Genomic DNA, 57,671 nt, shown 5'->3' on the forward strand with positions numbered 1-57,671 from the left:
CACTGTTGGTTCCATTTGATATATCCGCCCCCATGCTTAAGTTAGTCTGTACTCGAAAGGCATAGTTTGGTACAGGTAAAGGCGAAGGTGCCGGTACAACGGATGAAATAAACGTTGCTTGTCTCTCCAGAGGAGGTTGATAGGTAATGCCCCCATCGTACGAAATACGCAATAACGCAGATGGACTGGCAGGGCCCGTAATGATATAACCTGCATAGACTTGACCTGAGAATCCAACAGCCAGCGCAGCCCGATCGTGTATTCCTCGGGGATTGGACTGCCGATCAGGAGGCTCCCAGGAGATCCCTTGGGTGAGCGACCTTTGCGTAAATATAGCGGAAGAAGCAGTAGCAAGCGGAGTATATCCTACATATGCATTGCCTCGATAAGGGCTCCCTGGAGAACGATCAACAGCTATGTAAGGCTCATCATTATGAACAATAGTACCGAACCCCGCTTGGACGATAACCGGTGGCTGCCACGTGAGTCCATTATCCAAAGAAGTATAACTCGCAATCGTCCCATCATTGATCCCGTTAAACAAATGCACGGTAACGATAAAGGTATTCGGAAACGTATAGTCTATCGTAGGCGCCTCTGCTCCTGCATACCCTGCCGGTTGAGGAAGCACAGTGGTGGTCCAGGTACTGCCTCCATTAATGGAACGATAGAAACCAGTCAATGTTGGCCCGGTACTGGTATCCACAGCTACCACGCACATAATATTCGGGTTCAGCGTATTAACTGCAATTGAAGGTTCAAATTGACTGCCTGCCAAAGCCCCGGTAATATTCACAACTACCATCTGCTCACCTCGATTCCTTTAAGGGATATTTGTGAATCGGTCAATTAATGTCATCTCCGATTGAAGCACACGCTGGATGATCTGACCTGTAGAATTAACTCCATATACATGGATGACCGTACTTGTAGCACTAAAATAATCGCTCTGCACCTCGTAAAAAGCAGCATTGATCAATGGATAGATTAAGCTTCTGGTCGCTTGAGGTAGTAATTCAAATAGATCATGAGCAATGGGTATACGTGCAGCTTGGGTAGTGTCCCATCTGAATACCTCAAGCTCAACATTGACAGGCACATTAAGGGAATCATTAATGCAAGTCACGATGAGCTGAGTGGATTGGGTCTCACCCGAAGTTGGATTGTAAATAAAGCCTGTAGAGTTTGGCAAAAAGCACACTCCTTCCGCAATATATAGTAAAGTATATTACGATTCCTGCTGCCAGTATGACTAAACTTCGACTCTTATATTGGAACGATATGAAAATTTTGTTGTGATACATATGCTAGATTACTAGATATTTCTATTATTATGTACAAAGTTGGAGGAGACATACGATGCTTATTAAACGTGTAGGAAAAATCGCAGCGGTTACTATAATTGACAATAAATAAATGATCGTTTATTATTGGTTCATGAGATATAGAGATGATAACAAAGTCGAAGCAATATATGACGCGACTATACAGCTAATTAATGAGATCGGTTTCTCTGACACGTCGATATCAAAAATTGCCAAAAGAGCGAGTGTATCGGCAGCGACGATTTATATTTACCATGAGAACAAAGAGGATCTGCTCTATAAGACCTACTTAAAGATTAAAGGCAAGATGAGCGAGGAAATGTTTCAGGGAGTGGATCATACCCGAACAGTTTACGAACGATTTGAGGCTATCATCCGCAACTATGTTGATTTTATTCAATCCTTCAAAGAATATTTTTTGTTTCTGGAGCAAATAATGAATTCGCCTTTGCCCCAGAAATGGTGCCTAGAGGATACGGCAAGTCAGTTTCAACCGATCTTCGAGATGTTTGAAGTCGGCATCCGACAGGAGATCTTGAAGAAAGAGGATATTAACATGCTAGTTGCTTACTCCATCTTGCCAATAGCCGAATTGTTGAAAACACATTTGAAGAACGGAACCATATTGAATAGTAAACAATTAGATTCTGCCATCAAGATGAGTTGGGACGCTATTAAGGCATAATAAAGTATTTTAAGCGATGCTACGCATCGCTGTTCTTTTTACCAATAATAAACGAATATTCACTTATTATTGGCAATATAGATAAAAAGAGAGGAAAAAAACAATGAAGTTTACCATCTTTGGAGCTAGCGGGGGTACGGGCTTACTGCTAATTGACCAAGCGATCAACAAGGGACATACCGTAAAAGCCTTTGTACGTGCCGCAGATCGAATCCCGTTTACCCGGGAGGGATTAACAGTTGTAGAAGGAAATGTATTTAGTGAACAGGATGTAGGATCGGCTGTTGAGGGGCAAGACGCGGTGTTTGTAGCTTTAGGAGCCACAGCAGGAAGTCCTTCAGATCTATGCTTACGTGGGACTCGTTCAATTGTGAACGCCATGAGAAGGCATAAAGTAAAAAGACTGGTCGTTCTTACGGGCTTTGGCACCAGCAGAGAAAGCAGGAATCAGCTTGGAATTGGGATGAGAATGATTGTAAAACTAGTTTCTTTAATAACGTTCCGAGAGTTTTACGATAAGGAAAGGCAAGATGGTATTGTACGGAAAAGTGGATTGGATTGGACTATCGTTCAGCCTTCAAGGCTCACCAATGATCCGGGCAAAGGGCAATATAAACACGGTGCTTTTACTCCTTCCATGCTAGCTAAAATTTCTCGTGTCGACGTGGCTAGATTCATGATCGATTCAGTCGAACATGCGCGATATATCAAACAATCCTCGTTTATGCACGACTGATTGAAACAGCTTTGCTGTAGTAATGACCCAATTACATTTTAAAATATAAGCTTTCGGAGGAATAAAACATGAGACCAAACTGGACGCCTGACGATCTCCCAAACTTAAGAGGAAAAACCGCTATCGTGACGGGAGGCAATGGCGGGGTAGGCTATTATACGGCATTGGAGCTAGCGATGCACGGTGCCAAAGTGATCATTGGAAGCCGTGATCCTAGGCGCGGCGAAGAAGCAATCATAACGATGAAACAAACTGCATCGAATATAGATGTGACAGTGGAGCCATTAAACTTGGCTGATCTGAAGTCAGTTCGAAGCTTTGCCGACACGATCCACGGGAAAGTGAAAGGAATAGACGTCCTTATAAACAATGCTGGGGTAATGGCAGTTCCCACTCGTGAACTGACGGCCGATGGTTTTGAAATGCACTTTGGAACCAATCATCTTGGACACTTCGCGTTGACAGGTCTGTTATTGCCATTAATTGAAAAGAACCACGGTCGAATCGTTACAGTTAGCGCACAGTCAGCTCAAATGGGTGATATAGATTTTTCTGATTTAAAAATGGATAAGAAATACAGACCAATGGCAGGATACAATCGCTCGAAACTTTCAAACATACTGTTTGCCCGAGAATTAAATCGACGTGCGAAGAAGAAAGGTATCACTTCTATAGCAGTACATCCTGGTACAAGTCCTACAGGAATCGGGAGAAACGCACCGAAGGGAACCAAAGCATTCGGACTGCTATTAATGAAAATATTCGGAACTCCTCCTGATCAATCATCTTGGCCATCACTTATTGCGGCGACGGATTCGACAATCACCGGAGATATTTACGTAGGGCTAGGAATGAATCCTCTAAAGACTAAGAAACCGAAGATTGTAGATTTCCCCAAAAAGGCATTGGATGTGCAGGTTGCAGAAAGACTTTGGTTATTATCTGAGAAGTTAACCGGAGTACATTATGACTTGTAAAAAAATATCAAAGATAGCTCATTTTTCGCCTATAGACCCGTTAAGATGAACCGTATCACATATGCCCAGGTCATTACGCAAGCGGGAGACATTAATTCTAAATAACATGGAGCAGTTCGCCGGTTGGCAGCTGCTCCTTTTTCGTTAAGCTAACGGGCGGGTTAGTTTAATGGATGATAGAATAAAGGAAATCCAGATAACTGGAGGACCCACATGTTGCCTTTTCCAGCTGAAACTAGTCGTAAAGAAAAATTAGATTTTATACATGAGATAAAGAACAAGTTATTAGAGAAATATGATGAGGACATTGAGGCTATCGGTAGTTATGGATCACTTGCTCAAGTAAAAGAAGGACCTTATTCAGATTTAGAATTGCACATAATTAGTAGAGATGGAACGAGTATACCTACCTAACCGTGAATTAATATTTCATCCGTTTAGATTAGAGATTTCTACAAAGCAGAAATCCGAATGGTTTCATCAAACAAGCGTGGTGGACGATGGATGGGCCATTAGAACGGGTAGTTTCATACATATTACCTCTCTGTACGATCCACATGGCATATTTAATAAGGCGAAGGAGGTTGCGCTTTCAGTACCTTACGAAGAATTAGAGAAGTAATAGCAGAATTTATGGTTTGGGAGCCGTATAAAAATATAGGAAAAATTTTCAAAATGACATAAAGTCGCCAACCAAGAAACCTCTTATAAAACAAGGGGGGGTAATTGTCGAGGGACAAGAACATAGTCCCATTGAAGTCGCTAATTTAGCGGCTTTTTTATTTTATCGGTACAAGTTCGTGTCCCGAGTCAAGGACAAGAACTTGTACCGATTGCCGGAATGGACAAGAAAATAGTCCGATTACCGATTAGGCATAAAACTAAACGGTTCTTTTAATGAAATGACTACTGTTTTGACAAGAAGAGATTCAAATGATATTATTTGCATGTGCAAACAAATAATATTGGAGGTAATTTAAAAATTGAATAATTTATCCACACCTTTCAAACTAAAAAACCTGGAACTCAAAAATAGAACTGTCATGGCTCCGATGTGTCAATATTCTGTTGAACTAAAAGATGGCGTACCCAATGATTGGCATTTTGTGCACTATGCTTCCAGAGCCGTTGGTGGAACAGGATTAATCATTGTAGAAATGACAGGAGTTGATCCTGATGGAAGAATCACAGATGGTGATCTTGGTCTGTGGTCCGATGATCAAATTCCTCCATATCAACGTCTCGTCTCTGAAGTCCAGAAGCATGGATCTAAGATAGGTATACAGATTGGGCATGCGGCAGAAAGGCAGAGGATGCTCTTCAACCAGTAGCACCGTCCTCTGTTCAAGGTGGAGCGCTACCTGAAGAGACGAAATATGGAGAGTTGAAACTCCCCAGAGCCCTAACAATCGAAGAGATTAATCGAGTAATTAGTCAATTTAAGGATGCTGCTAGACGTGCAGTTGAAGCCGGGTTTGATACCATTGAACTTCATGGTGCCCATGGGTATTTGCTTCATCAGTTTATGTCACCCAGTATTAATATCAGAAAAGATGTATATGGAACAGACCTTTCGAAATTTGGTGTAGAGGTCATTCAAGCGGTGAAAAGTGTCATGCCTAAAAATATGCCCCTGATTATGAGACTTTCTGCAATTGAATACATTGATGGCGGGTATGATATTGAACATGCATTGAATATGGGAGAGAGATTTAAAGCTGCAGGTGTAGACATTTTCCATATTTCTAGCGGTGGAGAAGGAATCCCAGGAAAATTGAAGCCATTAAACACGCCTGGTTACCAAGTCCCTTTCGCAAGAATGTTTAAGGATCGTCTTGGTCTTCCTGTGATTGCTGTAGGAAAGATTGAAAATGCTGAACTTGCTCAAGCAACTATTACAAATGGTGATGCAGATCTGGTTGCGGTGGCGAGAGGAATGTTGAATGATCCTTATTGGACATTGCATGCGATGAAAGCGACAACAAAGAAAGTGGAAGCACCTTTTCAGTATTCGAGAGGAATTCGTTAAAGGATTAATCGTAAATTTAAATAAAGGGAGAGATAAAACGTGAAAAGTATTACAAGAGGAATCGATCATATTGGAGTAACCGTGCCCGATATCGAAGAAGCAACAGTTTTCTTTAAAAAGGCTTTTGACGCTAAAATTGCTTATGATAATAAAAAAATTGAAGATGAGCCTTTAGCTGGACCAAATCTAGAGAAAACATTAGGTCTAAAAAAGGGAACCAAAGTTATCCATATGCGCTTGCTTTCTTTTAATAATAGCGCTAGTATCGAACTATTTAATTACGTCGATGCTGATCAACGGAGACCGTCAATTGCTTCTGACTTGGGTGTTCAACATTTTGGTTTCTATGTGGATGACATTAAAGAAGCAGCTAAAGCATTTGTTGAAGCAGGTGGAGAGTTATTAAATGATCCCGGTGAATTGTTAGGAGATGTTGAAGATGGAACAGGTCATTTTGTATATGGGCGTGCACCATGGGGAATGTTAATTGAACTCATTAGCTATACACCGCATGGATTAAACTACCCTGAAGATAGTGAAGCAAAACGTTTTACACCATAACATCTGCACTTATGACCAACCACATATAAGAAAATTGTTACACAGAGATAATTATTAATTCATGTAAGTAATGCTGTACCCCTATGTCAATATGTGCTAAGGAAATGCATGCATTAAAGCTATACTCATTTTGAGGAGACGGCATCGATTTGATCTTTTGACATCAGCTTAAGTTGAGGTAATACTATATGTGGGACAATACAACGTATAGAACGAAAGGAAGATATACTTGAGCGATTCGGATTATCTAATTCATGACTGGGTCAATTTCTCCAAATATCATGATCGAATTAATAATGCTTTAAACCATATTCTTCAGGAACGTTATCAATTTAGCTTAAAAGAGTTTTATTTGCTTATGTACCTTTATCATTCCGAAGACAACAAACTACGTCTGTCTACTGCATCGAATATGATTGGTTTAAGCCAGAGTGCTCTTACTCGTCTAATAACCAGATTGGAAAACCATACTTTTCAACCTGTAGAACGAGTTGTGTATGAAGAAGATAAGAGAGGCTTCTATGTTGTTCTTACTCCAAACGGTGAGAAATATACGAGAGATATTATTACAGAAGTTAGTTCTGTTTTAGAGGAGTCTATGTCTGAAAAGGATAAAAAAAACATTCGATTATTTACTTCTTAAATACGGTACACAAAATAAACGGACATTATAACAGTAATACATTATGGACAAATAACCACAGTCGCATTTTATAGCGACTGTGGTTATTTAATCTTATGGTACCTTAATGAATAAAAAAGTTCGGATTTCTTTCGGATAGGTAGGGCCGTGTATTGGGAATCTGTCGCGGGACAAGAACATTGTTCCATTCAAAGTCGCTATTATAGCGGCTTTTTTGTTTTATGGAACCAAGTTCTTGTCCCATGCTGAGGACAAGAACTTGGTTCCTTTGCCGAAAAGGACAAGAACATTGTGTCATTGCTGATTTAATGTTCATCTAAAGAGATACACGCTCTAAATAGGGTGGTACTTGCAGTGAATCAATTCGTTTCAAGATGAGACAAACAGAGGTTCACCATTAGAGTCAAATATATTTATTAAAAATAGAATAAACATGATTGAAAATGAAAAAAGCTCAAGTTTATAAAGAATTCCGCTTTTCTATACGAATTTTGGAGGAAAATTATGCTTGAAATAACAGGTGATGAAATCGCTCAACTTAACGATACTGACTTGCGATCCTTAGTTGGTCTCCTTTGTGAAGCGGAGCTGGCGTCTGAACAAGTTCCGACAGCAGGTGTAACCTGGGGAGGGGATCAAAATGCTAAAGATGGTGGGATAGATGTAAGGGTTGAAGTGAAATTTATTAGAAAAGATGGTTTTGTTCTTAGGGCAAATACAGCATTTCAAGTTAAGAAACCCGATATGCCTCGTAGGGACATTATAGAAGAAATACGACCAAAAGGAGTACCGAGAGAAGTTTATAAAGAACTTAGCGGATAATAATGGAGCTTATATAATTATAAGTAGTCAAGGATCCACTTCAGGTTCTGCATTACAAAACAGAAAAACTGCCATGAAAGAAGCTATCACAGGGAACGCTAACGCATCGAAGTTAAAAGTTGACTTTTATAATCGTGAGCGTATAGCTAGTTGGGTAAGAAGTCATCCTTCTATGATTCTATGGGTTAGAGAGAAGATTTGATACCCCCTACAAGGATGGCAGTCATTTGATAACTGGGCAGATTCCTCTGAAGGTGATAACAGTGAATATCTTATCGATGGAACCTCTCGCTTGTCTGACTCATCGAGTACAGCTACCACCGGAATGGATTTGTTGCAAGGTTTTCAGGTTATGAGAGCTAATTTAATTCTCCCTGGTAGTTCTTAGGAAAACACGCTTAGTTCAAGCGTTGTTTCATGATCAGATTGGTAGGGGATCGCTAAATAAATCTTTAGTCTTTTACACAGATCTAGGAGATGCACCACTTCCTGATTCTAAATCTTTTTTTATACGGCTCAAGTCAATTGGAGAACGTGGAATCTTGATTGTTGATACTTGTCCTCCTGACCTTCATAGTCAACTAACTATGAGCAAGAAGTAGACAGAGGGAAGGCAGCATTGACAGAGTTATTCAATGGGGTGAGGAATTCAAAGACACCAATTATTGTTGAACGAATTGTTAACGATATAGATGATATCGTTAAGATTATCCGTTTTGATGTTTGGCGGGGAACAACTGCAGGAAAACAGGAAGTAAAAAAAGCTCTTCGGCGTGTAGTTTGGATCAAATACAAGATTAAAGACAAAGAAGTCTTTCATAAAGCCTATCAATACATTTAGCAGTACTATTAATTCGAGCAAATAAAGATTTACTCTATGTGGGGCAGCATGTTAAGGTTGCGGAGACGTGTACTGGAATTTCTGGTTGCTGTTACAACGATCAGTCCCGTCACGTCTTTCTACTTCTCATAGTCTTTGTTAAAGACAAAACAACAATTCATTATAGGGTCTATGAATTGGCCGGACAACATCTGATATATCAAATACATATCATTAAGGAGGAACGTCCCAAATGATCAACTTATCACATTATCAACACCTTTTTAATATTGAAAACACGACAGAACGATGCAAAAAAGTAAATGATACTATGGACCAGGTCTGGAGATCGGAACTGGATCAATTAGCTATGAGGTTAATTGGTGAGGATTATAGAATTGCTACATATGGACAGACGTTAATTACTACTTATCATGATTCCATAAACCCCAAATATGCAGAGCAAAAGAAAGATACAAGTATAGGTAAAAAGTATTTTGCTCAAATTGTTCGTAAAATAGGGGAGAAGGAAATTAGTCTTTTAACACTCGAGTTTAATGGCATTGAGCAACAAATGTATATATACACGGAACTAAGTTTTTATCAAGTTCATGAATTGTTCAAGACAGGTCGCCAACAGATATTGAATGAAATGGATTCTTCTCTAAAGGTGTTCACAAAAACGAGTACATTTAGGAGAAGTGAGGTTGAAAGATCTGTACTAGAGCATACCATTCTTGAAATGGTGAAACCAAGAACTAGACATGGGTTGATATTTGGAGTAGCAATTTCTTTGCAAGGTATGTATGAAACTTCTAATATAATCGATTTTTTAGGGGAAACCTGGCGGTTAACGGCCTCACTTAGGAATTATGCAATAGAGCATAAAGAGTCTAGTGCTAGAGTTGAACATATAATGAATTTACTAGGGTCGGTTGAAACACCATATACAGCTAACTTATTTGGGAATGTATATCAGATTCATTACGGGTCTGCGGTAAATGAAAAATCAGGTGAAAGAATTGAAGAATTTGTATTAAAGCGAGATGGGCAGACCATTGTTCAAGGTAATTTTAATTACAGAGAGTATGAGGTAAGGACCGGTTTATCCAGGCCTATGCTGGGTGTTAATGTAGAGGGTCATAATCACATTTATACAAATGTTGAAGTTTTGCTGGGGGATAATCGTAAGGAATGGTGGTTAACGAAATCATTCCGAACTACAAATCAGAACAACGAAGAATTGAAGCGAGAGGCCATGGATTTACTGATCCAGCATGGTATGGAAGTACATGATAACGAGTATCGAATTGGAACGTACAACAATACTCAGCGACGATTTGAAGAAGATCATGCGGAAATCAAAGGAAGACTAGCATTTGCAGCTCTATTATTTGCGCATGTAGCAGGTCGTGGGAAATTTAAATTTTTCGAAAAAGAAGCGTTAATTCATGAAGATAAATCTGATAAAGAAATACTTGAAAACTCCAAAGAAATGGATGAATTTAATAGTAACTTTGACTTTTCTGTAATATACGAGTCTATTCAGAACTGTTCTTTGACCTTTGATAAAGATTTGATTCGAGATCTGCACCTTAATATAACCGCTTTGGATGATAAGCATTTTGTTATTTTAAATGGGATATCGGGAACAGGGAAAACGCAACTTGCCAAGCTCTATGCGAACGCGGTATATGGCCTTTCTTATGAAGATGATAATCCATATTTGTCTATTATACCTGTCCGACCTGATTGGACAGATGCAAGCGCATTGTTCGGATATTACAGCTCCTTTGAAAAATGTTATATGATGACTGAATTTCTAAAGGTGCTATTGCATGCTAATGAAGAACGAATGAAGCCACATTTTATTGTACTTGATGAGATGAATCTCGCCAGGGTTGAATATTATTTAAGTGATTATTTGAGTGGGGTAGAGTCACACAAGGAGATTACATTACATAATAGGGATGATCTGGACGGCATTCCTTCCAAGATTGGCATCCCGCCCAATATATATCTCATTGGAACGATAAATGTAGATGAGACCACACATACCATTTCGGACAAAGTACTCGATCGTGCATTTGTTATGACGTTAAGTGATGTGGATTTAGAAACGTTTTGGAGTCGTGTGGATGATGGTGTCAAAGTTAGGTTACAGAACGAATTTCAATTTCTTATGATATTGCATCGTTGGTTGGCGCCATATAATTTACATTTTGGATACCGTACGATGAATGAAATGATTCAAAAAATGAGCCGCCATCTTGGGTTGGATATTGAGCATCAGATATCCCAAAAAGCGATGCTTGACCGTGTTATTTCCGAGAAGGTTCTGCCCAAGCTAAGAGGTGATGATCGGATAAGTGAGCTGCTCAAGGAATTAAGCAAAGCGTTTGCTACTTATCTAGGTGAAGAGTCAGTAAGCTACGGTCATATAGATCGAATGGAGAAGGAGCTTAAACGGTATGGTGCAACACAGTTCTGGAGGTAACCTCCTGCTCCGATTAAAGGGTGAGATGTGGGTTACATTAAAGGAGGCCTATCTGACCGAAGCATCGACCTACGAATGGAAGTTTGTTATGGAGGACATGAAGCAAGCCTTTTCGATCGGTTTTTGCGGATTGCCATACTTCCCAAATAGGATAAAAGAAGGGATAGCTTATGGTCAACTGACCACACCCTTTTATAGTGGTAAAGTCACTTTTGAGATCAATGGCGAAAAACACGATTCATATATTTATCCGGATTCCCGCAAATTGACGCAAGAGCAATACGATCTAATGTTAAGTGATATTTTGGAGGAAGCGTCGCTTTGCTTTGAGAATTCGAATATCAAGGCAGGCATTGAAGTCGATCAACTTTCACGTGAGCTATCTCTGGCACAATGGAGCTACATAGAAATGTCGTTCACATCGCTTGCGGTTATGATCCGACAAGTGATGGAACACCCTACCAGGGTGCTTCAAGCCCGTGAACAGTCAATGAGACGGGATCATGTTAAATCAGTGGATACTAAAACAATGGGCTGGCTTGAACGGAATAGGGAGCGCAGCTCCTCTGGAACCATACCGGAGATAGTGAGATCTACTGTCCGAGAGGATAGCTATAACACTTATGAAAATAAATTATTATTGCGTCAATTACTGGAGCTGAGACATCTGTTGAAGCGGTATGGGGAAGAGATGCAAGAAGAGGATGCAAGAAAGGCAGATTTTTATGCTGACCAAATAGGTTCTTGGTTGAGACATCCCCTTTTTAAGCAAGTTGTACCCTATAACGGTGTGGTTCAAATATCTCAAGTATTTCGCAAACATCCAGTCTACCGACAGTGTTACCAATGGTTTGATCGGTTATTCAGACACGGAAACGAACGAATTGGAATGAGTTACAATTATCCATTGCGGGAAACATTCGCGTTATATGAGATATGGTGCTATATGATGCTGGTAAAGACCTTTCGGGAGAAGGGTTTACTTAAGGACAGTAGCGGGCTATTTCGAACGACAAGGAAAGGGCTATTTCTTCACTTTGCCGAGCATAACGAGAGTTGTGTGCTTTTAAATAATGGTATGCGACTATCGTATCAACGGGTTTTTCAAAATAATTCACCACATTTCTATACCTTCACACAACGAATGATACCCGACATTGTTATACAGGCAGGCGACCAATTGTATATATTGGATCCCAAATATCGGATTGCTAGCAATTTAGGTACAGCTCTTGGTGAAATGCATAAGTATCGGGATGGTATCTTGCTTTGCCACAATGATGAGCGATCAGTTCAGACTGTTTTAATCCTTACGCCACTTAAGAATGATGAGCTTGACTATTTTACATCAGGTTATCATGACAGATATAAGATGGGAGCTATCGCACTTACACCTGGAGGGGATATGAGCTTACTTCACACTTGGGTAGACAAAATTGTAGTACTGGAAGCGGAAGATTCACCACATTGACCTGCGGTAAATACTGAGTGCAGTTCGCTTCCAAGATGCTGAACTTGATTCACGGCGTGATAAAGGGAGTTTTTAGCAAAGAAGATCTGAAAAGTCTGCGTAAATTATTCAATTACATTAAGTACCGCTCCAAAAGCCATTAACGGAATTACGTACATTCCTGTACAGGCTATTACGGGTTTGGGTGCATCTATGAAATTTACTTCAAGCAATAACACATTAAATATTGAAATCTAGACTACTTCGTGGAGGGCGCTTGCTCTCCATTTTCTTTGAATTAAGTTAGAAAGCGTGTACCACTTAGTGTATTGTTTCTTTAGAATTATCGGTTGTTCAAGCTCACTAATACATACATTGGAGTGAACGAATGTTAACTAAATAGTACCTGCTAAAACAATGGCTGGTTTGACCAGGTTAACCATCAACGGTATATATTTCTTTTCCGTCAGGAAACATAAATCTAGATAAAGCAATTATTCTTAAAACAAATAGAACAATTAGCAGTTAAAGGTAACTCTAAAGATACTAATTATATCTTATATATTGTTTCTGAAATAGAAGGCATCGTACCAGTGTGTGTTGGGCGAAGTAATAACCCTCTCAATCTCTGGAAAGTTCATTTAAAAGGCCTAGCTAGGGGACAAGGCTTGTATAAAGAGTGGCGTACTCTGCTACTTGATGATGCTGGTTTATTCAAATATAAAGTTGGCTTATTTATTGTCGCAGATTCCGTTTTATCTCATCCGCCAATTTGTGAGTTTATAACCGACGCTTATCCAAGTACTCTTTTAAATCATGAAGGGAATAGACGATGATTCCATTTAATGAATGGCTTAAATCGTATTGTCACAGCAGAACAATTGTTCAGCAATGAACTGATATTATCGGTGAGAAAATAAGGACATCAGCTGTCAGCCGCCCCTGATTGAACAAATGCTATTCCTGTAACTTTTTTTCAGTGTCCACACGACACAAGTGGAGTGTTCTGGTATGATAAATACAATATATTCTAAATTAAGGGAGAAAGAGGAGAACGAATGTCTATTACTTGTTACTTTCAAGGTTGTATAAAGAAGGGTGAAACTAGGGAACACATTCCACCTAAAGCATTTTTTCCAGAAGATCAACGAGAACAACTCTTAACTGTTAAATCATGTAGAGAACATAATAATGAAAAATCCACTGATGATGAGTATATTCTTGCGCATATCTGCTTAAATTCTTCTCCTGTTAATAACTCAAAAGAGGTATTCATTAGAAGTGTAATGCCTCAATTAGGCTACAATGAAGGTGCGTTTCGAAAGAAACTTATAGAAGGATCTATAAAACACAAAGATGGGACTGTAAGTTACAAGGTTGATGTTAGAAGGTTTGATGATTTTTTTAAAGCACTGTCATGTGGAATTATTTATAAATCTTGTGGAAAGAGTCTACCATCTGAATATTCAATTAACCACATATATCATAATTTGATAGATAACTACATGTCTAATGAAGAAAAAATGTTAACTGAGATGATATCTAGTTTTTATGAGGATATTGAAGAAGCTGATATTATGAAATTTGGACATCTCAAGACATTGAATTCTTCGATATATTCCGTTAAGATATATGGTCTTTCTGATTTTCAATCGTCTATTACAATTATCCATGAATTTTATGGCCAATTTCGCGTGACATCTATGCTCTCACGGATATTCCCATGATTATCGTGATAGTTCAGCGGTCTCTTCGAGAGACAAATTAGATAGGGCATAAACCATCATCCTATTGCGCTACTAAATAACATGAAGTAGGCGTAATTTATCACTTTAGACTTAATTCGTCTTGAAGTAAACAGTGAATTTTACCCTCTCATAATTTGATGCCACTATACACACCTCAGATATTGAGTCTTGCTCACTGTTGATTAAAGTGACTAATATTTGAGGTGTATTGACGGATAAGATTAAAGAGTGGGGAAGAGGGATAACTGAATGCAATCAAAAACTATTTGAGAAGCTATTATCTTACAAAATAACGGCTCAAAACCAAAATTAGCGGTTGACGAATTGGATAAGCGCAGAATGGTATATTTAAATGGAAAAACATCTGAAGATCCTGCAATGTGCTAAGTCCTACCGACCAAAGATCAAAAGGATATGAAGGATGCCACCCACTATAGCGTCGAAATAAAGTCTAAAAATCTAAACAACAATCTTCTCCATACATACCCAGGAAGTTCTTCTTGGAGCATACCTTATAGCCTACAAACAATACTGTCCCATCTGCAATTCGGAACAAGATGTGTAACGTGATAATCGGAACAAACTTGTTTTCTCTCCATAGTTACGCAACGTTGGGAAAGTAAAGAAGCTTTTTCTCTGTAGTATAACTGTTCATCAAACGTTGATATTGCCCGTTTAGGTTTACTCGCTGGCTAAAGTAAGGAGAAGAGGTCGACCATAATGAGGTGAGAAGCACCTTGAAAACGACGCGCAATTGGCAGGATGAGATGTTGAATTACCCGTTGCCTCTGAACCAACGCAACCGTAGAAGGGCGGTACAATCGTATTAAAGCTTGCCAATGTCGGCGCTACTTTACTCGTAATCTAAAGTGCTACAAATCCAGCATTCTAATCGAATGTAATCTTCTACGTTTGCCGAGCTGAAAAAGTTCAACCGCTTATTTCTAGATAGAGTCTACAAATATTAAAATATTTCATAATACTAATAAGGAATGATTAAGTTTATGGGTAATGATCTGGATTATATATCGGTAAAAGATTTAATGAGATTTTCTTTTATTGTTCCATCCTATCAAAGAGGCTACCGTTGGGGGAGTGACCAAGTGGCACAACTTATTGATGATATTTATGAAGAGCAAAATAAGAAGTATTATCTTCAGCCTCTTGTTATAAGTAATGTTGCGAGCACTGAGCTAAAATGGAATGTAATAGATGGCCAACAGCGACTAACAACAATATTTATTATAATAGGGGCTTTAAATTATTTGAATTCAAAAGATCCGGGCAACACCATTCATGATTTAAGCCTAACAATGCATTTAGAATATGAGAGCCGTAAAAGCAGTGCTATATTCTTGCGTTTTTTAACTGAGTATAAAAACTTCACTGATCTGCCAGTCGAGGCCTTGAACCAAGAGCGTTTATGGGAAACGTTTAAATGCTATACGATAGAAGGGAATGTAGAGAAAAATTTAGATTTCGATTATATGCTCGATGCATTTTGCACATCCGTCAATAAAGTAAAAAAATTATTGGGGGAAAATCGATTTAATAATCTGATTGATTTAAAGCAGCGACTGTTGAATGAGTGTGCTTTCATTTGGTACCCCATCAATTCAACAGAAAATGATAAGAGAAATTCGGAAATAACACAATTTTCAAAGATTAACATGGGAAAAATAGAACTGACAGATGCAGAACTTATAAAAGCAGAGATAATGAATCCTACCCGAATAAACAAAGAACTTGAAAGAAACAAGATCAAAGAAAAGCAATTTGCCATTTCGGAAGTATGGTATTCTATTGAAAATGAATTGCGGAAACCGGATTTTTGGGCTTTTGTGCCTCATGAAAACCAGTATAGTATTAATAATCATAGTAGAACCAGAATTGATGTTTTATTTGAATACCTATTATTGGAAAATGAATTAGAACTTAAGGGTGGATTAGATCGTTATATAGAAGAATTAAGTGTATCATTTGAATATTCGTTATTTACAAGAGTGCAGAGGCTTCTAAATAATGATACAACTTGGGGGAAAATCGTAGATATTTTTGAACAATTGAAAGAGTTGTACGAAAGCGACGGAAGAACTCAAATAGAAGATGATAAAAGTAAGAAAAAAGCCGAAAAGGGCACTAGTATATACAATTTACTTAGTTTTATTACCCTTTATCAACAAAAAAAAGGCGAGAAAAGTAACTTTTTATATCTGAAAAGTTATGAAACATTTTATGAATTATTACAAAAAGACCGGAATGAACGTATTCCTTACATAAAAAATAAAATTAGAGAACTCATGTATGCGGAAGAAAATATTGAAGAAAAGATAAAATCGATCAGATACGGCAAAGGTGACGAATTGCGTGAAGTATTGCTGTTATACAATTTGATAATTTTATCCAGATCTACAGGAATTGGTAATCGTTATAATTTTCTTGAGCATAATAATGTCAAGCGTGAGTGGACTAGAGAGCATATATTTCCTCAAAAAACTAAGATTCCTAAAGAAAACATAATAAAGGCTCGAAAGGATCTTTTAAGTATTTTTGTTGGTAATTTGGACGTAAATGGAAATGTTGTATTAAAGAACAACATGATCTTTAAGTATATCAACTTTTTATACGGGAAAGAGGAACATTCCCACTCGCCCTTTAAACATGATAACTCTCCCTCTAAACTTGTTAACTCTGGAATAATTAATTGGAAAAAGGATGAGGAAGCAATTAAATTATTTTTAGAACAAAAACATGTTGAGAATGGCTATGAAAAAGAATATGCCCAAAAATTAATACTGATTCAAAAATCCATAGATTTATTATCGAAAATCAGGGTTTTGGAAAGAAACAAAAAATTAATAAACAAAGAAAACCAGGAAGCCATAATTAACCATATAACAACCAATAATGATATATTTAGAAACATTAATGCGGAAAAGATTGTCTTGTTGTTTGAAAAAGAACGCGAGAATTGCATTAAAGTGTTAAAGGAATTACTACCAGATATACAATTTGCTGATTCTATCAAAGGGTATATTGATAAATATATGGATGGATCCTTGTTTATATTGAATTCTAAAGTTCAGGAGGATACTGATGGTCAAGAAGGAACTGATTTCAAAGGAATATTTACAAGGATGTACGAAACTATCATCGATAATATAGAAAGCATAACTAATATAAAAATATGTGCGCATTATCTTTCTTTGCTGAAGGAAATATTCACCAAAGTAAACCTGTCAATCGAAGCCGAAGTAAACCAATTTTTTAAAGATGAGTTTAATGATTTGATGTCTGATAATTCAATAGGAAATATGGCATTGTTAGATAATATAGTTAATGGAAGCGAAAGTGTCGGCAATAAACCTTTTAACGAAAAAAGACAAGAAATCTTTAAAAAAATGAAGTCGGGAGAATTTATTCCTTTGGCGACTATTTTAGCTTTTACAGATGTACATTCAAAAAAACGATCTACAGATGAATACTGGATGTATGAGAGTAGATATGCGTATGCAGATGATATTATCCAGACAATTAAAGATTTTCTAAACATTAAAAAAGTTGGGAAGGATAAAAGGAATGTTAATAGATAATAAAGATGTCTTAACCATCTCCAAACAAGAGTGTTCCTTATATAAGTTGATAGAGGAATATAATATATGTATACCTGCCATTCAACGTGATTATGTTCAGGGACTGGATGAAGTAAGTATTAAATACAAAAGAATAAGAATGATCCGAGATGTTAAAGAGAGCTTACAGACGAGAAAAAAATTAAGTCTTAATATTGTATATGGTTTGCATGAAGATGAAGGAGATAATTTCATATTTTATCCTATTGATGGTCAACAGAGGCTTACGTTCTTATATTTACTGCATTGGTATTTGGCACTAAACTCTGCAGAGGGAGAATTTGCGCGCTTTTGCGAGCTAAAGTCTTTTTCCTATGAGACAAGAAACTATGCAAATGAATTTTTCAGCTTTTTGAGAATTAAAGATAACAAAGAAATGTGGCTAAATATTTTCAAAAGCTGTGATCGCAATAAACTCACACTGTTAGAGCATATTAAATTGAAAGCGTGGTTTAAGTCGCAGTGGCTTACAGATACTACGGTTATTTCTATTATTAATGTGTTTAGCGATTTTATAGACAATCCTGAAACAAAAATTGATATTACTAAGGCTGAGGAATTTTATGATCAGTTAAAAACCAGTACTTTAATTTGCTTTGATTTTCTTTCTGAATTTGCTAAAGATGCAGAACATACTGCTTCTACCAATTACATTCGATTAAATGCTAGGGGAAAGCAGCTGGATGAATTTGAAAATATAAAAGCAATTTTGTCTTTGTTAGAGAACAAATTAGGAGAAGAAATTAAAGAAAATCAGAAATTTGTATATCAATATGATCAGAAGTTTATTGATATTTTCTATAAGGAATGCTCAGAAGAGAAAAAATTAGAGGAAAAAACCAAACAAATTAATGATAAAACCCTTAACCTGTTGATGAATACATATATCCTCTTGCGATCTATTAGGGGTGAAGACAAGGATGAACATATAACATTTGATGCTTATTATTCCATCATTTATTCTGAATTTCAAAAAGATGATATCTCAGAATTTTGGAGAGAATATTTTGAGTTTTTAAATATTTTGCTAACAACAATAGATGGTGATGGTGGAATTCAAAAACGCATGACATTATTCTGGGAACATATATATGAGCTTAAAACAAATGATTCTGATAACCTGGTATCTAATTTGCGATATATTTATTATTATTACAAATCACAACAACAATATGTCAACGAAAATAAGCTTGATCAATTAGATTATGTGCTACTTAACCTGAAATATGGAGATTGGAAACAGACCGGGTTTCAAACAATTGAATTACTGGCTCAGTACAGTGCAGAATATGCAGATGTATTTGAATTTTTCGCTCAAGAAAAACCAGATGAAATGATTGCAAAGTTGAATGTACATACGGATAATCGTGAGATTACTGATGTAGATGATATAAAAGTCAGAATTAAAGAGCAGTGTATAAAAGCAAGTATTATTAGAAGGTTAAATGAAGATTACAAGCTATTTGCATCGTTAGAAGTCAAATCGGGTAAACGGCAAATTCAATATTTATTAAGTATATCTGATATGTGGGTAAATGAAATTACGAAAGAGAAAATAGATTGTTTATTGAGATATATGGAGGTGGCAGAAAGATTTCTTTGCAGTGAGATAAATCAAGAAAAACTACTTTGGAAAAAGCTCTTCGCTGTAGCGAGTTACTGGGATGTAAACAATAATTACTTATTGACTTCTAGTATGATAAACCAACAAATAAGTGATGAGAATGAGACAGGAAAACAAAATGTTCATTATTGGAAAGATAATTATTATTTCATAAATGATGATATAGAACATAAAGATAATAAGTTAAGTGAAGAAAAATATAAAATCATAAAAATAGCATATGATAATTGGATAGCAAACGATCTATCAGACAAACTGCAAAGAAAAGTCTGGCTAAAGAATCAATTTTCTGATTCAGCTTATGAAGCTTGTTGGTTAAAGTATGCAATTGATAGAGATATTGAGGAACTATTTGATAACAATGTTTCGTATGACGATGCTCAGGGAACAGTTCATATTGACATCAAGCATAGTTACAATAAGAGATTTCATAACGGTGGTTGGGTATCTTGGAAGTGTAATTATTTCGCCACTGTTTATTTATTTGATCAAATAAATAATGGTAGCTTCAATGAGAATAATGTATATGATTCTTATGTTTGGGATTATTATGGGAAAAGTTTATATCAAAGGTCTAATATAGTGGATGGCGTTATATTTGATTCATATCCGAAAATCATAAATCAATTTGGTTTGCGGTTGTTATGGGAAGGACGTGCGGAAAAATATTTATCATATGAACAAGGTGGTTCTATATGGAATTTAAGAAGTTTCTTTGGTTATATGTATTATATTTCATTTCCATATGATTCTAATTCGACCATCTCGATAGCTGATGGAAAAGTTGTAATTACAGAGTTTTTAAGGGGGAATAGTTACAAGCAATACGAGTATGACCTTAACATTTCCACTGAAAAACAAACTATTAAAGAAAAAGAGAATGATTTCAATAGAATAGTTAAAGGTTATAAAAACATAGAGGATACCAGACAGGATAACTGGGATAAACGTAGCTACTCATACAATTCTGAGGATATATATAAGTATTGGTACAAAGATAAAGCTAGTTTCCAAATTGAGAAAGAAGATTTTGTTTCATTAGATGTTCTTCAATCTATTGAGTGCACTCATCTTCTCAAATAATCCATTGTAAGCCAACATTAATGGACTTAATCATGTCAACGCAGGGATTTTTTCATGGCTAAAAAGGTACAAACATTCCGGCGGTACTCCTTGGAATTGAAATTGGAGGCAGCCCGGCTAGTCAATGAAGAACATATGAGTATACGTGAAGTAGCGACACGTTTAGATATTCAAAATAAATCTCAGGTGCAAGTATGGGCAGCAAAAGTGAAACGGGGAATAAGTCTAGAACCTGCTACATCCAAACGGGGACGCCTAGAACCAAGTTTTCCAGTATGGAAGAAGAAATGGCTTACTTGCGGGCGGAGATTGAATATAATGAATGTCGAAGGACAAGAACATATACCCATTAAAGTCGCTATTTTAGAGGATTTTTATTTTATCCGTACAAGTTCTTGTCCTTAGCTCGCGATAAGAACTTGTACCTATTACTGGAATGGACAAGAACATTGTTCCATTTCGGATTAGATTGTTATCTAAATATTATCATGACAGAAATTATGTGGCGAGAGAAAAGCACAATTCGCTTTCTGAAGGCAAGAACTCAGTTCCATTTGCTGAAAATATTAGGAACATGCCATTAATGTCGATAAGTATATTTTATCTGTTTCATTAAGCTAACGGGAAGGTATCGCCATAACTTCTTCAGCAGTTGTTTTATGACCTGGTCGCCCTGATTTCGAAGCATAGTTAGCCTAATTGCTCTCGGATCAGAAATGTAAAAGTACTTGGTTCAAACACGGTTAGCCTTTGTTTGAATAGTTACCTTTGGGCCAGGTATCCAAAAACCAAAGCCGGGATCAAACTCCATTTACGTGTGGCCTTTCGTGACCCCGAAACCGTGTATACCGAGAGAAAGCCGTACTGACCTCAGCCAAGCCTGCCGACCGTACAGAGATGGATTCTTGTTCGATGAAAAACAAGTCACCTACCTTTTCGATCGTGGATATTTAATTTACGGGAAGTTCAATCAGTATGGCAGCTTGGACTGCATCTTTTTTGTCATCTTACTCAAGCATTACGCGCTCATCGAATTTCTGAGTGCATTTGACGTGCCAGAATATTTTATCATTACGCGAGACCATATGGTGAAAATTGGTCAAGGAAAGAAGCTGTCGCAAAAAGCATCAACCTGCTAAACGAAGAAGATGCTTTTTTTGCTCAAGAAATGGGGGATTGATTTGCCGTTAGGCCCCCGAGACGACCGAAATACCTAGTGCAGTGGAAGCCGAAACAATTTAGTTCTGGTCTTATCTTAGAAAATCTCACATCACGAGGCTTACGATCGTCAACTACCTGGTGTGTGGATCTCTGTCCAAGCATTATATTATCTGGAAGTGGCCAGCACTCTTGACCCCCTTGAGATTTAAATAAACTTCACATATGATACTTTTAGATGAATAGAGGAATGGATAGTGCAGAAAGATGATCTCACTAGTTTAGTTAATTCACTAATATTAAGAGACTTTAAGCTACCGATAAATTTGGAGGATCGTAATCCTCTTTTATTTGATATATTTAATGCTGCATTTGAGCAAAGGCGAGATAATAGGCAATTGTTACTACCAAATTTCGAAAAACGAATACTGTTGCAATATTATCTGATTATGGGGGAGAAGCTCCGAAGAGTAAGTATCTTACATATACCTTTACATTTGCAGACTATGATTATCTTGGTGGTATATACAAAGACGAAATCTTAAAGATCCGCAATACGTACGGACTAAATAAGCCGTATAAAGAAATATCATTCAAAGATCTACGTTATGGCCCAGTTCAAAGAGCACTAAAAGAATACCTACACATGATGAACTGGGGGGTAAATGGACTCGTATTTACTTTAGTTATTAGCAAAGAGATCATCTCCCTGTTTGGCGAAAATAATTTTAAATCTTTAAAAGAGATGTCTAAATTACTTGAACAGGAGAATTACGGAATATGGAAACCAAAAACTGCTGAGAAGCTTCAAAGAATTATTGGCACAATGGGCTATCTATCACACCTACTTATCCCAAATGGAAAGAAAATATTTTGGATGACTGATGAAGATAGTATAATGGCTAATGACAGAAAGTCTAAAGCTGCCGCAAGCATGTATAGCAATGTCATCCACTCATTCGTAGAAGAACGGAATTATACGACTGTCGGCTATGCTAGACCTTGGGAGAAAGGCACAGACCCACTATTTATAAATATTTTAAGTTTGTCTGATCTTGTCGCCGGTTCTCTTGAACATTACTTTACACATAAAAAAGAGCCAGACAAAGTAGGTTATAGCGAAGGAGCTAACGAAGTTCTAACATGGCTTGCAAATCACGGATTAATTCTAAAAAACAAACTTTAATGATTGATTTTAAGGATGGAAATTTCCGCTATGGTTTTGTTGATTTTAGTTTGCCAGAACCATTGGAAAATGTACAATATATCGATGTCATATTATAATAGAGAGCAAAGCCCACTTGTACGACTGAAGTGCACCCCTTAGAATAGACATTGGAAAAAACCTAGGTTTTAGCCGATGAAATTCTAGGGGGTGCATTTTTTATGGCGATTAAGGGACAACATTTTAAAACGTATTCGGAGAAGATGAAAAAAGAGGCCATTCGTCTGCACACAGTTGAGGGGTGGACTTACCGAAGGATTAATGGGGTGGTTGTTTTTGGATAAACAAGCTAAATTACACCTTATGGGTCGAATTGACGATAAATTGAGTGAATTACCTTGGTATGTTACTGAATTTATTGACAGTAAGAAGCGTAAGCTCTCTGCCTCAACACTTCTTAATTACTGCCACGATTATATAATCTTTTTTGATTGGCTGATTACAGAGAACTTTACCATAGTTCAAAAAAGAACAGAAATTGAATTATCCACGCTAGAAACATTAACGATACGTGAAACAGAAAGCTTTTTGTCTTTTTTGGAGTATCAACTTGGGAATAATAAGCTAACAATAAACCATAAGCTTTCTTCTCTTAAGTCCTTATTTGATTACTTACAGAATAAAGCCGAAACAATTGATTTAAAGCCTTATATACAACGAAATGTTATGGCTAAAATGGACTTAAATGCAGTAAAAGAAAGTCAGGAAACGATCGCGAATCGTATGGAAGGAAAAATACTGAGAGAAAATGATTTTGAAGCTTTCAGAGTGTTTGTAGCATACGATTTTGGCGAATTAAACAAAACAAACAAACGTATCATTCATTTCCATCAGTTTAATCGTGAACGAGATACAGCAATAATTTCATTAATCTTAGGATCAGGACTTAGATTATCAGAAGTTTCCGGAATCAATCTTGAGGATTTAGATCTGACGAAATCATCAGTAAGAGTAGTCCGAAAAGGGGGAAAAGAGCAATATGTTTACTTTAGCAGCCAAGCATCCCTAGATATTGAGAATTACCTGCAGATAAGGGAAACAAGATATACCCCAGAAAAAAATGAAAGATTTTTGTTTATTGCAGCACCTGTAGGACGCAAAGGTAAAAATAGACGTTTAACACAACGTTCTATAGAAAAACTTGTTGAGAAATATGCAACAGCCTTTGGAAAGCCGGCTTTGACGGTTCATTCTTTGAGGCATTCATTTGCCACACGTTATCATATTGAGAATAATGATGTCCCAAAATTAAAGAATCAACTAGGACATTCTTCAATACAAACTACAATGATTTATACTCACTTAACAGATGATCAAATGAGAAGCGCTGTAAATAACATGGATAAATAATCCGGAGGGAGTGACATAAAGTTGCCTACCAGGTGCCAAATTTGCTCCGTTAATTAAAGACAAAGGACATAAATGCATGAAAGTAGGGTACTTTGTGTCAATTTGGTAGGGAACTTTGTGTCAATGTACGTAATTTTTGGTAGGAACTTCTTGGAACTGCTGTATGCATGTACAATATACATATGTACAAAATACGAGTTTTGTGAAACAGTACTAATGATTTAAAAGCTGTACAGTGATTTTTACCCCTGTACAGCAATTCTTTATAATCTTCGAGTTAATCCCAAACTACTTCTGTTCCTGCTACAAAGTCATGAATCGCACGTCGATCCTCACGCAAACCGACCATAAAAGCACTCACAATAACTCCGATACCCAAAGTTAATACGTACACAAGTCCAGCTACAACAACTCGCATCAGCATCGTACCAATTTTTGGCGGTTCGTGTGTATCGTATTGGCGGATTCGAATTCCACATATACGTTTGCCTATGGTTCGACCATACCAGTAAACTGGTAATAAAATTGAGTATAACGCACTAAGCAGTTTGGCAATCGGCTCATCCGTATCAAAGTTGCCCGTCAGCACACCTGCAATAATCACTAACGGAATTGAAATAATAAGACTATCCAATACACCTGCTCCTAATCTAATCCAAAAACCTGCTTTATACAAAATGCTTTCCTCCAAACTACAATTTTAAACTAAACGGCTAATTTACTTCATGAACTCCCTTCATTAAAATATCTAACTTTATGTACACAACTCAAATAGTATAACAGAAAATTTTACCTTTTTACGATAAAACTCCTATTTCATTTTAATTGCATCCTTTGTGAAATTTATAACAAACTATCGAATTAACTTACTGCTGTACATGTTCACTATTTACTCTTACATAATCCTTTCTAAATATTGTATTTGGCCTCTGAGCCCCCAATGAAAACACCATAATAATTATGTAAACCAAGAAGGCTACTCAACATTTGTTAAGTAGCCTTCTGTTCGTTCTGCATCTGCCCTCTTCGCCAAATCTTATTCTCCACAATGGCATAAACTAACCCCGCGATGGCAAATATCCATATCGATGTCATTCGGTTCAGATAGTATCCTTTCACGAAATATGGACTGTACATGAGATCAAAAACCCACAGCCCGCCCCATCCAAACCCAATCATATAGATGAAAGTTCTCACCATAGGAAAGCATACATATTTCCGCAGCAGCCATGAGATCGGGCTAATAATAACAACATAAAAAGCGACTAAATAGTGACCGAATCCCAGGATAAGCGAAAGAATATATATTACTCCCCCTGCATTGCGTAAGCCGTAATACTCTGTCGTTGTAATATGGTACCCTTCAACCCTTTCAAGAACGAGATATGCAGTCAAGCTTATACCTATAAATATAAGTCCTAATACCATGTACCGTTGAACCGCGTTCACCAACATCAGATCACCCCAATGTCTAAACGCAGCCAGAACCACTCAAGTTACATGATTTCGAACAAATTGCACAATTGCACAATTACACAATTAACATAGGCGTTATTAGGTTCTGTTAAATGTTAGATTTAATCTATCGTTTCAATTGCTCTAATCCAACGACTACTTCTGACCTTCCAGAATCATTGTACCCAAACGGTCCATAAGCTCCATTCTCCCCATCGCTGTGTACGAATAATTGTAATTATCGACATTAGAGATTTTATAGATCTTGCCATTCTTCACTGCGTTCATGTTATTCCACACCTTACTATCGACCATCTTGTTCTCACTATTCTCCATCAATAACAGACGATCCGGATTAACGGTAGCCAGAGCCTCCAGTGCGATCTGTTTACCGCCCCAGCCCTCTGGATCAGGGATCCCCTCTGTGCGCTTCAGGCCCCATTCACCGTATAACATCTCAGCTGCCCCTTTATTGGAATAGATGACCAGGTTGTTTGGATATGTCTCAATTACGGCAAAGGATTCACCATGTACAGCCGCCTCCAGCTTTTGTTTCCACTCTGCAGATTTCGCATCATACTTGGCCAGATATTCATCTTTCTTGCTTTCTTCTCCAAACGTATCTGCCAAGAATGTCAGACGTTCTCTCCAATCATAGTAGGAGTATGGCAATGCAATTGTAGGTGCAATTTTGGATAAAGTTTCATACTGATCCGTGTTAAAATCCTTCCCCAAGATGATCAGATCCGGATTGGCACCCGCTATAGCTTCAATACTGAACGGGAAACCATACCAGCCCAGATTAACGGTATCTGCACTCAGCTGATCCTTAATGGTTGGAGTGATTTCCTCCGGGTTACCGTAATCCGCACTCATCGTGGCCACAGGTGTTTTCCCAATAATCAGTAACTCTTCTGTAGAGCCGGATAGATCAACAATGCGCTCTGGATTCAAAGGGATCGTAATCTCTTCTCCATTTGGGTTGGTAATCAATTTGGTCGTTGCTTGTGCAGTCCCCTCTGAGGAGCTGGCCACTTCACTGGTGGTCTGGGTCGTTCCACAGGCCGCCAAGGTGAGCATACAGCATAGTGCAATCCATACAGGAATTCGTTTAAACATCGTCGTCACTCTCCTTTTATGTCAGTTCAAGAGCTACATCAGGCTTATTTACTTCATTAATCTCATCGAACTCATGATCTGTTCACTTTTACATGCCAGCCTTCCGCATCCTGTTGTAATTGCCATAGACGAGCGTAGATGCCTGAGTGATCTAACAAATGCGCATGCGTTCCTTGCTCTACGAGCTGACCTTGGTCCAATACAAGGATCTGATCGGCATTCTGAATGGTCTTTAGTCGGTGTGCAATCAAAATAACCGTCTTGTCCGCGACTAGCTCATTAATCGCTTGCTGCACGGCGGCTTCGTTCTCCGGATCAAGTGAAGCTGTAGCTTCATCGAGCAATACGATTGATACATTTTTCAACAAAGCACGTGCAATGGAGACACGTTGCTTCTCCCCACCAGATAACGTCGATCCACCCTCGCCAATGAGCGTATCGTACCCTTGAGGCAGACTGGAGATAAACTCATGACAACAAGCTCTGCGTGCTGCTTCCTCAATCTCGAATTGCGAAGCGTCTTTCTTTCCTACACGAATGTTGTTGCCAATCGTATCCTGAAACAGATACACGTCCTGGAAGACCACAGAGATATCCTGCAACAGCTTCTCGGGGTCCATCTGATCAACGGGTCTGCCACCAATGCGAATGGTGCCTTGCTGTACATCCCAGAAGCGGGCAATGAGACGTGTGACTGTACTCTTACCACTACCGGATGGGCCAACCAAGGCAGTAATGGTATGCGGCTCAATCGTAAAGGACAAGTCTTTCAAGACCGGCTGCCGGTCATCATATCCAAAGGTCACCTGGTCGAATGAAATCGCCTGATTGGGCTGTACATCTCCCGTTCCTGCCATCGGGGCCTCCTGCTGCACATCCATAATGCGTCTTGCACTATATGCAGAGTACCGCATCTCCCCATAGCTCATCAGTACAACCGTTAACGGTTCGAATACCTTTGTACCTACCAGTAAAAATAACAGAAATACCGGTAAGGACAACTCACCACCTGCAAGCAAATAACTGCCCACCAGAATCATCCACGTCATCCCCGATCGTGCGAGCAACATCGCGCCCATGATCATCGGTCCCATGATACCTTCCAACCGAATGGAAGCTGATTTCAATTCGTCAAAAGAACGACGCAGCCGTTCAAAACGTTTGCCCCCCATATTGTGGGCCTTAATCTCACGAATACCGCTCAGATACTCCTGAAGTCGACTGGCGGCTTCGTTTTTGGCTCGAACATGGTTCTCACTCAGTCGTGCCTGAATGGAATCCGTAAGCCATAACAGAGCCACACCTAAGGGAACCGCAACAAACATGGCTACGGCCATTCTCCAATCCACCAACAGAAGTCCGCCAAAAGCAAGTACCGGAAGCACAATCGCGCTGATCAGCTGCGACAGATTGTGAGAGATCGTATGCTCAACCTGACCATAATCACTCAGGATCAGATTCGTCAGATCGCCAGGATCACGTTTTCCGAAGAATCCTAGCGACAGATGGCGAATATGTTCGGCCAGCTTTAACCTTCCTGAGGCCGCGAGGCTGTATGCTGCCCGATAGGTCTTGTCATAGAGCGAAGCATAAGCTACATACTCCACCAGAAGCCAGGCAAACAGGATGCAGCATACAACCCACATTCGGTTGATATCCAGTCCTTTGTCTGGTTCAGCGAAAGACTTATAGATCGTATTGAATATATCCACAAGCAGCGCCGCAGGAACAATCTTTGCAATCCCGTCCAGAATCGCTGCAATTACCGAAGGTAGCAGACTACGCGGGTTACCCCCAGATATATTGTATAAATAATTCTTCATCGTCCTGCACCTCCAAGCTTCCAGGAAGCCGCACTGATATGGGCCTGCCACATATGCTCATATACTCCGCCTAATGCACGCAATTGATCATGTGTCCCACGCTCAGCAATTGTCCCTTGCCGGATCACAAGAATTTGCTCTGCTGCACGAATCGTTGTTAGACGATGAGCAATAATCAGTACCGTTTTGTCTTGAACCAATTGGGCCAGACCTTGCTGTATCTTGTGCTCATTCTCTGCATCCGCGTAGGCCGTCGCTTCATCCAAGACCAGAATGGGAGCATTTTTAAGCAGTGCTCGTGCAATTGCAATTCGCTGTGCTTCACCGCCAGATAGATACGTACCGCCTTCTCCGATTTTGGTGTCATATCCGGCATCCAGTTTCTCAATGAATTCATGACAGCAAGCAGTTTGAGCCGCAGCTATAACGTCCTGTCGTGAAGCTGATGTATTGCCCATCCGAATATTTTCTTCAATTGTATCGTAGAACAGATGTACATCCTGAAATACAAAGGACACGGTATCCATCAGTTTCTCCGTACCCATCTCCTGAATCGGAATTCCACCAATCGTAATCTCACCTTCCTGCACATCCCAGAAACGAAGCAATAGATTCGCAATGGTTGACTTCCCCCCACCAGAAGGTCCGACAAGTGCGGTCATCTCTCCTGCGTTGGCTACAAAATCAACCTGATCAAGTACAGGTTTATATGCTTCGCTCTCCTTACGTTCATAAGCAAAAGATACCTGACGAAAGGCAACCTCATATGTATCCGGAACTTTGGGCAACTCAGGTTCTTGTACAACCGGCTCGGCAAACACCGATTCTATCCGTTTCTGTCCTTCCACAATCTCTCGCATCCCACTACCCAGATACATTAACTTCAATAACGGAGCAGATAGACTCGGGGTAATGATTAGAAACAGAATAAACGTGATCGCAAACGACTGATTGCCTGCATTTCCACTCGACAGCAGAATACCCACCGGAACGATGAAGGTAAATAACGAGATCATGATTACAAAAAACAGCCCGTAGGATGTTTTACACAAATCAGTTATTTTCAACGAAATATCCCGGTACCGCGTCACCGCCTGTTTAAACGTTAGAAACGAATCAGCTGTAATGCCAAATACTTTCACCGCCGGCATACCTCTCACGTATTCAACACCCGTCGCATTCATCTCTTCGATGGCAAGTTGAAAATCACGATAAGCCTGACGGCCTTTTTCGCTGCGGAAAAGGCGACTTTGGAGCCAGAACCCGATTCCAATCGGAACCAAAAGCGTCAGCGCCATGCGATAATCGAGCCAGAACAGATATCCCAAGAGCATCAGTGGAATAACGATCGCACTTACCAGATCCGGCAACTGATGAGCGATAAACTTCTCAATTTTCTCCACACTGACTTCGATGATCTTCTTCAGCTCACCGGTTGCCGTCCGGGTGTGATACCCCATGGGTACTTTGGCAACATGTTCCGCAAGTCTCACTCTGAGCTGGTACAAAATGTTGAACGCAGCAATGTGTGAGCACATCCCCCCGATATAGAGCGCAACAAGCCCTGCAATGAGGGCTACGAATGCGACGATCCCCCAATAGATCAACAGATCTTTGTCCATGGCAGAGGGTTGCCCCGCATGCGTTAGCAGTTCCTCGACGATCTTATACACTCCGACAAAAGGAACAATCTGCAACAGACTCGACAGGGTCGAGAAGATACTTGCTGTAATCAGCAGACCTTTGCGCTCCTTCGTTACTTGCATTAGTCCCGACACTTCAGATGTGTTGTTCATCTCACCCCTCCTGATATTAATAATCATTCTCAATATAGCTCAGTGCTATATACGCACATTAATATCTCATAGAGCCCTGAATGATCACTACCTCTTCACGGAGCAATACTACCTCATCACGGATTATTGTTGTCTCACAGCATCTTATAAGCCCTATTGGACATATGACCTCGTCGCGTAACTTGAGAATGACTGGTGAAGTATTTACATTCTCGCCAAGCAAAAGAAGTGTTGTTGGAGAAAGTTTTCGTTTTTTACTTGTATAGATAAATATGACTTCTTTGATCTGTAACTCCCGTAATATTTTCCATTTAGTATGGATAAATATGTGAAGGAGTTCTGAAGGAGTTACTTACATCATTTAACTGTCGCCTATTGAATTCAACTGTTAGTATGTTATATTATATTTTAACATGTTATAACATACAAAAGGAGTGATGTAATGCAATCGCCAGTATTAACTATTGGAGAACGGTTAAAAGAAATACGAGCAACTAGAAATCTTACACTTGAAGATGTTTCTAAACTTACTGATGTAAGTAAGCCTATGCTTGGACAGATTGAAAGAGGACAGTCTTCACCAACGATTACAACTCTTTGGAAAATCGCAGTGGGCTTAAAAGTTCCTTTATCTTTATTATTGGAAGAGCTAGAAGATGAGTGCAATGTGGTTGATACACGGTCCAAAGACGCTATCATTGAAAATGATGGAAAAATGAGAGCATTTCCTGTTTTTCCTTTTGACCCTACCCGTAACGTTGAAATATTCTATATCGAATTTGATCCTGGATGTCACCATCCATCTGAAAGGCACCTTGATGGTGTGGAAGAATATATTTTTGTGGTACAAGGTATGTTAGAGCTGGTAGTCAACACAAAAAAAATTGTTCTAAAAGAAAATCAAGCACTCCGCTTTCGTGCTAATGTTTTTCATTCCTATAACAATCCCTATCAAGAACCATGTGTCATTTACAACATGATTTTTTACCCAAGAACATAGGCAAGTTTCATCTATGATCTTCTAGAAAATATTTTAAAATGAGGTGTGATGATTATGGCAATTGAAAAAGTAAAAGATTTTTTTAAACAATATGGTATGGATTCTGAAATTATCGAATTTGAAGTATCTAGTGCAACCGTGGATTTGGCTGCAACTGCATTAGGTTGTGAGCCAGAGAGAATCGCAAAAACACTTTCTTTTATGGTGAATGGACAAGCGGTTTTAGTAGTTGCTGCCGGGGATGCAAAAGTGGATAACAAAAAATTCAAAGAGTATTTCAAAACAAAAGCAAAAATGCTTTCTCCTGATGAAGCCATGGATATGGTTGGTCATGCCATTGGAGGTGTTTGCCCATTTGCTATTAAAAATGATGTTTCTGTTTATCTAGACATATCTTTAAAACGTTTTGAGACAATCTATCCAGCTTGCGGGAGTAGCAATAGTGCTATTGAACTTACAATAGAACAATTAGAAAAATACTCTAGTTATTCAGAGTGGATTGATGTATGTAAAGGATGGAATGATTGATTTATAGTAGTTCTATATGGGGTAGCGCCAACATTTTGACTGTTTTATACGCTAAGTATCAGCGGACATTTGCTTAAAGCAGAAAAATCCGCTGTCTTTGCGCCTTAACGTCCTTAGCGTATATTTTCGTTAAAATGTTGGCTGTACCCTCAATCAACTATGAAAAGCTTTCCAGAACGAACCTTCTGTATTAATGATATCCTTGATCTGGACAAAAGGAATCGTAAACGTTGGAAACCCTGCCGCATAGGGAGCGATGTCATATGGATTAAAGTAGAGATGCAGAGCATCCGATGTGACAAAAAACGGCTGATCCGCACTAATCCCCGTATAGGTGTCCGGAAACACATACGAGTATTGAGGATCATTTTTGATCTGATCCCCCACAATCTGGCTTAACACTTTTACGTAGTCACTATTCGGTTTAAATAAATCCCTCAACTCATACAACTGGCCATTCGTCAGATTAATGATCGCATAGATCATCGTAGGCATACCATGCGCTGCACCCGCCGGGTAGTTATAACCTGTGAGTTGCAGTTGTAGCAATTGCTGCTGATAAAACGTAACATCAAAATCACCTGTATACGTATAATCCAGCTGCTGATCGGCAGGGATCGGTTTAACTTGGGAGAGTTGCTTCAACTTGGCATTCAGCGCAATTTGCTCCGCTTGGTTCGTTAATCCCTCCACCTGCGGATAATATACGAGATAGTCCCTGTTCGGCTTATATTTCTCTTCGCGTACACGGTACGGCGGATGAAGTGGAACGATTGTATTTTGCCGCCAGATGATCTGTCCGGCCCGGTTCACATAAGATAAGCGCTGGTCTACATAGGCCTTAATCAGATCTGGTGCCACGACCTCCAGCGTACCCGAACCTTCTACATGTGGATACCCAGCGGCAGGTCTTCCACTCAGATCCAGCAGATAGGTTTGTCTGCCATCCGATGCGGAAGCAAGACCGTTTTTGTAATTGCCTACTTCGCGATATAGGAACTCCGTAAGTCTTCTGCCATTGGTATCTGCAATCGCGTATACAGAGCCAATATACGGCTGCTCCGGATTAATTGCTTGCCCTAGCGCATAACGATGCTCGCCTAGTTCGCGGATGTCATTATAGGCAGGTTGAATGATAAACGATCCCTCCGTATTAATAACACCGTAGATCGATTTGTAGTCCTCTGCTGTATTAACAATCGCTTGCCCGTTGTTAAAAGGAAATGCCGATGAAAATTTGGGCTGAATACGAATATTACCCCGTTCGTCGATGTACCCATATTTGCCCGAGGCCTCTTTTTGAAAAGCAAGCAGTCCATCCCCTAGTGGTCCCACATAGGCATATGGATACGTTGCGAGCCGATGTCCATTGCGATTAATGAGCGCATATTCATTGTCCTTGATCTGCACAACCGCTTTGCCATCTTGAAAATCGTTCGCAGAAGCGAACTGTGCAGGTATCACCTCATTGCCCGACGCATCCAAATAACCATACCGACTCACCGATCCATCTGCCTGACCAGGATTAGAATCGTAAAATAACGCTCGGCCGTCATTCATATTTGAAATATACGGGTACGCCCGTTTGGTCAGGACTGTACCTTGTTCATTAATCATCTTAAATCCTTGAGAATCAATTGTTATCGCCCGTTCTTCGGAAAAGGAATTGATGGAATCGTATACAGGTTGAACGACATACTGCCCCTGAAGGTTAATTACGCCGGCACGACCACCCTTCACAACCACAGCCAATCCATTGGGTTGGAACTCTTGCGCGTCATCCAGAACCGGCTCAAGCCGAATGTGGCCTTGGGCATCCATGTACCCCCAACGCGTCCCACTCGTGGTTCGAACGGAGACTGGATATAACCATGTCGCTACCCGGTTATGGCTTATAGGGACCATCGCCTGCTTAATTTTCTTTTCCAGCTCTTGTAGTACCTCTCTGGAAGGATACGCTTCCGGGAAACTGAGTGCCTTCTGAACTGAAGCGAGAGCTGCCGGATACTGGCCCGCGTGATACTGAGCATCCGCAAGGTAATACCAGTAAAAGATATAATCAGGATATTGCTGGGTTAGTTGCTCGTAATATTGCACCACTTTGGGATAATAGGTTGCATATACGTCCGGTGCAGGAACCCATTTCCCATTCTGCCATCGGATAATCTCCACACGATAGGCTTCACCTGTGTCATGTATCCAGAGTGCAATCTCCACTTTCCCATCTCGGCCATGCGGACCAGGCATATCTATAATCTCTGCATAGCTATAGTATAGATCGTCAGGCGCCAGATCTTTGAGCCCTGATTCCGTCCACTCATATACGGCAAGCTTAGACCATATAGAACCAATCCGCCAACCGATAATAAGATTGTTCCTTGCCGTTGAAGTTACAGGGGCTGCAGTCATTAAAGTCACCCCATACCCCAATCCCTTAATTAGTGCCATCTTGATCCAATGTCCTTGAACAAATTTCAGAATGAGCAAATACAGCTCACCATTCAACTGATAGACTGCAGCAATCTCCGGCATACCGTCACCGGTAAGATCTGCCGCATAGATCGCTGGATGTTGAACAGGTTTATCAATAGTGACGACCGTTGCACCAGCCGGAATATGTTGATTCACAATTTGCGTTAACAGCGGTTCGCTCATGGACATCTCAGTTTCCTCCCTTATGACCGCATTCGCCTAATGGTATGCGTCATAAATCGGGATATGACATGTAATTCATTTTATATAAGTTGAACTAAAGAATATTCACACTTACCACTCCGATGACAGAACAACCTTCTGATTGCACTTATCCCCTGATTCTTTGATTCACTTTTTATATTATCTATCTTGCAAAGTTACTTTCTCTCCATTGATTAGCAGGTAGCTCACATCATTCACCGGAATGGTCTTAGGTGATATCCACTTAATGAGATCCTGATCCAGCTGGAGGAAACCGGATTCGCCAGTCAACTTTGTACCATCCTTCAGGTGCACTTCAATACTCAGATCCTCCATCCGAATCATACTCAGTGCCTCACCTGTAAGTGTGACACCAACCGGAGAAAGAGTAACATTTGCCTGTAAGCCTCCATTTGTATCAAGCTGGATGTTTCCTGTTTTACTCAAAGCATTTTGACTCAAGTTAAAGGTCGTTTTCCAATTTCCCTGCACAACTTCACTTATGCTCGTAAAGCTGCCTTGAATTCTCAGCTTATCTAAATTGTCAACAGCAGACAGATCATACACATACTCCTCATAATCTCCTCCATACCCAACCCCACCTTTCATATAATGTCCATAGCTAACGGAATATTCAGGTATATCGAGTTTTTGACCTTGCTCATCCGTGAAGTAGAAATATCCATGATTATACTCGCCTATCTCATTATTCGGATTAATCTGAATGTGTAACTTGCCCTCCACAAAACCTATATTGGAAATATGCATCCAATCAATACCCACAACGGGGACATTCGTTACATCCTGATGCAGTACGGGAATTGGATCGGTTTCCAATTGAATATCGGTTGTACCTCCCAAGCCACTTATACGATCTCGCTCCAGGATTTCATAACTATTGATTTGCTTTTCTTGTAGCAACTTCTCCCAGTCCACTTGTACGTTGTAACCATCTTGTCGAGATGCACCTGACATCAGCGTATTGATCTGAACGGTAATCCGATTTTTGCTGACTTTTCCTTGAATGAGTAATCGGACAATAGCCGTTTTGTTCGCATCATCATAATGAATAATCTGAGCGTTGTTTGCATTACCTCCGGTTACTCTGTAATCATATACATCCAGTGTATCGTCAATGCGATGACCCGTCAGATCCGATAATGAAACATAGATTTCCGTTGTATCTCCGTCCCTGACAGCACCTATAACCTCCATTCGAATCCCTTGATCTTCACTCACCTGATGAACAGGTTGAAGAATGCCAATCCGATCTGCACCTAGAAAATGAAGAACAGTAGACAGATCAATGATGCCCACCGATGCAGCTGCCCCTGTAACAAGACATAACGATAACGCAGCGGTTACAGGAATATAGATGGCTTTGCGATACCTTTTTCTTTTATTCATGGACTTCTTGGTCTGTGCGGATGGAGCGGATGGATATAATATAGGTGGATAAAATGATGAATCTGATCTCGTAACGGTTGGTGGTTCATTCATCGCCAATTTATCATAGAACAACTTTTTAATATTAAAGAGGTTCTGCTCAGTGAATTCTTTTTCGGATTCTTGCATTGGATCGCCTCCTTTATTTCCTGTTCATCCACCATGTCCTCAATCGTTGCCTGGAGCGATAAAGCTTGTTATGGACTTGCCTAACGTGTAGGGACAATGCTTCCGATATCTCATGGGGTCTCTGTCCTTCGTAAAACCGACGTTTCATAATCTCCCGTTCCGGTTCTGGAAAAGATTCAATCATTTGATTAAGTTCCGTATATGTCTCTTTACTGATCATCTGAACCAACAAATCATCCGTTTGCACCGAATGAATCTCCTCTTCATATGTAAGCTCAGTTCTTCGATTAAGTTTCCGGTAGCGATCAATCGCTTTATGTTTTATGATTGTTGCAAGGTAATTTTTCAAGCTACTTCGCCCAGATTGGAATGCATCCGGATTCTGCCAAAAAGCAAAAAATGTATCTGCTACGCATTCTTCAATCTCTTCTGTCGATGCATGATGTAGGATGGAATGAGCAATCTTCCATAACAAACCTGCGTAGTGGTTCATCACCCATTCCATGGCTTCAGGATCACGATTCGCTACTGCCTTCCGTATCTGTTCTTCTTCCACGATTACATGTACCCTCCCTTCCATGCTAATATGATCACGAATACTCGTGTTGATCTGTGCTTCGTACCTATATTCGTTTGGCAAATGACTTTTACTTACTCCACGATAAAAAAAGATTTGCAGTGGCCTTGTAGCCTTCTGCAAATCTTCTATATTCTATAATACATCTTATTTACTACATCATATCGCTTCATGTGCCTTCGCTTCGATTACTAACCAATATCACGCCTCTTCTTGCACACTGAGCTGTACATATTGGGTAAGACGACAATACTGAGATAACAGCAGCTCTTCATCCCCTTGTCCAAGAGCCACGCTACGCCCTTCCTTGATGAGGTGATTCAACAACTCATCAAGGAAACTCATCTGCAACCGCAAGGATTCCGCTGCGAGCTGCTCAAGTACCTCAATATCCCGGATCGTAAACTGGGATAACCCACGCAGGAGCAACTCTTCCGACCAGCCGTTAATTCTCTGCATGAACTGATTATATTCTTCCAAGTCTGCCCATCCTCCCATTACCGATATCCAGTTTCAGACTGAGCACCGTTTTGCCCTTCAGGAAACTGATTGGGCTAATCCGTTTTGGTTCCACACGCACAAAGGCATAGAAGTGTTCAAGCGATTGGGAACCATATCCTGACTCCAGTCTTTGGATCATCGCCTGCCAGTCAGATGAATACGGGAGAGTGAGTGCCAGTCTTTCCCCTTCGGTATTCTCAACCGTCAGGACAAGCTCCTGCGTTTGTTTGACAAAGTTATGGTCCACGATTCGAGCAACTTTGATTACAGCCAATCGTTCTTTGGGAGCAGCAAACAAGTCGAACGACCGCGATTCCTCTTGAAGTACAGTCGTTACATCTTGCATGGTTTTGCCCAGATTCAACGTTTCCACACCCGTTCGTGGCAAAATCGCAAGCTTGGCACCTTCCCCGGAAGAGATCCGGCGTTCTTCATTCACTTTAACTGAATGGAATTGAACTTCTTCACCGACGAACTGGCGAAAGGTCAGATTAGGCAGCCATGGTGTGAATGCACCATAATGCTCTGTATACGAGAACTGCTGATCATCATAATATACAGCGCGTACATCGCTATAGGTGTAGATTTCCTCATCATCGAAACAATAGAAATAATAGGTGATTCCACGGAAACCGGATCGTGTCTCCCACGCATCAGCTCCCAGTCCATACAGGTGAAGTGAAGGAACCGTATAGTATTTACTTCGAAAACTGCCAATGAGCTGACTCTGCTGAATGACAGATACCTTTTCTTCTTCAAGAACCTGGAGCGCAAGATACAGATTGCTCACCCGATCCAACATGGATTGCATGGAGAAACGTATATGTCTGTTGAAAAACAACTGTAGTTCTCCTTGAATCCCTCGTAAACTGCGTTCTATGTCAGGCAGGTTGCCACTATGAGCAGCGATTGCCAATGTCTCCAGTTGTGCCATATAGGACTGAGGAAGGCGGGCCAGTCCCGTCTTCAACAATCCTGCCAGCATAACCCGACATTCCTGCACTGTCTGAAGAGAGAACTTGGCCTCGTACACCCGTCCACTTAATGCATCCGTATCATCCAGACCTTTAAAGTTCCGGTACCGTAACAAAGCTTCAAGCTTGGCCATTTTCCCGGCTGTCTGCTTCACCTTACATAGTGCTTTTGCAAGATTCGGTTCCTCCGTAAAAGACACCTCGATATTCTGGGTGGTCAGATGAACCGTAAGAAGTGAATCTTCAATGATCTTAATTTCCTCTGGGTATCTCAGTCGGAAAACAACTTCCTCAATCATGGAAGAACTATACGATTTAATTAACATGGGAAGGTCAGACTCCGTTATCCAGCGGAAGCGAGACTCGATCTCACGTGACACCGTATGCGGAATTTCGCTTGGATCATCCACATTTGATACTAAGTTTGATGCTGATTCTGTTACTGATACGTTTTTTGGTACGTCCAACGGATCATTATCCGATATCCCTGAGTCCTTATCCAGCGCATGCTTCTCGTCTGCATTCATTGAATCCTCTGCCGTATATTCCCGTTGATCATACAGAATTGCAATAAGCACATGCTTGCAGATATGATCGGCTGGGCAGGAGCATTCCCAATGATCCAGCGTATTTTCAAGCCTACATTGTGTCCCGTCACTGAGCTGACAACTCACAGATGATGCATTCCATGTGTACGTTACACTTACACCATTGTCCAACTCTTTCAAAGACCTTTTGTACAACCCCTTGTTGGCATACCGAATCAAATAATCCTCCGTACACTGCTTCGAAAAAATCCGGAATTTTTCCTTGAATCCATTCACGTCATCAACGCCCCGTTGCTCTCAGAATGTCGTAGATCGTTTCACTGAACACGCGACCTGGAACGTTGCCTAGAGCAATGGGTTTGTTGTCACCATAGTAATAATATTGCTTGTTATTCGGTTTGAAGAAATGAAGGGATTCCAGGGTAATGTCATCCAATCCCTCGTAATACGTGATGCTCGTACCGCTGAATTGCAATTCTGCAACAAGATCTCCGTACTCTTTATAAAATTCATGATACCAGCCGCCGTCCTGTGCCGGTCCTTTGATCCAACCGTATTTCTCCAGTGCTTTGGGGAAAGCCGTTGGTGAAAAATCAGACTCGGGCAGATGATCGTACTCATTCTTCGTTTTATCCTCATCTTCTGGCTGGTGAATCTCACGATTCAATTGCTCGAATGGCTGCTTGATCTCGTAATCCTCCAACTGCGTTGTCCAACCTTCAAGCGTTGCCTGATCCAGTTCCAACGGGTGTATAAGTCCCACTTGCGCATCCGAAGGCAGATCGACCTCATCTTCATCCACAGAATTGAAGGTGCCGTCCTCCATATATCGGAAGGTGCTGATCAGAGCGCCATCCTCATACGTTCCCCAGATCAGACCAACAGCAAATTTTTGCATGATTACATTTTGTACAAACAATGCTTTCCACTCATCGGCAGACCACAGACGTTGCTTGGACAATGACTCTTCCAGACGCTGCGCCTGAATGTTAACCATGGATTTGAGATCTTTTTTCAGCTGTGTGAAACGTGCCTTGGACTGCGCTGCCAATTCAGGATCATCTTTCTGTGCAGGAGCAGGCAGACTCTTCACGGATTTGCCCGTTTCTTCATTTAAGACAACGACTTGTAAGTCTCCATTGACCTTAACCAGGAAGGATCGCTCTCCGTAACTCAGCTGCATGGTTCCTTTTTCATCAAAACCAAGTGTGGTGACCAGCCGATCCTCCAGTTGTTCCGAGGTAAGTCCCATATTATCGGCTGCAAGTTGCAATGCTTCTTCTGCTGCACCTTTCACCTGACGGTTCTTCACGCCACGTTTGATCTTGTCAATCGCCATAAGAGCGGATGGATCTTTCAGATAAGCGAGCACTTTCACAGCATCTGCTGCAATCGCGCCGCGGCTGTTTTCTGTCCATTCCTTAATTTGCGGAGCTAAAATATTTACAATCTGAATATCGCCAAAGAGTGCTGATACATACATCACCCATTTCTCTTTTGCAGGAGCACCTTCCTGAATCCAGACCTGAAGCAATTCACTTGCAAAACGAGCGAGCGATGCCTCACTTACGTAATCTCGTAATTCATTCAACCGTTCATTAGGACCGGATGTATGATCCAATGATTGGACCAAAGCATACTGTTTAATCCGGTCATCTAAAGGCTGATTGTCTTCAATACGTATCAGTGAAGGGAGATCTTTCAAGGACAACCAGCTCAGTCTCGACAACTTTTTGGCATCCGCCTGATCAGCGAGTGCAGCATGGGCATACTCTGGACTTAGATCTGCGGTATCCAGCAGAATTTGGATCAAGCTCTTCCAATCGTCGGACTTCTCTTTCTTCAAAAGTTCACCGTACAGTTCCTTGCTGTTTTCCAGACTGCGGATTGCAGTCAGAGCCATTTCTTTGATCGCCACTTTTTTCTCCGAGAGGTATATGAGCGTATACAAGTCCTGATCAGGAATTCGGTTGAATTCCGCTAACGCCACGCCGTTGGCCTTTTTGGAAGAATCCTGCAATCCGGCACGAATCGCATCGGCCAATATTTTCTTCGATAACTCATCACGCTGTTCAAAGGTAATCTCCAGAATTAAAATGCGTGTATCTGTTGGCAGTTTCTTGTACTGTGTCAGTGCATAGTCCAGATTCTGCTCAATGATTCGACGGTATTCGTCATGCGGCATCGATTTGTATCTGTAGTCGGTCATGCCATTAAGTGAGATCAGGCTGGTTAGCAATTTCTCACGTTGCACCTCAGGGTCTTGCCCGTAACGTTGAAGCAGCTGCTCTCCACTAAAAGCGTATGAATTGTACATGTCCGAGATAATATCCAGTGTCCAATCGGGATGAGTAGTCAGGATTGCAAACCTGCGCATCGCCTCCGAATCCAAGGGCAGAAAACTAATACTAATGAGGTTGTGAACACGCTTCTTATCCCGATTCAGTTGATTAAACAACCCGCGACTATTTGGGTCCTCCCAATATTCCTCGAGGGTGTTTTCCCCACTTAAGTATCTTGCAATCGCAAGTCCTTGACGTCCCCCGTCCAAAGGATGCCGAAGAGCGTTAAATACCGCTTGCTCCAGTGACCCCTCCGCATTAGGCAATGTCAATCCTTGATCCTCCATGAATTTCTGAATGCAGAGTTTGAGGAATGGCGGTTTGATAATCTCGTATGCTCGAATCGCTTGTTCAGGACGATTCGCGATCGCTGATTGTAACATGTTCCAAGATACCGTGTACGAATTAAGCTCGTCCCGCAACATTTCAACCAACTGATAAGGTTCATCCAGAGGCACAAGTCCAGCAAGCAGATCATTTGGACTCTTGGCTCTAGGGTCCATACTCAGCAAGTAACGGCGAACTTCAAGTGGATAAATCTCATGTAATTGATGTACTGTGTGAAGCAAAACATGCCCAATCTCACTATTTGTATCAAGGAACCGTTGTTTACCTCCACTAATGTTAATCAGGTACAACAAGGCACCACTCACAAGTACCATAGTTTGATGGAATACTGTGTTTGAACATTGCTCTTTTGAAGAGAAAGACGTATTGGGATACAGTTCAGCTATGAGCTGACTACGCTTCTCCTTGAGGAATTCATCCTTCAATTCTTGGGAAGATCCGTTATGCTTTCCTTGAATATTACTGACCACTACAGGTTCAATCAACGTATGTAACTCGTCCCGCAACTTATCTGCATCATTAGCCATTACATGTTGAAACAACACTGGTAACGATTGAACAGAAGATTGAACCTCTGCAAGATGAGAAGCCTTGTCACTGAGTCTTGAATATAATTGCAGCAGCATTAAAGCATTAATTACATCCCGGTAGTCCCCTTGACTGTCCGCTTTTTTGGAATCAAAAAGCCACTGGGCACGCTTTAATTTACTCTTTAATTCAGTCAAAATTTCGTTCTCGCCTGCAAACTGTTTGATCTTCTCCAACCGGGACAACAATCCATCCATGCGATCAGCGCTTTTGCTCTTCCCGCTTAATCCGTAAGCTTCGGAATCATTTCCCATACAGACAGTAAAGGCATCCGTTCTCCATGAATTTCTTTTGGAATAATTGGATTCCAGATATATCACAATAGCCCCGGCACGGTAAAAGATATCTCCATCGTCTTTTTTGGCAAGCTTCATGAGCAGATCAATCGTTTGATACACATAATGACTCGAATTTCCCAACATATCCGGGAACTTGTCTGTCGTTCCCAAGACGTAATCAATAATTTCGGAGCTTCGATCTGTTTTTAATGAGTACTCGTTTGAACAGGTTACTGCGAATTTCTCAACCAAAGTTTCAACTGCGCGGTCTGCGGTAAGCATTACACATTCCTCCTTGAATTTAAGTGATGATCTCGCCAATCCAATCCGCGAGTTCGTTAGGCGTAATTGCTGCTACATGTGCCCCCATATTGGTTAATGTCTGTGCTGCATGTTTGTTATAGACTGAATCCCCGTTAAAATCGAGTGCGGTGAGAACCAGTAGCTTGCATCCTGCATCGATAATATCTTTACAGGCTTTATACATTTGCGCGATCGGGTACCCTTCCTCCAGATCACTGACCAGAATAAAGATGGTTTTGCCTGGATTATCGATTAACGTCTCGCCATATCGCAACGCTTTCGTAATATGTGTCCCCCCACCGAGCTGTACATTCATGAGCACGTCTACGGGGTCTTCCAGTCTATCGCTCAGATCAACAACCTGCGTATCAAATATGAATAATTTCGTGCGAAGCGCATTCAAGCGGTAGAAGATGCTGGCCATCACCGAACTGTAGATGACTGAATCCAGCATACTGCCACTCTCGTCCACACCAATGATGATGTTCCACTTGTTATGGGGCTGGATATTCCCGTCGAAATATAGACGATCAATTACAAACCTGCGCTTGTTTTTATCGTAATTCTTCAAATTCTTGGTGATAGTTCGCTTGAAATTCAGATTGCGCAAAGATCGTACTGAACTCGAGGTATAGCGACTGCGCTTGCCCATGATACTCGCTCGGGTCTGAGATTCCAGCTTACTACGCAGCTCTTCAACCACGGTTCGCACGATATCCTTGGCGCTCTTTAACACCTCACCTTTCATCCGTCCTTTGAACTGCATAATGTTCTTGAGCAGATTCATGTTGGGTTCAAGGGATTCAAGCAACTTTTTGTCCGTTAACAATTCTGTCAGCCCATAACGATCAAGCGCCTGTTTTTCCAATATTTCGACCGTTGGTTTGGGGAATAGATCCCTGACCTTGTGCAGCCATTTCGGTACAGTCAGGTTAGACGCACCGCGTCCTCCCTCTTTTCGATAACCTTGTTCTTCACCGTATTCACGGTTATAGAGATACCCCAGAATCTCATCGATTTCCGTATATTGAAATTCAGCAGAAGTGTATTGGTCTGTATTACACAACCCTTCTTCCGCCGATTCACCGAGAACCAGACGCCATCGATTTAAAGTTTCAGCAGAATGTTGATCCCCTCGTTTGCTTCCATCCGGATTGGAACTTTCATTGATTTCTCCGGTTCCTTCCGTTGTCCGATTCGCTTCATTCATATTAGCTTCCATGCAGCAAACTCCTTTCGAAGCGCTTCATCCCACGTCTTGGACTGAATCAGCATCTGTTCATCGACCGCAGGCCTCAACATCTCCTCTGGTTCAACCTGATGCAGACTCGCCACCCGCTCCGCAATCAAGCCCGTCTCCATTGGTGTAAAGTAGGTGAATGCCAGCCTTAATTCCGGTACCATACTGATGAAGTCGTCGTAGGATAACTGTTCAATCAAATAATTCAACTCGGACAACAGCTGATCTTCATATAAAAAAGCGTCACGTGCTACAGTGAATACTCCCTGTAAAAAAAGTGCCGTTTGACGAGTCTGATCCGGTGTACCATGGATATACCCGCGAGCACGATCAACAATCTCATCCCTGGGCCTGTCACCGAGCCCTGAGGAAATAGCCACACACACACCCTCCAGCTGAGCCGGAAGCTGGTGATCAGACAGAAGCTCATTCAGGTGAATTCGGAATGTCTCATCCTGAAAATTCTCCTCTGATGACTCCGCGAGCATGGCTAGCAGCTTCAATCCCTGAATAATAGCTTCATGTTCATCCGGATTGGCTCTGGAGAGCTGTAGCAACTTGTCTACGGCATTCCTATAAGCTTCGGATACCAGGTCAGGGAGATGTTGCTCGTCAGATAATCCCAGCAACCTGCGGTGTTGATGAATTCGGTTCAAGACATGCAGACTGTTACATAAGGATAGAAAATTCCCGTCCGTTCTCAGCGCTGAACGGACCTGTTCATAAAGTTTCATCGCAGTGTCCTGAAGTCCCATGAGCAGCGCTTGAAGCATGAGTCGGGCAAGTTCACCGCTATGATGATCCGGTACTTCCTGCATCTGTTCTTCCATTTTGCGTGTAGCGGCCCCGGCAAGTGTTCCACCATAGAGAGAGTTCTCTATCAATCTGGCTTCAATGCGAGATGAGTACATATAAACCCAGGTTTCGCGAACAAGATTCATATCACGCTCTGCGATCCAGTCCGGCCCCGATTGCCGTTTCGCGAATTCCGGAACCAGATAGGTGATGCATTGAATCAATTGGCTTATCTGACGATGCTCCGGTTTCGCATACAGATCCAGCACTTTCTTGTGTTGACCTGTTGTACGAATCTGCAGTTTGTACTCTGTACAACGAGCCTTGAAGTCCTCCACGATGGGAATACTGAATGAATTGGGAGCCACACTTCCAATGACGTCTCCTGTCAATAACTGCTGCAGCTCTTGCAACGGTTTATCAGTCGCCAAGGTAAGCTCCCCCTTCACAAAGGAAGAGAGTGCTGCATCCATCAACTCATAGACGCCGCCTTCCCTTTTACCACGAAGCCCGGCAAGACCTTGAATCATACTGTATGCCTCAATTGCATCACTCGTTGATACATGCTCGTGTCCATCCCGTAATTGGCGCATCAGCCGAGATAACAAGTCCAGAGCCGTTAGATTATACGGTGTACTCTTTTTGCGAAGCAGCTGGTTCCAGATCTGATCGTAATAATTTACATAAGGCATGCCGCTCGCATATCCATTGAGCCGATCCGCTTCAGCAAAGGTATAGACCATTGGGTACATTTGTTGGTGAACCGTATCTGGATTAACCTCACTTTGTTGAGACGTTCCTGGTTTACCTTGTCCATCCAAACGTTGGTCTGTATGCCGTTTATCCATTTCTGGCTGTTCCAATTGGGATTCATGTTTCTCTGACATCAACAGTCCATACGTATGAAATCCACCGGTAATGACAAGCACACGGTCATGCTCCTGCACCGCTTGATTAATACGTTGTCTCATATGTGCTTCTCTTGCCAGATCACCTGAAGACTGTAATCGTTCCGTGGAATAACACATTCGGGATAAGGTACAATACGTGAATACATCCTGCACGAATGCCTGAGTGGATTTCTCCAGACCGCCAATTTCAAACACCTTTTCCCACAATTCATCAAAACTGCGGCAGTTTGTTTTTTGGCATAATCGGTTAATGAAATCAGACCCCGCAAGCAAGGTTTCGTCCTGAATGGAGATCTCCTTTTGTTCTGTCTGGCCGGATTTGGATGCACGAGTGGAGAAGTGGTGATAGTCCAGGTCAATAAACTTCGCCGGAATATCCAGCCGTTTTGCTTCTTTCAAAGCTACATATTCAGGCGAATAACGAAGCATCGGATAATAGCAAGCTTCTCTCTCCAATTCACTCTCATAGGTATAGTACAGACTGACAGGAGGTATCGTTGCCTCATCACTCAGCACCGAAATTAATGGATTACCGCTCTCCGGTCCTTCGATCAGAATAATATCCGGTTTGTAGTCCCCGATTAATCGTAACAAGTGATATGAACATGCAGGGCTATGGTGTCGTATTGGATAATAAACCGTATGATTACTCAGGTTATATACCTGGGACTCGAACAAGGATTGTAACTGCTCAACATCAGGGTCCAGAACTGCTGTTAACCGATCCATTTTCTCTCCTCATAATAGTCCTTCCACATTCCCTCTTCTCTGGAACGCTCTTTTACGACCTTGGAGAAGTAGGTTTTGAGAATGGACAGATCCTTGTCGTTTTCCTTCGCAATGGTGCCCAGCATGTTCTGCACCAACCGATCCAGTGCAATAGCTTTATCTTCGTAATAATAGGAAGTCATCGCACTCTGGACATAGACAGACACTGCTTCCGCCGTACTCATGGATGCTTGAGGGGTATCGAGCTTGTATCCTTCCCGTGTCATGCCGGTGCGCAGTTCCATAAATGTTGTAGCCAGCAATTCAACCACATCAGGGTTAATGTCAATATCAATTCCACTATGTAATAACAGGCTTCGTGCCTGGGATTCAATAATTTTGGCTTCCATCTTCACGTTATAAATGGGCTTGATTGTTTCAAAATTGAAGCGACGTTTCAATGCACCACTCATTTCGTTAACACCTTTATCCCGAATATTGGCTGTAGCAATGACGTTAAATCCTGGTTGGGCAAACAGTACACCACCGTCCAGTTCAGGAATGCTCATAACCTTGTCACTGAGAATACTGATCAGACTATCCTGCGCTTCAGCCGGACAACGTGTAATCTCTTCAAAACGGGTAAGAATACCTTTCTTCATGCCGTTATATAACGGTGATGGCACAAGTGCCGCTTCCGAAGGGCCTTTATCAAGCAGCATGGCGTAATTCCATGAATATTTGATCATATCTTCTGTTGTGCCTGCTGTACCTTGAATCGTGTTTAGACTGGTACCGGAGATCGCTGCGGTCAGCAGTTCGCTAAGCATGGTCTTGGCTGTCCCGGGTTCTCCCACGAGCATTAATCCTCGATTGCCTGCCAGAGTAACCACTGCACGTTCAATTAACACGTCATTTCCATAGAATTTGCGGGTAATCGTGATCTCTTCTCCATTTAATAACGCAGGCTTATCCCTGCCAATAATAAAATCGCGCACATAGGCGGGAGATAACAGCCAGTTCGGGGGACGTTTCCCCTGATCTTCCTCTCGTAGCGCACGTAATTCAACCTCGTATAATGTCTCGGCGGGTGGTTTAAGCATCTCCATCGTCAAGGTGTCTCCTCTCACGTAAACAGATCGTATGTTCTTATTCCTATCATTTTATCACAGCACTCCAGCAACTACCCGGTAAAACGATAAAAATGGTTGAAACGTCCTTCTTATCAGCACTTCTTCTAAGTCCATGGACATAGCCTCTAGCGCAAATATGAAGGTGAAATATCCTTACAGCCGTGCCAACACACTGGTTTCGGATCAGAATCAGCATGCTTATTACCCATTTAAAAGCATTGTAGGCCATATGACCTTAGGAATCATTACACTTTCGATCATGTGTTTCAACCAAATGAAGCCCATTATTACAAAGAAGACACAGGCCATCAGCATCCTGTGTCTTCTTATATGTTCAATTTTCACCCAATATCTATGAATTTTGATCGAAACAACCAATCTCTTAGAAGTTCCTACTTACATTCTACGCCCGCATGAGGCGGAATACAGCTCGTACCACTCATAACGGGTAAGTTCAATATTCGTTGCATCACGACAGGCCAGAATACGTTCTGGTCGAATCGAACCAATGACAGGTTGAATCCCTGCTGGATGCTTCATTAACCAAGCCAGTACAATAGAATCCGGTGTAACTCCACGCTCCTTAGCCATTCGATCAACTAATTGAGCCGTATGCTCAAGTTCAGGACGCTGTCCCTCAACTACCCTGCCAGTAAATCGCCCCTGAGCAAGGGGACCCCAAGCTTGCAGTTGAATATGCTCTGCCTGACAATATTCCATCGTGCCATAGGGAAATACGTTGTCCCTCGCTTGCGGCCGATTAACTGTCACACCGGCTTCTACGAAGCCGATTTTATCCAGACTCATCTCCAGCTGGTTCACAATCAGAGGTACTTTACTATGAAGCTGAAGAAGACGAATCTGTTCAGAACCCATGTTGGACACTCCAAAATGGCGCACTCTACCGGAATGATGCAGCTCAGCCAGTGCTTCTCCAATCTCTTGCGGATGGGCAAGTGGATCAGGACGATGTAACAGCAAAATATCCAGATAATCGATTCCGAGCCGTTCCAGGATACCGTCCACACTCGCCAGGATATGTGCACCTGAGGTGTCATAACGCTGCGGTCCTTCATCATCACCCACAAGACGTATACCACACTTCGACTGTATAATGATCTGTTCACGCAAGCCGGGAGTTTCAGATAAAACTCTCCCCAAGACATGCTCTGCCTTACCACGTGTGTAAATATCCGCTAGGTCAAAGTGATTAATGCCTATTTCGATAGCTGCTTCTACAGCTCGATGACCTTCTACGACAAGATCTGAAGTAATGGGGAGCCCATCCCATTCACCCCCAAACCGCATACAGCCAAGAACCATTCGACTTGCCGGAATCTGGTGGTGATGCAAAGGAAGTTGTGCGTAAGACATGTCAGCGTTCACCTCATTTTCATTTTTACCAAGCATAATAACCGATTCTCTCTACCATGTCTTCTTCCATCTTCCTCTATTTTCCTGCTCTATCATCCATATGAAGAAAAAACAAGGTTTCAAAAGCTTGTGTATTGAATATATAGAGGGTGCAGGTATTATGCAGGAATATGAGAGGAGATTTTGCATTTGAATCCGAATGAATCCAACGAGTCCTCAAAGCCAGCGTTTTTTACCAAAGAATTCACACACAACCCTTACCCGGTATATGAAATGTTAAGAAAAGAGGAGCCTGTTTTCAGACTCATGTTTCCTCACGGGGAATTCGGCTGGATTATTACGCGATACGAGGATGCAGTTCAGATCCTGAAAGATCCTCGCTTCAGCAAAGATATGGTCCGACGTTACGGCGCTGACAATCAAAGCATCTTCTCCAATAATATGTTGTTCTCCGATCCGCCGGATCATAAACGTCTTCGGGGACTTGTGCAGAAAGCATTCACACCCAAACTGGTCGCAGACATGCGGAACCATATTCAGGACATTGCTGATGAACTGCTGGACAACCTCCCGTCACAGGAAAAAATGAATCTGATCGATGACTTTGCCTTCCCGCTGCCCATCATTGTCATTAGTGAAATTCTGGGAGTCCCTCTTGACGATCGTGACAAATTCCGCATCTGGTCCAATACGATAATTGATGCTTCCATAGCCGAGAGCGCCGAGCTGCTTGAGCAGCATGCCAGAGAGTTTACGGATTACCTGACGGCCTGGTTTGCGAAAGTTCGCCAAGATCCCGGCACTGATCTGATCAGCCAGCTCGTCATTGCGGAAGAATCCGGGCAACAGTTAACTGAACAAGAACTGCTTGGCGTTGTCTCCTTATTAATTATTGCCGGTCATGAAACAACCGTGAATCTGATTGGAAATGGGATTCTCGCCCTGCTGGAGCATCCGGAGCAACGCGAACTGCTCATCAACCAGCCCGAGCTTATTCACAATGCCATTGAAGAGATGCTTCGCTATAACGGACCGGTGGAGTTCAGCACATCCCGCTGGGCTCTGGAAGATATTGAATTCCGTGGAGAACGTATCGCTCAAGGTGATCTTGTCATTGTTGCGCTTGATTCCGCCAACCGGGACGAACAGCAGTTTAAGGATGCTGATATTTTCGATATTACACGCGAGAAGAGTTCGCATCTGGCTTTTGGCAAAGGCATTCATCTCTGCTTGGGAGCACCGCTTGCTCGTCTGGAAGGTGAGATTGCAGTCAGCACACTTCTGAATCGTTTTCCAAATATACAACTTCAGGCAGATGTGAATGAACTGGAATGGAGACCTGGTATGAATGTTCGTGGTGTCAAGGAAATCCCGGTTCAACTAAAATAATGGCTAAATATGAATAAATGAAAGTGAGGCACATGACATCATGGAAATGAACACCTTGGTATGGATCGTTTTGCTGCTTCTGATCTTTGTGTTACTGGTCAGAGTCACCAGCCTGCAACGCCAATTAAATGAATTGAAAAGAGATGTCGAGCGTCTGGAGAACGGTTCAACCGACAGCGTCCGATCCGACTTCAATTACACCTTGTCGCCGAAAGAAGCATCTCTTTCCCACACAAGCCAACCAGCCCAAACGGATCTGGATCAGGAACTGCTTACACTGATACAACAAGGGAAAAAAATTATGGCGATCAAACGACTGCGTGAAGCCAGAGGTCTTTCGTTGAAGGAAGCCAAAGACTATGTTGATTCTCTCGATCGGTAATATACAACTCACATAACTCTCGGGGGAAGTTACTCCAGACTTTCGGCTGTTAACACAGACGCAGTAGAAAGTCTGGAATCTTCACCGAGAGTTTACTTTTCAAACGACATATGCTACTGTTATTTCTATATTACTAGAAATAAGAAATAAAGACGAAAGGACCGATGATTATGCAATCAAACTCAAATGAGATTGAACAAGTCGTCAAAATTCATAAAGCACTGGGCGAACAAACACGCTACAAAATCATTCAGATTTTATCGGGCGAAAGCAACCTGTGTCCTGCTGATCTGGAGAGCCGCCTTGTTACGGTTGCCCTATCGACTCTGTCTCATCACCTGAAACAGCTGTCCGATTGTGGTCTGCTCACATCGCAGAAGAAAGGTACGTATATCTACTACAGCCTGAACACGGAGACTGCACAAAAGTTTGTTCCCTATCTGCTAAATAAATAAAAAAATTTGATTTATATTTCTATATAATTAGAAATATCGAAACAACCCACAATATTTATTAGTAAAACTAGGTCACCTAAGTTTACGCTTATTCCAATATTCATTATCTAGGTTGTAACATTACCATTCGCGCAGATGGGTTGTATTCAGAGCATTCATGTCTTGTTCTATCGTCTTTATTTCTATATTTCTAAAAATATAATAATAATCAGAAAGAGGTTATGTTTCCATGTCTTCTACGCTCAAAATCTATGTTCTTGCCTTGGTCAGTTTCCTTGTAGGAACGTCCGAATATGTCATTGCCGGCATTTTGGATCGCATTGCAGATACCATGAATATCTCTTTAATCGCTGCCGGACAGCTCATTACGATTTTTTCACTCGTATATGCGCTCGGTACACCTGTCATTATTGCACTGACTTCGCGCTGGGACCGTCGCAAGCTGTTGCTATACTTCCTCGGTCTATTCGTTGTGGCTAATGTTCTTGCTTACCTGTTGCCGGGTTATGGACTGTTCGTCGCAGCACGAGTGTTGATGGCTTTAGGCGCGGGCGTTGTTGTTGTCACGGCATTAACGGTTGCTTCCCAAATAGCGGCGGAGGGCAAACAAGCTAGTGCAATCGCCACAGTAATCACTGGATTTACGGCTTCTTTGATCGTTGGCGTTCCGCTCGGAAGGCTTGTAGCTGCATCTTGGGATTGGAAGCTTGTTTTTGCCGGTATCGCCGTTCTTGGAGTTCTCGCCATGCTGGTAATCGCGGCCGCCATTCCGCCTTCCAAAGCAGAAGCGCCTGTTCCGCTGAAGAAACAACTGTCTTTGCTCAAACAGCCACGAATTGTTTTGGCACTGCTGGTGACATTTTTCTGGTTAGGTGGTTATTCCATTGCCTACACGTACATTTCACCTTACCTTGTATCCGTTTCAGGAATGAGAGAAGCACTACTCAGTTCAGCTTTACTCGCATTTGGCATAGCAAGTCTGATCGGTTCAAAAGTTGGAGGGTTCAGTGCTGACCGATTGGGTGTCAAACGAACGCTGATCACAGGCATGACATTGCATATCGTAAGTCTGGTCCTGTTGAATATAACAGCAAGCTCTCATCTGGCTGTCTTCCTTGTTCTGATTTTGTGGTCTTTTGCCGCCTGGTCTTCGGGTCCAACTCAGCAATATAACCTGATCACCATGGCTCCGGAATCCTCTGGCATTATGCTAAGTCTGAATAGTTCGGTTATGCAATTAGCCATGGCTGCCGGCGCAGGTATTGGCGGAATCGCGGTCAGCAGCGTTTCATTATCATCCATTACCTGGATTGGCGCTGTCGGGGTTGCTGTTGCCGTCATCATCGTTATAGGCTCGTATCGTTCAGCACCTCTCAAAAGTACACAAACCAATACATCGCACAACGTTGCATGATATGAATTTGTAGTACAAAAAACAAACCAAAAAGAGAGGCACTGTACGTATACAGTTGCCTCTCTTTAAGCATTTTAACGGCTATTCTATTACCGATAAGCAGAACTCTTATTGGGCCGTAACTGCACCATCGATCGGATATACTGCACCATTGATATAAGGCGCTTCATCTCCAAGCAGGAAGGAAACCAAGTTCGCGATCTCTTCCGGTCTGCCCAGACGTCCGGATGGAATGCTGTCAACAGTTGCCTTGAACACTTCAGGATTGTCTTTACCGAACTGAATGACCATCGGTGTCTCAATTGTACCTGGGGCAATCGCATTTACACGAATGTTGTCCTTGCCGTATTCAATCGCAGCTGTGCGGGTCAAGCCCACTACGCCATGTTTGGTTGCTGCGTATGGTGCAACTGCGGGTACACCAACAATACCGGCCGTAGAGGCCGTGTTCAGAATGGAACCTCCACCTGTTTTGAGCATTTCAGTAATTACATACTTCAACCCGTAGAATACACTTCTCAGGTTAATATCAATAATCTGGTCAAACTGCTCAATTGTATGTTCGATCAGCTTGATACCAGGACCTGCAATACCTGCATTATTAAAGAACATGTCGATTCGTCCGAACTCTTCGACTGTTTTTTTCACATAATTCTCAACTTCAGGTGCTTTACTTACATCTGCTTGTACAAAAATAGCTTTACTTCCCAGCTTCTCAATCTGCTTAACCGTTTCAAGACCTGTCTCTTCGACAAGATCCACAACGACAATGGATGCACCCTTCTCAGCCAGCTTCAATGCTGCTGCTTGGCCCAATCCACTTCCTGCTCCAGTAATAATGGCTACTTTTCCTGCGTGACTCATGTTGATCTCCTCCATGTGTGTGTGTCATCTTGTGATTGGATCGATGAATACGATATGAAACGTACTTACATGCAATGATGCAATATGTAGGTCAAAAATGGCATAAAACCTTCCTGACTTTACCTATTCTAATAGACTTTCGACATAAAAACAAATCATATAATATGTATTCATACTATATCACCTGTCACATTTTCAGCATTTTTATTGAAGGAGCACACAACTATTACGTCTTGTTGCATGCTCCTCTTTTACAAATACAATACTTTTTAATTCGGTATCTCTATAACTTCAAACGGTGCATATCCGCTTATCAAAACACTTTAACGCAGCAAATTCGTTTTTGCCAATTCAATAATTTCGTCCCCTCGTCCGTTGAGCACGGCTTTCATCATCCATAAGGTGAATCCTTCCGCCTGTTTGATATCAATCTTCGGAGGTAAGGACAATTCCTGACGATTCACCACCACGTCAATCAGCACAGGACCATCATGCTGAAGCGCACGCTGTACAGCTCCTTCGAGTTCATCCGGATCCTCAACCCGAATCCCTTCCATGCCCATGGCTTGAGCAACCATCGCAAAGTTGGGATTAATAAGCTCTGTTCCCGATTCCAGGAATCCGGCAGCTTTCATCTCCAGCTCAACAAAACCGAGTGCTCCATTATTAAACACCACAACTTTAATCGGCAGATTATGCTGTTTCAATGTCAACAGATCACCCATCAGCATCGTAATACCGCCATCACCCGACAACGAGATGACTTGTCTGCCCGGATCAGCGACCTGAGCACCAATTGCCTGTGGCAAAGCGTTTGCCATCGTACCATGACTGAATGAACCGAGCAGTCTGCGATTACGAGACATCTCGATATAACGGGCCGCCCATACTGTCGGAGTACCGACATCACAGGTGAAGATGGCATTTTCAGCTGCTGCATCACTAATGACCTTGGTCAGGTACTGCGGATGAATGGGCTTTTTACCCGGTTTTCCAACGGCCAGCTCGTCTAGATCTTTGCGTACTTTCACATAACGATCCACACTTTTACGCAGATGTTTGTCACTGTGTTCTTCTGTCAGATAAGGAAGCAAAGTTTCAATGGTCGCTTTCACATCCCCACATACGCCGTAATCCAGCTTCGTGCGCCGACCCAGATGGGAAGATTGAATGTCGACCTGAAGGACTTTCGCATCTTCGGGATAGAATTGACGATATGGGAAATCCGTTCCCAGCATTAATAATACATCACAGTCCATCATGGCATGATAACCGGATGAATACCCAATTAAACCCGTAAGACCCACGGAATAGGGGTTGTCATACTCCAAATATTCCTTGCCTCTTAGCGCAATAACCATCGGGGATTTCAATCGATCACAGAGCTGCATGAGGGGTTCCCGAGCGCCCGCGCAGCCTGCACCGCACAACAACGTGATTTTTTTGCCTTCATTCAGATATTCCGCCAGTTTCACGAGTTCAGGCTCAGAGGGATGTACCACGGGGTTGGTTGCGTGATACACATGCTCAGGCACAGGCAGATCCGCTGCTTCAAGTCCTGCTACATCCCCCGGCAATACAACGACGGACACACCTGAACGTGCAACTGCTGTCTGAATGGCCATCGTCAGAGAACGCGGCATCTGTTTGGCTGTTGTAATGACTTCACAATAATCGCTACATTCCTGGAACAGATACTCCGGATGGGTCGCCTGAAAATATTCACTGCCAATCTCGTCACTTGGGATATGTGCAGCGATGGCGAGTACAGGAACACGATTGCGGTGACAATCGTACAGACCATTGATCAGATGCATATTACCAGGACCACTACTACCTGCACAGACAGCGATACTTCCACTGACCTGAGCGTCCGCCCCAGCAGCAAATGCAGCTACTTCTTCATGTCGTACATGAATCCATTCAATTTTCCCAGAACGACGAATGGAGTCGAGTACCGCATTCAAGGAGTCTCCAACAATGCCATATATACGTTTGATGCCAGCGTTCAATAAGGATTCAACCAGAACGTCCGCGACTGTTTTTTTCATAATAGGTGAGTCTCCTTTAATTGCTCATTTTGATTATGTTTCCACTCGGTTAATATACCTATTCTTATACCCCAATCTTTCGAAAACCGAACCAACTCAATATGTATGTCTGGATATATGAAACAAAACCGGCCCCTTAAACCTTTATTCCAGCTATAGCAAAATGCCAAAAAATCCGCTTGTCGAATGACAAACGGATTACGGTTAAACTAGGTTTATTGTTATTCCATCTGGATTTCCGAATCCAAATCAGACATTAGATAGCAGGCATCACATTGCCACCACTAACCGGGATATAGGCACCCGTGATAAATGAGGACAGGTCCGACGCAAGAAAAGCTACCGCATTGGCGATTTCCTGATCTTCACCCCTGCGCTTCAGCGGCACGTTACGCGTATATGCCTCATCATGTCCAGGCTCAATGGAACGATCACGTTCACTAATTGTCCATCCAGGTGCAACCTGGTTTACGGTAATCTGATACTCACCAACCTCCTTGGCAAGCACGCGATATACACCATCCATTCCACGCTTACCAGCGGTGTAGGCTGATTGATGAGTGAAATTTTGCATCGCACACTCAGTATTGATGCCAATGAACCGACCAGCTCTGATATCTTGCATATGTGGAATGAAAGCTTTGGCAAGATACACACTCTGCATGACACAGGATTCAAACTGGCTCAAGTAATCTTCAGGCGACTGTTCCAACACCGTTGTCCATTCATATTGAATGACCGCATTGGCAACAACGATATCCACTCCGCCGAGGACAGACTGAATCTCATCACGCATCCGAAATGCTGTATCCTGCTTTGTAATATCTCCCTGTACAATAACAGCCTGACGACCGAGTGCTTCAATCTCACCTTGAAGCTCCCGAGCCTTGGTATCATTATTTATGTAATGTAGAGCCAGATTGGCGCCACAGGCTGCCAACGTACGGGCGATGACTCTCCCCAGTTGTCCGGTTGCGCCTGTAACCAGAGCCGTTTTTCCTGAGAGATCCAATTGCATAACAGCGAAAACCTCCTTAAATTCATTTGCCCGAAAACGATTTCGGAAATATGGTATTTTTGTTCATCAATTGCGCGTTATCAGAGAGATATACAGCATTGTTCAATGCTGTATATGATAGTTCAACTTTTTCCCTATATGTGGAGACTATTAATTATCATGTTGAATGAGATCAATTTCCTGGAAGCGACTGACTTCCTTTTCCCAACGCTCTTCTACATATTGACGGTGAACCGGGTGATTGTTGTATGCATCATACGCAGCCTGATCTGCAAAGACCATAGAGAAACTGTAGTCAAACTCATTCTTCTCACTTACCTGTTTCAGAACCTGAAATTGCTCTACGCCAGGAATGACAGCCAGTGCATCCGAACTTTCCTTCAAAAAGGCTTCGGCCTCCGGTGTATCTTTACCCGCGTAAAGTGTAAACGTTACCATATGTGTGATGCTACTCATCTCTATTTCCTCCTCCAATATGTTCGTACTCGTTTCCTAGTGTACATCCGAATGTGTTGTAAGCGCAATAATTGGTTGAATTAATTTTTATGAATTGATATTTCTATATAAATTGAACTAAAGAATATTTACACTGGTCACTTCGATGACAGAACAACCTTCCGATCGCTGTTATCCCCAGATTTTTGATTCTTTCTATAAAGGTTAAATCCGGGGATAAAGGCGAACGCTCCGCTTCTTCAGGTTCTTTCTGTCCTCTCCGTTTTGTGTAAATGTTTATCTCAATTTATATAGTTACAAATATTAATTTCAAGTAAAATTCACTAGCCTTTACCCTGAATATGTACACAAAAAAACCTCAGGACAAATCCCGAGGTTTTTTTGTAATGTATGGACAAACTTATTTGGTGATGTTGTATTTACGGTTAAATTTATCAACACGGCCACCGATATCCACGTTTCTTTGTTTACCAGTGAAGAACGGGTGGGATGCGGAACTAGTGTCCACACGGATTACTGGGTAAGAGTTACCGTCTTCCCATTCCATAGTTTCGTTAGAGAACTTCGTGGAAGAACTCAGGAATTTGAAATCAGCACTTGCATCGTAAAAAATTACGAGTTGTGTCTTTGGATGGATGTCAACTTTTGGCATAATCTATTTACACTCCTTTAATATGGGTACTTC

Annotated in this window: 44 protein-coding genes and 1 pseudogene (1 of these 45 running past the window's edge); 24 read left to right on the forward strand and 21 right to left on the reverse strand. The window is 41.5% G+C overall.

Annotation, left to right across the window (positions count from 1 at the left end; all coding sequences use genetic code 11):
* Positions 1-805 carry the 5' portion of an exo-alpha-sialidase gene (locus tag MKY01_RS17135; protein WP_339282782.1) on the reverse strand. Its footprint begins 428 nt before the window's first position, so only the first 805 of its 1,233 coding nucleotides appear in the window; it begins with the start codon at positions 803-805; its stop codon lies off the left edge, out of view.
* An 18-nt stretch (positions 806-823) separates the two neighbouring features.
* The gene (locus MKY01_RS17140) at positions 824-1,192 is read right to left on the reverse strand and encodes a hypothetical protein (protein WP_062329841.1); all 369 of its coding nucleotides are present in this window, start codon (positions 1,190-1,192) and stop codon (positions 824-826) included.
* 245 nt (positions 1,193-1,437) lie between these two features.
* Here MKY01_RS17140 and MKY01_RS17145 point away from each other — a divergent pair, with 245 nt between their 5' ends.
* The 18 genes and pseudogenes from MKY01_RS17145 (at position 1,438) to xerS (ending at position 24,365) form a co-directional block, all read left to right on the forward strand.
* Positions 1,438-2,010 (forward strand): TetR/AcrR family transcriptional regulator, encoded by a 573-nt coding sequence (locus MKY01_RS17145; protein WP_076327897.1) that lies wholly within the window; start codon positions 1,438-1,440, stop codon positions 2,008-2,010.
* Between the two features lie 103 nt (positions 2,011-2,113).
* On the forward strand, positions 2,114-2,746 hold the full coding sequence (locus tag MKY01_RS17150) for an NAD(P)-binding oxidoreductase (protein WP_339282783.1): 633 nt from the start codon (positions 2,114-2,116) through the stop codon (positions 2,744-2,746).
* 68 nt (positions 2,747-2,814) lie between these two features.
* Complete coding sequence (locus MKY01_RS17155) at positions 2,815-3,723, forward strand: oxidoreductase (RefSeq protein WP_339282786.1); 909 nt, start codon at positions 2,815-2,817, stop codon at positions 3,721-3,723.
* A 213-nt stretch (positions 3,724-3,936) separates the two neighbouring features.
* Positions 3,937-4,137 (forward strand): hypothetical protein, encoded by a 201-nt coding sequence (locus MKY01_RS17160; protein ID WP_339282788.1) that lies wholly within the window; start codon positions 3,937-3,939, stop codon positions 4,135-4,137.
* A gap of 569 nt (positions 4,138-4,706) precedes the next feature.
* A pseudogene (locus tag MKY01_RS17165) lies at positions 4,707-5,752 on the forward strand (NADH:flavin oxidoreductase/NADH oxidase).
* A gap of 39 nt (positions 5,753-5,791) precedes the next feature.
* A complete protein-coding gene (locus MKY01_RS17170) occupies positions 5,792-6,313 on the forward strand; it encodes a VOC family protein (RefSeq protein ID WP_127549211.1) in 522 nt (173 codons plus the stop codon).
* 229 nt (positions 6,314-6,542) lie between these two features.
* Positions 6,543-6,956, forward strand: coding sequence for a MarR family transcriptional regulator (locus tag MKY01_RS17175; protein ID WP_127549209.1), 414 nt, complete (start codon positions 6,543-6,545; stop codon positions 6,954-6,956).
* A gap of 504 nt (positions 6,957-7,460) precedes the next feature.
* The gene (locus tag MKY01_RS17180) at positions 7,461-7,778 is read left to right on the forward strand and encodes a hypothetical protein (RefSeq protein ID WP_339282789.1); all 318 of its coding nucleotides are present in this window, start codon (positions 7,461-7,463) and stop codon (positions 7,776-7,778) included.
* A gap of 619 nt (positions 7,779-8,397) precedes the next feature.
* Positions 8,398-8,619 (forward strand): hypothetical protein, encoded by a 222-nt coding sequence (locus MKY01_RS17185; protein WP_339282791.1) that lies wholly within the window; start codon positions 8,398-8,400, stop codon positions 8,617-8,619.
* 232 nt (positions 8,620-8,851) lie between these two features.
* On the forward strand, positions 8,852-11,095 hold the full coding sequence (locus tag MKY01_RS17190) for a hypothetical protein (RefSeq protein WP_339282793.1): 2,244 nt from the start codon (positions 8,852-8,854) through the stop codon (positions 11,093-11,095).
* Entirely contained in the window at positions 11,070-12,566 is a 1,497-nt protein-coding gene (locus MKY01_RS17195) for a DUF2357 domain-containing protein (RefSeq protein WP_339282795.1), read from the forward strand. The genes MKY01_RS17190 and MKY01_RS17195 overlap by 26 nt, the downstream gene beginning before the upstream one ends.
* A 1,037-nt stretch (positions 12,567-13,603) precedes the next feature.
* Positions 13,604-14,272, forward strand: a complete 669-nt coding sequence (locus tag MKY01_RS17200) for a hypothetical protein (RefSeq protein ID WP_339282797.1) — start codon at positions 13,604-13,606, stop codon at positions 14,270-14,272.
* A 1,025-nt stretch (positions 14,273-15,297) separates the two neighbouring features.
* The gene (locus MKY01_RS17205; protein WP_339282799.1) at positions 15,298-17,886 is read left to right on the forward strand and encodes a DUF262 domain-containing protein; all 2,589 of its coding nucleotides are present in this window, start codon (positions 15,298-15,300) and stop codon (positions 17,884-17,886) included.
* On the forward strand, positions 17,873-20,632 hold the full coding sequence (locus MKY01_RS17210; RefSeq protein WP_339282800.1) for a DUF262 domain-containing protein: 2,760 nt from the start codon (positions 17,873-17,875) through the stop codon (positions 20,630-20,632). The genes MKY01_RS17205 and MKY01_RS17210 overlap by 14 nt, the downstream gene beginning before the upstream one ends.
* Positions 20,633-20,686: 54 nt before the next feature.
* Positions 20,687-21,037, forward strand: a complete 351-nt coding sequence (locus MKY01_RS17215) for a transposase (RefSeq protein ID WP_339282802.1) — start codon at positions 20,687-20,689, stop codon at positions 21,035-21,037.
* A 1,399-nt stretch (positions 21,038-22,436) separates the two neighbouring features.
* Positions 22,437-22,976 (forward strand): hypothetical protein, encoded by a 540-nt coding sequence (locus MKY01_RS17220; protein WP_339282804.1) that lies wholly within the window; start codon positions 22,437-22,439, stop codon positions 22,974-22,976.
* Between the two features lie 200 nt (positions 22,977-23,176).
* Positions 23,177-23,299, forward strand: coding sequence for a hypothetical protein (locus tag MKY01_RS17225; RefSeq protein ID WP_339282806.1), 123 nt, complete (start codon positions 23,177-23,179; stop codon positions 23,297-23,299).
* Positions 23,292-24,365, forward strand: coding sequence for a tyrosine recombinase XerS (xerS, locus tag MKY01_RS17230; RefSeq protein WP_339282808.1), 1,074 nt, complete (start codon positions 23,292-23,294; stop codon positions 24,363-24,365). The genes MKY01_RS17225 and xerS overlap by 8 nt, the downstream gene beginning before the upstream one ends.
* Before the next feature lie 277 nt (positions 24,366-24,642).
* Here xerS and MKY01_RS17235 read toward each other — a convergent pair whose 3' ends face one another.
* The 4 genes from MKY01_RS17235 to MKY01_RS17250 all read right to left on the reverse strand — a co-directional run bounded on the left by MKY01_RS17235 (position 24,643) and on the right by MKY01_RS17250 (position 30,558).
* Positions 24,643-25,041: an RDD family protein gene (locus tag MKY01_RS17235; protein ID WP_081746009.1), complete on the reverse strand. Its 399-nt coding sequence runs from the start codon at positions 25,039-25,041 to the stop codon at positions 24,643-24,645.
* A gap of 935 nt (positions 25,042-25,976) precedes the next feature.
* Positions 25,977-26,939, reverse strand: a complete 963-nt coding sequence (locus MKY01_RS17240; RefSeq protein ID WP_339282810.1) for an ABC transporter substrate-binding protein — start codon at positions 26,937-26,939, stop codon at positions 25,977-25,979.
* 71 nt (positions 26,940-27,010) lie between these two features.
* Positions 27,011-28,762, reverse strand: coding sequence for an ABC transporter ATP-binding protein (locus MKY01_RS17245; protein ID WP_339282813.1), 1,752 nt, complete (start codon positions 28,760-28,762; stop codon positions 27,011-27,013).
* Entirely contained in the window at positions 28,759-30,558 is a 1,800-nt protein-coding gene (locus tag MKY01_RS17250) for an ABC transporter ATP-binding protein (RefSeq protein WP_339282815.1), read from the reverse strand. The genes MKY01_RS17245 and MKY01_RS17250 overlap by 4 nt, the downstream gene beginning before the upstream one ends.
* 442 nt (positions 30,559-31,000) lie before the next feature.
* On the opposite strand from MKY01_RS17250, the gene MKY01_RS17255 reads away from it, so the two are divergent.
* Positions 31,001-31,558 (forward strand): XRE family transcriptional regulator, encoded by a 558-nt coding sequence (locus MKY01_RS17255; RefSeq protein ID WP_282321193.1) that lies wholly within the window; start codon positions 31,001-31,003, stop codon positions 31,556-31,558.
* 54 nt (positions 31,559-31,612) lie between these two features.
* The gene (locus MKY01_RS17260; protein WP_339282817.1) at positions 31,613-32,086 is read left to right on the forward strand and encodes a YbaK/EbsC family protein; all 474 of its coding nucleotides are present in this window, start codon (positions 31,613-31,615) and stop codon (positions 32,084-32,086) included.
* Between the two features lie 153 nt (positions 32,087-32,239).
* Here MKY01_RS17260 and MKY01_RS17265 read toward each other — a convergent pair whose 3' ends face one another.
* The 10 genes from MKY01_RS17265 to MKY01_RS17310 all read right to left on the reverse strand — a co-directional run bounded on the left by MKY01_RS17265 (position 32,240) and on the right by MKY01_RS17310 (position 48,957).
* Complete coding sequence (locus MKY01_RS17265) at positions 32,240-34,747, reverse strand: WG repeat-containing protein (RefSeq protein WP_339282819.1); 2,508 nt, start codon at positions 34,745-34,747, stop codon at positions 32,240-32,242.
* A gap of 174 nt (positions 34,748-34,921) precedes the next feature.
* On the reverse strand, positions 34,922-36,337 hold the full coding sequence (locus MKY01_RS17270) for a hypothetical protein (RefSeq protein WP_282321191.1): 1,416 nt from the start codon (positions 36,335-36,337) through the stop codon (positions 34,922-34,924).
* 13 nt (positions 36,338-36,350) lie between these two features.
* Positions 36,351-36,893, reverse strand: a complete 543-nt coding sequence (locus MKY01_RS17275) for a sigma-70 family RNA polymerase sigma factor (protein WP_282321190.1) — start codon at positions 36,891-36,893, stop codon at positions 36,351-36,353.
* A 222-nt stretch (positions 36,894-37,115) separates the two neighbouring features.
* Positions 37,116-37,394 carry a hypothetical protein gene (locus MKY01_RS17280; RefSeq protein ID WP_282321189.1) on the reverse strand — a complete coding sequence of 93 codons (279 nt, stop codon included), beginning with the start codon at positions 37,392-37,394 and terminating at the stop codon, positions 37,116-37,118.
* Positions 37,381-39,213, reverse strand: coding sequence for a hypothetical protein (locus MKY01_RS17285; protein ID WP_282321188.1), 1,833 nt, complete (start codon positions 39,211-39,213; stop codon positions 37,381-37,383). The genes MKY01_RS17280 and MKY01_RS17285 overlap by 14 nt, the downstream gene beginning before the upstream one ends.
* A gap of 4 nt (positions 39,214-39,217) precedes the next feature.
* Positions 39,218-42,775 (reverse strand): DUF4132 domain-containing protein, encoded by a 3,558-nt coding sequence (locus MKY01_RS17290; protein ID WP_282321187.1) that lies wholly within the window; start codon positions 42,773-42,775, stop codon positions 39,218-39,220.
* 19 nt (positions 42,776-42,794) lie between these two features.
* Positions 42,795-44,018, reverse strand: a complete 1,224-nt coding sequence (locus MKY01_RS17295; RefSeq protein ID WP_255319861.1) for a VWA domain-containing protein — start codon at positions 44,016-44,018, stop codon at positions 42,795-42,797.
* A complete protein-coding gene (locus MKY01_RS17300) occupies positions 44,003-46,471 on the reverse strand; it encodes a DUF5682 family protein (protein ID WP_282321186.1) in 2,469 nt (822 codons plus the stop codon). The genes MKY01_RS17295 and MKY01_RS17300 overlap by 16 nt, the downstream gene beginning before the upstream one ends.
* Positions 46,459-47,559, reverse strand: a complete 1,101-nt coding sequence (locus MKY01_RS17305; protein ID WP_282321185.1) for an AAA family ATPase — start codon at positions 47,557-47,559, stop codon at positions 46,459-46,461. The genes MKY01_RS17300 and MKY01_RS17305 overlap by 13 nt, the downstream gene beginning before the upstream one ends.
* A 420-nt stretch (positions 47,560-47,979) precedes the next feature.
* On the reverse strand, positions 47,980-48,957 hold the full coding sequence (locus MKY01_RS17310; RefSeq protein ID WP_282322159.1) for an aldo/keto reductase: 978 nt from the start codon (positions 48,955-48,957) through the stop codon (positions 47,980-47,982).
* A 189-nt stretch (positions 48,958-49,146) separates the two neighbouring features.
* Between MKY01_RS17310 and MKY01_RS17315 the strand changes: the two genes are divergently transcribed.
* The 4 genes from MKY01_RS17315 (at position 49,147) to MKY01_RS17330 (ending at position 52,597) form a co-directional block, all read left to right on the forward strand.
* Complete coding sequence (locus MKY01_RS17315; protein ID WP_339282827.1) at positions 49,147-50,346, forward strand: cytochrome P450; 1,200 nt, start codon at positions 49,147-49,149, stop codon at positions 50,344-50,346.
* Between the two features lie 40 nt (positions 50,347-50,386).
* Positions 50,387-50,728: a ribosomal protein L7/L12 gene (locus tag MKY01_RS17320; protein WP_036673706.1), complete on the forward strand. Its 342-nt coding sequence runs from the start codon at positions 50,387-50,389 to the stop codon at positions 50,726-50,728.
* Between the two features lie 170 nt (positions 50,729-50,898).
* Positions 50,899-51,183 carry a metalloregulator ArsR/SmtB family transcription factor gene (locus tag MKY01_RS17325; RefSeq protein ID WP_036613842.1) on the forward strand — a complete coding sequence of 95 codons (285 nt, stop codon included), beginning with the start codon at positions 50,899-50,901 and terminating at the stop codon, positions 51,181-51,183.
* A gap of 229 nt (positions 51,184-51,412) precedes the next feature.
* A complete protein-coding gene (locus MKY01_RS17330) occupies positions 51,413-52,597 on the forward strand; it encodes an MFS transporter (protein ID WP_339282829.1) in 1,185 nt (394 codons plus the stop codon).
* A 108-nt stretch (positions 52,598-52,705) separates the two neighbouring features.
* Here MKY01_RS17330 and MKY01_RS17335 read toward each other — a convergent pair whose 3' ends face one another.
* The 5 genes from MKY01_RS17335 to MKY01_RS17355 form a co-directional block, all read right to left on the reverse strand.
* Complete coding sequence (locus MKY01_RS17335) at positions 52,706-53,461, reverse strand: glucose 1-dehydrogenase (protein ID WP_076250445.1); 756 nt, start codon at positions 53,459-53,461, stop codon at positions 52,706-52,708.
* 323 nt (positions 53,462-53,784) lie between these two features.
* Entirely contained in the window at positions 53,785-55,512 is a 1,728-nt protein-coding gene (gene poxB, locus MKY01_RS17340) for a ubiquinone-dependent pyruvate dehydrogenase (protein ID WP_282321182.1), read from the reverse strand.
* A gap of 256 nt (positions 55,513-55,768) precedes the next feature.
* Positions 55,769-56,530, reverse strand: a complete 762-nt coding sequence (locus MKY01_RS17345) for an SDR family oxidoreductase (RefSeq protein WP_339282831.1) — start codon at positions 56,528-56,530, stop codon at positions 55,769-55,771.
* A 150-nt stretch (positions 56,531-56,680) separates the two neighbouring features.
* Complete coding sequence (locus MKY01_RS17350) at positions 56,681-56,986, reverse strand: Dabb family protein (RefSeq protein ID WP_253508934.1); 306 nt, start codon at positions 56,984-56,986, stop codon at positions 56,681-56,683.
* Positions 56,987-57,386: 400 nt separating this feature from the next.
* Positions 57,387-57,638, reverse strand: coding sequence for a type B 50S ribosomal protein L31 (locus MKY01_RS17355; protein ID WP_036613829.1), 252 nt, complete (start codon positions 57,636-57,638; stop codon positions 57,387-57,389).
* Positions 57,639-57,671: the final 33 nt, after the last annotated feature.

Source organism: Paenibacillus sp. FSL R5-0486 (assembly GCF_037975155.1).
Classification (GTDB): domain Bacteria; phylum Bacillota; class Bacilli; order Paenibacillales; family Paenibacillaceae; genus Paenibacillus; species Paenibacillus amylolyticus.

Coding starts and splice junctions, on each gene's coding strand:
- MKY01_RS17245 (WP_339282813.1), bottom strand. CDS start 28,762: ATGAAGAATTATTTATACAATATATCTGGGGGTAACCCGCGTAGTCTG.
- MKY01_RS17180 (WP_339282789.1), top strand. CDS start 7,461: ATGCTTGAAATAACAGGTGATGAAATCGCTCAACTTAACGATACTGAC.
- MKY01_RS17225 (WP_339282806.1), top strand. CDS start 23,177: ATGGCGATTAAGGGACAACATTTTAAAACGTATTCGGAGAAGATGAAA.
- MKY01_RS17190 (WP_339282793.1), top strand. CDS start 8,852: ATGATCAACTTATCACATTATCAACACCTTTTTAATATTGAAAACACG.
- MKY01_RS17305 (WP_282321185.1), bottom strand. CDS start 47,559: ATGGAGATGCTTAAACCACCCGCCGAGACATTATACGAGGTTGAATTA.
- MKY01_RS17215 (WP_339282802.1), top strand. CDS start 20,687: ATGGCTAAAAAGGTACAAACATTCCGGCGGTACTCCTTGGAATTGAAA.
- MKY01_RS17320 (WP_036673706.1), top strand. CDS start 50,387: ATGGAAATGAACACCTTGGTATGGATCGTTTTGCTGCTTCTGATCTTT.
- MKY01_RS17160 (WP_339282788.1), top strand. CDS start 3,937: ATGTTGCCTTTTCCAGCTGAAACTAGTCGTAAAGAAAAATTAGATTTT.
- MKY01_RS17210 (WP_339282800.1), top strand. CDS start 17,873: ATGTTAATAGATAATAAAGATGTCTTAACCATCTCCAAACAAGAGTGT.
- MKY01_RS17270 (WP_282321191.1), bottom strand. CDS start 36,337: ATGCAAGAATCCGAAAAAGAATTCACTGAGCAGAACCTCTTTAATATT.
- MKY01_RS17150 (WP_339282783.1), top strand. CDS start 2,114: ATGAAGTTTACCATCTTTGGAGCTAGCGGGGGTACGGGCTTACTGCTA.
- MKY01_RS17265 (WP_339282819.1), bottom strand. CDS start 34,747: ATGTCCATGAGCGAACCGCTGTTAACGCAAATTGTGAATCAACATATT.
- MKY01_RS17310 (WP_282322159.1), bottom strand. CDS start 48,957: ATGTCTTACGCACAACTTCCTTTGCATCACCACCAGATTCCGGCAAGT.
- MKY01_RS17200 (WP_339282797.1), top strand. CDS start 13,604: ATGTCTATTACTTGTTACTTTCAAGGTTGTATAAAGAAGGGTGAAACT.
- MKY01_RS17145 (WP_076327897.1), top strand. CDS start 1,438: ATGAGATATAGAGATGATAACAAAGTCGAAGCAATATATGACGCGACT.
- MKY01_RS17335 (WP_076250445.1), bottom strand. CDS start 53,461: ATGAGTCACGCAGGAAAAGTAGCCATTATTACTGGAGCAGGAAGTGGA.
- MKY01_RS17325 (WP_036613842.1), top strand. CDS start 50,899: ATGCAATCAAACTCAAATGAGATTGAACAAGTCGTCAAAATTCATAAA.
- MKY01_RS17240 (WP_339282810.1), bottom strand. CDS start 26,939: ATGTTTAAACGAATTCCTGTATGGATTGCACTATGCTGTATGCTCACC.
- MKY01_RS17355 (WP_036613829.1), bottom strand. CDS start 57,638: ATGCCAAAAGTTGACATCCATCCAAAGACACAACTCGTAATTTTTTAC.
- MKY01_RS17250 (WP_339282815.1), bottom strand. CDS start 30,558: ATGAACAACACATCTGAAGTGTCGGGACTAATGCAAGTAACGAAGGAG.
- MKY01_RS17350 (WP_253508934.1), bottom strand. CDS start 56,986: ATGAGTAGCATCACACATATGGTAACGTTTACACTTTACGCGGGTAAA.
- MKY01_RS17195 (WP_339282795.1), top strand. CDS start 11,070: ATGGTGCAACACAGTTCTGGAGGTAACCTCCTGCTCCGATTAAAGGGT.
- MKY01_RS17205 (WP_339282799.1), top strand. CDS start 15,298: ATGGGTAATGATCTGGATTATATATCGGTAAAAGATTTAATGAGATTT.
- MKY01_RS17155 (WP_339282786.1), top strand. CDS start 2,815: ATGAGACCAAACTGGACGCCTGACGATCTCCCAAACTTAAGAGGAAAA.
- MKY01_RS17255 (WP_282321193.1), top strand. CDS start 31,001: ATGCAATCGCCAGTATTAACTATTGGAGAACGGTTAAAAGAAATACGA.
- MKY01_RS17295 (WP_255319861.1), bottom strand. CDS start 44,018: ATGGAAGCTAATATGAATGAAGCGAATCGGACAACGGAAGGAACCGGA.
- MKY01_RS17290 (WP_282321187.1), bottom strand. CDS start 42,775: ATGCTTACCGCAGACCGCGCAGTTGAAACTTTGGTTGAGAAATTCGCA.
- MKY01_RS17345 (WP_339282831.1), bottom strand. CDS start 56,530: ATGCAATTGGATCTCTCAGGAAAAACGGCTCTGGTTACAGGCGCAACC.
- MKY01_RS17330 (WP_339282829.1), top strand. CDS start 51,413: ATGTCTTCTACGCTCAAAATCTATGTTCTTGCCTTGGTCAGTTTCCTT.
- poxB (WP_282321182.1), bottom strand. CDS start 55,512: ATGAAAAAAACAGTCGCGGACGTTCTGGTTGAATCCTTATTGAACGCT.
- MKY01_RS17260 (WP_339282817.1), top strand. CDS start 31,613: ATGGCAATTGAAAAAGTAAAAGATTTTTTTAAACAATATGGTATGGAT.
- MKY01_RS17300 (WP_282321186.1), bottom strand. CDS start 46,471: ATGGATCGGTTAACAGCAGTTCTGGACCCTGATGTTGAGCAGTTACAA.
- MKY01_RS17220 (WP_339282804.1), top strand. CDS start 22,437: ATGATGAACTGGGGGGTAAATGGACTCGTATTTACTTTAGTTATTAGC.